The 57,671-nt window shown below is 33.1% G+C and carries 45 protein-coding genes, 1 pseudogene and 1 riboswitch (1 of these 47 running past the window's edge); of the genes and pseudogenes, 36 read left to right on the forward strand and 10 right to left on the reverse strand.

The annotated features are described in order from the left end of the window. The first annotated feature begins 215 nt into the window (after nt 1–215). Complete coding sequence (locus PTSHG_RS08305) at nt 216–848, forward strand: hypothetical protein (protein ID WP_019108438.1); 633 nt, start codon at nt 216–218, stop codon at nt 846–848. A gap of 205 nt (nt 849–1,053) precedes the next feature. Beyond that, a complete protein-coding gene (locus PTSHG_RS08310) occupies nt 1,054–2,934 on the forward strand; it encodes an S-layer homology domain-containing protein (protein WP_019108439.1) in 1,881 nt (626 codons plus the stop codon). A 166-nt stretch (nt 2,935–3,100) separates the two neighbouring features. Here PTSHG_RS08310 and nrdG read toward each other — a convergent pair. Both nrdG and nrdD read right to left on the reverse strand, forming a co-directional pair. Then, nucleotides 3,101–3,594, reverse strand: a pseudogene (gene nrdG / locus PTSHG_RS09425) (anaerobic ribonucleoside-triphosphate reductase activating protein). Beyond that, nucleotides 3,594–5,717 carry an anaerobic ribonucleoside-triphosphate reductase gene (gene nrdD, locus PTSHG_RS08320; protein WP_019108440.1) on the reverse strand — a complete coding sequence of 708 codons (2,124 nt, stop codon included), beginning with the start codon at nt 5,715–5,717 and terminating at the stop codon, nt 3,594–3,596. The pseudogene nrdG and the gene nrdD overlap by 1 nt, the downstream one beginning before the upstream one ends. Before the next feature lie 219 nt (nt 5,718–5,936). On the opposite strand from nrdD, the gene PTSHG_RS08325 reads away from it, so the two are divergent. Continuing rightward, nucleotides 5,937–6,743 (forward strand): thioredoxin domain-containing protein, encoded by an 807-nt coding sequence (locus tag PTSHG_RS08325; protein WP_019108441.1) that lies wholly within the window; start codon nt 5,937–5,939, stop codon nt 6,741–6,743. Between the two features lie 77 nt (nt 6,744–6,820). On the opposite strand, the gene PTSHG_RS08330 is transcribed toward PTSHG_RS08325, so the two are convergent. Continuing rightward, a complete protein-coding gene (locus PTSHG_RS08330) occupies nt 6,821–7,297 on the reverse strand; it encodes a pyridoxamine 5'-phosphate oxidase family protein (protein ID WP_019108442.1) in 477 nt (158 codons plus the stop codon). Nucleotides 7,298–7,375: 78 nt separating this feature from the next. On the opposite strand from PTSHG_RS08330, the gene PTSHG_RS08335 reads away from it, so the two are divergent. Then, entirely contained in the window at nt 7,376–7,681 is a 306-nt protein-coding gene (locus PTSHG_RS08335) for a cupin domain-containing protein (protein ID WP_019108443.1), read from the forward strand. A 62-nt stretch (nt 7,682–7,743) separates the two neighbouring features. Here PTSHG_RS08335 and PTSHG_RS08340 read toward each other — a convergent pair whose 3' ends face one another. Further along, nucleotides 7,744–10,062, reverse strand: a complete 2,319-nt coding sequence (locus tag PTSHG_RS08340) for a bifunctional dihydroorotate dehydrogenase B NAD binding subunit/NADPH-dependent glutamate synthase (protein ID WP_019108444.1) — start codon at nt 10,060–10,062, stop codon at nt 7,744–7,746. A 154-nt stretch (nt 10,063–10,216) separates the two neighbouring features. On the opposite strand from PTSHG_RS08340, the gene proB reads away from it, so the two are divergent. From proB to PTSHG_RS08395, 9 genes are all read left to right on the forward strand, one after another. Beyond that, nucleotides 10,217–10,999 (forward strand): glutamate 5-kinase, encoded by a 783-nt coding sequence (proB, locus tag PTSHG_RS08345; protein WP_019108445.1) that lies wholly within the window; start codon nt 10,217–10,219, stop codon nt 10,997–10,999. Next, the gene (locus PTSHG_RS08350) at nt 10,977–12,233 is read left to right on the forward strand and encodes a glutamate-5-semialdehyde dehydrogenase (protein WP_019108446.1); all 1,257 of its coding nucleotides are present in this window, start codon (nt 10,977–10,979) and stop codon (nt 12,231–12,233) included. The genes proB and PTSHG_RS08350 overlap by 23 nt, the downstream gene beginning before the upstream one ends. A 572-nt stretch (nt 12,234–12,805) precedes the next feature. Beyond that, the gene (gltS, locus tag PTSHG_RS08355; protein ID WP_019108447.1) at nt 12,806–14,020 is read left to right on the forward strand and encodes a sodium/glutamate symporter; all 1,215 of its coding nucleotides are present in this window, start codon (nt 12,806–12,808) and stop codon (nt 14,018–14,020) included. A gap of 213 nt (nt 14,021–14,233) precedes the next feature. After that, nucleotides 14,234–15,043, forward strand: a complete 810-nt coding sequence (gene murI / locus PTSHG_RS08360; protein ID WP_019108448.1) for a glutamate racemase — start codon at nt 14,234–14,236, stop codon at nt 15,041–15,043. Between the two features lie 436 nt (nt 15,044–15,479). After that, the gene (locus tag PTSHG_RS08370) at nt 15,480–16,409 is read left to right on the forward strand and encodes a nitronate monooxygenase (protein WP_019108450.1); all 930 of its coding nucleotides are present in this window, start codon (nt 15,480–15,482) and stop codon (nt 16,407–16,409) included. 67 nt (nt 16,410–16,476) lie between these two features. After that, nucleotides 16,477–17,205, forward strand: coding sequence for a TraX family protein (locus tag PTSHG_RS08375; protein WP_019108451.1), 729 nt, complete (start codon nt 16,477–16,479; stop codon nt 17,203–17,205). 87 nt (nt 17,206–17,292) lie between these two features. Further along, nucleotides 17,293–18,663, forward strand: coding sequence for an MATE family efflux transporter (locus PTSHG_RS08385; protein WP_019108453.1), 1,371 nt, complete (start codon nt 17,293–17,295; stop codon nt 18,661–18,663). 173 nt (nt 18,664–18,836) lie between these two features. Further along, complete coding sequence (locus tag PTSHG_RS08390) at nt 18,837–19,784, forward strand: D-2-hydroxyacid dehydrogenase (RefSeq protein WP_019108454.1); 948 nt, start codon at nt 18,837–18,839, stop codon at nt 19,782–19,784. 126 nt (nt 19,785–19,910) lie between these two features. Next, nucleotides 19,911–21,521 (forward strand): MutS-related protein, encoded by a 1,611-nt coding sequence (locus PTSHG_RS08395; protein WP_019108455.1) that lies wholly within the window; start codon nt 19,911–19,913, stop codon nt 21,519–21,521. Nucleotides 21,522–21,589: 68 nt separating this feature from the next. On the opposite strand, the gene PTSHG_RS09550 is transcribed toward PTSHG_RS08395, so the two are convergent. Next, nucleotides 21,590–24,424 (reverse strand): S-layer homology domain-containing protein, encoded by a 2,835-nt coding sequence (locus PTSHG_RS09550; RefSeq protein ID WP_019108456.1) that lies wholly within the window; start codon nt 24,422–24,424, stop codon nt 21,590–21,592. 199 nt (nt 24,425–24,623) lie between these two features. On the opposite strand from PTSHG_RS09550, the gene PTSHG_RS08405 reads away from it, so the two are divergent. From PTSHG_RS08405 to PTSHG_RS08415, 3 genes are read left to right on the forward strand one after another with little or no spacing between them, the layout of a single operon-like run. Next, nucleotides 24,624–25,229 (forward strand): histidine phosphatase family protein, encoded by a 606-nt coding sequence (locus PTSHG_RS08405; RefSeq protein ID WP_019108457.1) that lies wholly within the window; start codon nt 24,624–24,626, stop codon nt 25,227–25,229. Nucleotides 25,230–25,238: 9 nt separating this feature from the next. Further along, entirely contained in the window at nt 25,239–26,171 is a 933-nt protein-coding gene (locus tag PTSHG_RS08410) for an NAD(P)/FAD-dependent oxidoreductase (RefSeq protein ID WP_019108458.1), read from the forward strand. Beyond that, a complete protein-coding gene (locus PTSHG_RS08415; protein ID WP_019108459.1) occupies nt 26,171–27,952 on the forward strand; it encodes a thioredoxin domain-containing protein in 1,782 nt (593 codons plus the stop codon). The genes PTSHG_RS08410 and PTSHG_RS08415 overlap by 1 nt, the downstream gene beginning before the upstream one ends. A 132-nt stretch (nt 27,953–28,084) precedes the next feature. Here PTSHG_RS08415 and PTSHG_RS08420 read toward each other — a convergent pair whose 3' ends face one another. Then, nucleotides 28,085–28,714, reverse strand: a complete 630-nt coding sequence (locus PTSHG_RS08420; RefSeq protein WP_019108460.1) for an HAD family hydrolase — start codon at nt 28,712–28,714, stop codon at nt 28,085–28,087. Between the two features lie 77 nt (nt 28,715–28,791). Here PTSHG_RS08420 and PTSHG_RS08425 point away from each other — a divergent pair, with 77 nt between their 5' ends. The 3 genes from PTSHG_RS08425 (at nt 28,792) to PTSHG_RS08435 (ending at nt 31,048) form a co-directional block, all read left to right on the forward strand. Further along, nucleotides 28,792–29,829 carry a DNA polymerase IV gene (locus PTSHG_RS08425; RefSeq protein ID WP_019108461.1) on the forward strand — a complete coding sequence of 346 codons (1,038 nt, stop codon included), beginning with the start codon at nt 28,792–28,794 and terminating at the stop codon, nt 29,827–29,829. A gap of 9 nt (nt 29,830–29,838) precedes the next feature. Next, entirely contained in the window at nt 29,839–30,264 is a 426-nt protein-coding gene (locus PTSHG_RS08430) for a PaaI family thioesterase (protein WP_019108462.1), read from the forward strand. A gap of 79 nt (nt 30,265–30,343) precedes the next feature. Continuing rightward, nucleotides 30,344–31,048 (forward strand): YwaF family protein, encoded by a 705-nt coding sequence (locus PTSHG_RS08435; protein WP_019108463.1) that lies wholly within the window; start codon nt 30,344–30,346, stop codon nt 31,046–31,048. Nucleotides 31,049–31,074: 26 nt separating this feature from the next. On the opposite strand, the gene PTSHG_RS08440 is transcribed toward PTSHG_RS08435, so the two are convergent. Continuing rightward, nucleotides 31,075–31,830, reverse strand: coding sequence for a formate/nitrite transporter family protein (locus PTSHG_RS08440; RefSeq protein ID WP_019108464.1), 756 nt, complete (start codon nt 31,828–31,830; stop codon nt 31,075–31,077). 52 nt (nt 31,831–31,882) lie between these two features. Continuing rightward, nucleotides 31,883–33,310: a Na+/H+ antiporter NhaC gene (gene nhaC, locus PTSHG_RS08445; protein ID WP_019108465.1), complete on the reverse strand. Its 1,428-nt coding sequence runs from the start codon at nt 33,308–33,310 to the stop codon at nt 31,883–31,885. 113 nt (nt 33,311–33,423) lie between these two features. Here nhaC (PTSHG_RS08445) and PTSHG_RS08450 point away from each other — a divergent pair, with 113 nt between their 5' ends. The 5 genes from PTSHG_RS08450 (at nt 33,424) to thiM (ending at nt 38,338) form a co-directional block, all read left to right on the forward strand. Next, the gene (locus PTSHG_RS08450) at nt 33,424–33,933 is read left to right on the forward strand and encodes an adenine phosphoribosyltransferase (protein ID WP_019108466.1); all 510 of its coding nucleotides are present in this window, start codon (nt 33,424–33,426) and stop codon (nt 33,931–33,933) included. Nucleotides 33,934–34,163: 230 nt separating this feature from the next. Further along, nucleotides 34,164–35,465, forward strand: a complete 1,302-nt coding sequence (gene thiC / locus PTSHG_RS08455) for a phosphomethylpyrimidine synthase ThiC (RefSeq protein WP_019108467.1) — start codon at nt 34,164–34,166, stop codon at nt 35,463–35,465. A 52-nt stretch (nt 35,466–35,517) separates the two neighbouring features. Further along, nucleotides 35,518–35,621: riboswitch (TPP riboswitch) on the forward strand. A gap of 24 nt (nt 35,622–35,645) precedes the next feature. Then, the gene (thiW, locus tag PTSHG_RS08460) at nt 35,646–36,161 is read left to right on the forward strand and encodes an energy coupling factor transporter S component ThiW (RefSeq protein WP_019108468.1); all 516 of its coding nucleotides are present in this window, start codon (nt 35,646–35,648) and stop codon (nt 36,159–36,161) included. Continuing rightward, complete coding sequence (gene thiD, locus PTSHG_RS08465; RefSeq protein ID WP_019108469.1) at nt 36,151–36,957, forward strand: bifunctional hydroxymethylpyrimidine kinase/phosphomethylpyrimidine kinase; 807 nt, start codon at nt 36,151–36,153, stop codon at nt 36,955–36,957. Before thiW ends, thiD begins: the two co-directional genes overlap by 11 nt. Beyond that, nucleotides 36,947–38,338: a hydroxyethylthiazole kinase gene (gene thiM / locus PTSHG_RS08470; RefSeq protein WP_019108470.1), complete on the forward strand. Its 1,392-nt coding sequence runs from the start codon at nt 36,947–36,949 to the stop codon at nt 38,336–38,338. Before thiD ends, thiM begins: the two co-directional genes overlap by 11 nt. Nucleotides 38,339–38,411: 73 nt before the next feature. Here thiM and PTSHG_RS08475 read toward each other — a convergent pair whose 3' ends face one another. After that, entirely contained in the window at nt 38,412–38,918 is a 507-nt protein-coding gene (locus PTSHG_RS08475) for an LURP-one-related/scramblase family protein (RefSeq protein WP_019108471.1), read from the reverse strand. A 134-nt stretch (nt 38,919–39,052) separates the two neighbouring features. Next, nucleotides 39,053–41,044: a urocanate hydratase gene (locus PTSHG_RS08480; RefSeq protein ID WP_187363561.1), complete on the reverse strand. Its 1,992-nt coding sequence runs from the start codon at nt 41,042–41,044 to the stop codon at nt 39,053–39,055. 561 nt (nt 41,045–41,605) lie between these two features. On the opposite strand from PTSHG_RS08480, the gene hutI reads away from it, so the two are divergent. The 12 genes from hutI to PTSHG_RS08540 all read left to right on the forward strand — a co-directional run. Continuing rightward, nucleotides 41,606–42,871, forward strand: a complete 1,266-nt coding sequence (gene hutI, locus PTSHG_RS08485) for an imidazolonepropionase (RefSeq protein WP_019108473.1) — start codon at nt 41,606–41,608, stop codon at nt 42,869–42,871. Nucleotides 42,872–43,393: 522 nt separating this feature from the next. Then, nucleotides 43,394–44,929 carry a Na+/H+ antiporter NhaC gene (gene nhaC, locus PTSHG_RS08490; protein ID WP_019108474.1) on the forward strand — a complete coding sequence of 512 codons (1,536 nt, stop codon included), beginning with the start codon at nt 43,394–43,396 and terminating at the stop codon, nt 44,927–44,929. 65 nt (nt 44,930–44,994) lie between these two features. Further along, a complete protein-coding gene (locus tag PTSHG_RS08495) occupies nt 44,995–45,504 on the forward strand; it encodes a PH domain-containing protein (RefSeq protein ID WP_019108475.1) in 510 nt (169 codons plus the stop codon). Between the two features lie 448 nt (nt 45,505–45,952). Then, the gene (locus tag PTSHG_RS08500) at nt 45,953–47,332 is read left to right on the forward strand and encodes a Na+/H+ antiporter NhaC family protein (protein ID WP_026088879.1); all 1,380 of its coding nucleotides are present in this window, start codon (nt 45,953–45,955) and stop codon (nt 47,330–47,332) included. Nucleotides 47,333–47,703: 371 nt separating this feature from the next. Next, a complete protein-coding gene (locus PTSHG_RS08505) occupies nt 47,704–49,305 on the forward strand; it encodes a gamma-glutamyltransferase family protein (protein ID WP_019108477.1) in 1,602 nt (533 codons plus the stop codon). 11 nt (nt 49,306–49,316) lie between these two features. Continuing rightward, nucleotides 49,317–51,308, forward strand: coding sequence for an excinuclease ABC subunit UvrB (uvrB, locus tag PTSHG_RS08510; RefSeq protein ID WP_019108478.1), 1,992 nt, complete (start codon nt 49,317–49,319; stop codon nt 51,306–51,308). Nucleotides 51,309–51,320: 12 nt separating this feature from the next. After that, nucleotides 51,321–54,137 (forward strand): excinuclease ABC subunit UvrA, encoded by a 2,817-nt coding sequence (uvrA, locus tag PTSHG_RS08515; protein WP_019108479.1) that lies wholly within the window; start codon nt 51,321–51,323, stop codon nt 54,135–54,137. 1 nt (nt 54,138) lies between these two features. Then, entirely contained in the window at nt 54,139–54,948 is an 810-nt protein-coding gene (locus PTSHG_RS09555) for a L,D-transpeptidase (protein WP_019108480.1), read from the forward strand. Between the two features lie 89 nt (nt 54,949–55,037). Then, nucleotides 55,038–55,892, forward strand: coding sequence for a transporter substrate-binding domain-containing protein (locus tag PTSHG_RS08525; protein ID WP_019108481.1), 855 nt, complete (start codon nt 55,038–55,040; stop codon nt 55,890–55,892). Between the two features lie 70 nt (nt 55,893–55,962). Continuing rightward, complete coding sequence (locus tag PTSHG_RS08530) at nt 55,963–56,640, forward strand: amino acid ABC transporter permease (RefSeq protein ID WP_019108482.1); 678 nt, start codon at nt 55,963–55,965, stop codon at nt 56,638–56,640. Next, entirely contained in the window at nt 56,633–57,355 is a 723-nt protein-coding gene (locus PTSHG_RS08535; RefSeq protein ID WP_019108483.1) for an amino acid ABC transporter ATP-binding protein, read from the forward strand. The genes PTSHG_RS08530 and PTSHG_RS08535 overlap by 8 nt, the downstream gene beginning before the upstream one ends. A gap of 107 nt (nt 57,356–57,462) precedes the next feature. After that, nucleotides 57,463–57,671 carry the 5' portion of a hypothetical protein gene (locus tag PTSHG_RS08540; RefSeq protein WP_019108484.1) on the forward strand. Its footprint extends 481 nt past the window's final position, so the window shows 209 of its 690 coding nt (coding positions 1–209); its start codon is at nt 57,463–57,465; its stop codon lies beyond the right edge, outside the window.

Genomic DNA, 57,671 nt, shown 5'->3' on the forward strand with positions numbered 1-57,671 from the left:
AAAAGGTCTATTGATGCAAGTTTACCTTTGTCAATAGGCTTTTTATTTTAAATACTCCTTTTAAAATTAGTAAAATATTTTGCTTTAATTATTCCACAATGAGTTATCTCATTACATATTAAAGGTAAAAAGATCTTCCTTATTGGAAGATTTTTTTATTGAAATTTTTATTTTTAATCAAGGGCAAAGGGGGTAATAATAAATTAGGTGATATTATGAAAAGTAAAGTCGCAAAAGTTTTTGCTATTGTAATTATTATTGCAATAATTTTATTTGTAGCAGTTCAAATTTATTTTTCTCCTACTCCAGATTTTAGGAGAAATAATTCTATACATGGAGATAAGGTAAATGTCCAGGTATCCAATGATGAAAGAAAACCTATTGTAAGGACCTTTGAGAGAGAAAAATTTAAAAACTTATCTGAAAATAAATTAATGAAAGTAAAGGACACAGTTGACGGAAGGATTGAAGGAGACATTCCATCAATACATTTGAATGAAGATAATAAGATTTATTTTACTTTTGAACGAGCAGGAGAAGTCTACCACCCTGAAATTCCAAAAATAAAAATCTTTGCCTCTGCTTCTCATTATGATGACAAAGAAAAGCAGAGAGTCATAGAAGGCGAGCTAGATAGGCTAGACGACGGCAGATATTATTTTGAAACTAAGAGGTATAGCACTCAATTTGAAAAATATTTTCTGGAATACCTAAGAATTGAAATTTATTATACTATTGATGGAGTGGACTATGTTTCCACCTTTGGGACCTTCCAAGACAATGCCAATGAGGGCACAGACTTCTTTGATAACGAAACTTTAGAAAAGCCAATCCCGCCAGAAGAATAAAATAATACAAAATAGCCTCAAAAATAATTTTACCTTCTTTATTGGATAATCCAGTAAGGAGGGTATTTCTGTTTATAATTACAAAAGTGATTTTTTGAAATTTATTGGATTAAAATCATTACAATAATATAAATTATTTTAAAATTTTAGGTCTGATACAATTTATATTGTTTTAATATTGTATGAATAAAATAAGGAGAAATTTATGTTAAAAAGATTTGTTAATGTAGTAGTTATTGTAATGTTTTTGTCTATATTTAATATAAGTGTATTTGCTTCCAAGGATAATGGACTTGAGAAAGTAAATTTTTTAAAGGAAAAAGGAATAATAGATGGTTATCCAGATGGTAGTCTAGGTCTTGAAAAAAATTTAAAAAGAAGTGAGGTAACAAAAATTTTAGTTTATTCACTGGGGGATAAAAACAAGGCAATTGAATTGCAAGGAAAAGAAATTCCTTTTAGCGATGTTGGAAAAGATTACTGGGCTAATGGTGTAATTTCTTATGCAAAGAATAACATGAATTTAATTAGTGGTTATCCAGATGGAACATTTAAAGGGGAGAACAATATTACTAATGCAGAGCTTCTAAAGATTCTTGTTTGCCACAAAAAGAATTTAAACACGACTGCAATAAATAATGCTAAGTGGCCTTATGATTGGATTAAATGGGCTGAGGAAGAAAAAATATGTTGGAAAAACATTAATCCAAATGCATACGCAAATAGGAAAGATGCCTTTCAGTTTTTGTATAATACAATTTACTCCATTTCAGAAAACAATAAATCTAAAAACAAAAAATCTAAAAATGAGTCGATAATTACAAAAGAAACTAAACAATCTAGTCATAATTATAACTATAACTATTATGAAAATAAGAAGAATAATAAAAAAAGTAATAATACATTAGTAAGTGAGAGTAGCTCAGAGAATAAACACCTTATTGAATTGAAAAAGATTTTAAAGGCAATAATTGATTCAAAAAAAGATGATTTATTAGAATTAGAAGGAGTGAAGACTCCAACAAATGAAAAGTCAATTGCTGATTTAAAAGCCCTTATAGAAGAAGCTAAGATTTTGTTAAACAAAAAAGACTTATCTTCAGATGAGATAAAAAAACTTGAAGAATTAACAAAATTTGAAGGTAAAAAGTATAGAGGATCCTTTAGAAAAATTGTAAAGAATATTCTAGTTGATTTCGAGGTATTGGGTGAAAGAGATGCTAGAAATAAAAACAATAATAAGAATTATACATCTTTAAAGAATAATCAAATAAAAATTAAAACATCTCTTAGTGATGTTAAAAAAATAGGAGAATCTGAGGAGAGATATATTAAATTAAATTATATTTCTAAAAAGGATTATGATAGCGTTGATTCAATTTCTAAATCTACACCAAAATATAAAAAACAAGAGTTAAATAAAGATCTTTATAATGTTGAAGAAAAAGATGGAATAATAACAGTTACTATAAATGGTAAATTGCCAGAAGATGTAAAAATCTTGAAGCCTATCATTTACTTAAAGTATGCTGACAATATTTATTTTGAAAACGGTGATTTAGTTTATACAAAAATTCCAATGAAAACCTTCATTCAATTAGATATGGATTACACAACTTTTAATAAAGAAACAATAAAAGAACACCTTGAAATGGATAACGTCGAAAATATAAAAGACATTATAGTAGATGAAGAGAAAATACAAAAAGTACAAGATGTATTAGATGGTTTATCACAAGAAAGGGAAATAAAATTCAATGCTGAAGTGATATTTAATGATGGTATGATTGGTGAATTAGAAGTGTTAATAAAAGTTGATAAAACAGAGGACCATGATATTGAATTTACAGATATTTCTATAAAACAAGGAGAAGAAGTTACCATAGAAATGATTAAAAATGCAATATCAACCCCTAATTTACCTGAAATAAGAAAAATAAATGTAGATAAAAGTAAATTAAAGGATATAAAAGAGGCTGTAATTACTCCACCTTTAGAAGAGATGACGGTAATGTTATCAGTTGATATTGATTTTGTCGATGGAACAAGTGGCAGTGGTTTCTTTGATGTTATAATAAAAAAATAAATTTAGATAAAAATATAATTATAAAACCCCAGATTAAACCTAAAAGACACCTACTTTTGTTGGATTTAGACCAACGTTAAGGTTCACTTTATTAATACTGGGGTTTTATTATTTTATCTAAGCAGTCATGTCTTGAGAGATTGGAAAAATATTTTCTCAATTAAATTTATAAGTCAAATAAAACTACTTTATTGGAAGCTAAGGATTTTTTTATGTCAATTATCCTTTGGTTGGATGAGCCACGAAATCTAAGTTTTAAATCTTTTAGAGCTTCAACAAATCTTCCATCTACAAGGACGTCACACTCTTCAAGTAGATTTTTTTATCTTCGTTTCTTAAGATTTCTTCATAAGTATAACCAGAGAAGATCCAAATTTCCTTTTGGACTTCTTTTTTTATGTCACGAATAACCTTTAAGAGGTCTACTTCATTTTGAAAGGGCTCACCGCCAAGTAGCGTAAGCCCCTTTACTTCATCTAGTTTTAAATAGTCAATGACTTGTCTTGTTTCTTTATCTGTCCAAGGCTCGCCAAAGTTAAAGTCTTGGTATTCTTTGTTAAAACAGTTGTGACAATTGTGAGTGCAGCCTGTGACGAAAATTGTTGTCCTTATACCAGGTCCATTTGCAACATCGTACTTTCTAATTTGCGCATAATTCATTAGATGTGTAGCACCCTTGCGTTGATTTCCTTTGTACGTCCTTCGTTCCAGAAGTTTTCCCCAAGATAGCCACAAGTACGCCTTACTACAGTTAGTGTTGATCTATCAGTGTTGTGACATTGTGGACATTCCCACTCGCCTTCATCGTTAAGTTTTATTTCGCCATCAAAGCCACATTCAGAGCAGTAGTCTGATTTTGTATTGAACTCTGCGTATTGAATGTTGTCATAAATAAATCTTACAATTGTTTCTAGTGCCTCTAAGTTGTGACCCATGTTTGGTATTTCTACATAGGATATGCAACCGCCTGTTGACTTGTCTTGGAACTTTGATTCAAAGGTAAATTTTTCAAAGGCTGAAATTTCTTCACGAACATCAACATGGAAAGAATTGATGTAGTAACCTTTATCAGTTACATTTTCGATAATGCCAAATCTTTCTCTATCAATATTACAAAATCTTTGGGTAAGTGATTCTGCAGGTGTTGCATAAAGGGTAAATTTAATTCCAAATTCTTGAGTCCATTTTTTTACTGCATCATTAAGTGCATCCATGATTCTCATGGCAAAGGCATAACCCTTCTTGTCAGTATGACTTACGCCTTTTGTTAAAATAGTTGCTTCATAAATTCCAATGTAGCCAAGGGAAACTGTTGAGTAACCATTGAGTAGTAGTGGAGCAATGGACTCGTGCTTGCCAAGTCTTGCTATGGCACCATGTTGCCAGTGAATTGGAGATGAGTCACTTGTAACTTTTTTCAAGTGTTCATAGCGAAGTAGTCCAACTCTTTTTACTAAATCTAATCTCTTCTCTAGTATTTCAAAGAATTTTTCTTCATCTCCACCAGCCAAGATTCCAATTTGAGGTAGGTTTATAGAGCAAGCACCCATGTTAAATCTTCCTTCAAACTTGTAGTTGCCCTTTTGGTCCTTGTATGGAGGAAGAAAGGCACGACAGCCCATTGGAGAGAAGACATTGCCTGCGTAGTTGGCACGCATTTTCTTTGCGGAGATATAGTCAGGGTACATTCTCTTTGCAGTACACCTAATGGCAAGGGAAGTCAAATAATAATATTTTGAGTCTTTGTTGATATTATTTTCATCTAAAACATAAATTAATTTTGGAAAAGCGGGAGTTACATATACGCCTGCGTCATTTTTGATACCTTGAATTCTTTGCTTTAAAATTTCTTCAATGATCATGGCAACTTCGTCAACATATTGATCATCGTCTTCTAGCCACATGAAAAGTGTAACAAAAGGAGCTTGACCATTAGATGTCATGAGAGTATTTATTTGATATTGGATAGTTTGAATTCCACTTTCAAGGTCTTTTTTAGTCATTTTGTCTGCCATTTTTTCTGCAAGTTCAATGTTGCCTAAAGTTTCTAGAGCTAGATTTAAGTTCTTTTCGTAGGACCTTCTTAGGTATTTGCCAAGACAAGAAATATTAATACTTTGTCCGCCATATTGGTTGGATGCAATTTGAGCAATGATTTGTGTCATAACATTGCAGGCAACTTGGAAAGATTTTGGAGTTTCAATCATTTTTCCATTGACAACTGTTCCATTGTCAAGCATATCCTTCATGTTGACTAGACAGCAGTTAAAAATAGGTTGGATAAAATAGTCCATATCATGAATGTGAATAGCAGCTGATTCATGTGCCTCAACTAAATCAGCAGGAATCATTTTTCTCTTTGCTATGTCCTTTGACACTTCGCCGGCAATTAAATCTCTTTGAGTAGAGGCGATGATTGCATTTTTATTTGAGTTTTCGTCCATGAGGTCTTCATTAGTTTCGTTTAAAAGACCTAGTATGCCCTCATCAGTAGTATTTTGTTCACGCTTATATTGTTGAACAGATTTGTAAGATTCGTAGGCTCTTGCAGTGGCAGGATTGTCATTTTGAATCAAACGGTAGTAAACTTCACTTTCAATGTCATAAATTGAAAGGGGAATATTCTTACTATTTGCTAATTTTTCTATTTCTTTTGCAATTTCAAGTGCTTGGTTTTCTATGTAGACACCTGAACTTGAATTCATGGATTTTTCTATAGCGACTACAATTTTGTCTATATCGAAATCAACTTTTTTGCCATTTCTCTTTATTACTTGTGGCATTACTCCCATCCTTTCCATATAAATTAATTTTTTAAATTAAAGAAGATTCTTTTGTAAATTTCCTTTTCCGAATACATAAATTATACAGCATATTGTGTATAATGTAAATTAAAAAAACTACATATAGTATATTCACTAAAATTATAGAGTATTGATTTTACTTATTTTAAGAAGTTTAAAGTTAATGTTATAATATATTTAATAATTATAGGAGGGCTTATGTTAAAAATATTTACTGATGTCTTAGATCCTTTTTTGTGGGGATTGTTTCCTCTCTTGCGAAAATTTGAGAGAAAATATAAAAATTTCAACTATGAATTTGTAATGAGTGGATTAATTGGAAATTATGAAGAGTTTCTCCCTAAAAATTTTAGAGAAAAAAATTCTGTAAAATTGGGGAATAAAATTTTATACGATATGTATAAGGCGACAGCGACTATAACAGCTATGCCAGGCTTTAAAAATCCTCCAGAACTTTTTACAGATAAATATAAGTCATCTTATCCCTTAGATAAATTTTTTTTGTCAGTGAAAGAAATAGATTGTGATCTAGCCAAGGACTATATGAGAAAAATTTTGGAAGAGGCAATAATTTTTGACAAGAATATTTATGAGTTGGACTTTGAGAGAGAAATTTTAGAAGAATTTAAGGTGGATTTTGACGAATTTTTATTTAATTATGAAAACAGTCAGGAGATTTTTCTTGCCAACAGAATGGAAACTTTTGATTACAGAATAAAAAAACTTCCAGGATTTTTAATTACAAAAAATAATCGTGTCCTTCAAAATATTATGGACTTTGGAAGAATTGAGGAATTTTTCTTGGAAAACTTGGACCTAGAGAAGAGAGAGGAAAATTTATCAGAGGAAGAAAAAATTTTGGACTATATAAATTCCTATAATTTGGTTTTAAAAGACGAAATAAAAATTGTTTTTGGAGAGAAAAATAATTTAGAAGAATTAATAAAAGATGATAAAGTGAAAATTGAAGAAGTGAATGATTTTAAAATCTTAAAAACAAATTGAAAAAGTTTTAAGTGAGTAAAATTTTTAGAAAATAATTAGCCAAGGTTTTTTGCCTTGGCTTTTTAGTGAGAAATTTTTTATTTTTCGTGAACTTTTTTACAAGTCATGTGTTCGATGTTAAGGGAATAAACTAGGACATTATCAAAACTTCTTTCCATAGAATCATCCACTTCTTGAAGTGAAGGATAATATCTTGAAGCAAGTTCTTTTAATTTTTCTGCTGCAAGCTCTCTATCCTCAATTATTTCGATTTTTCCAAAAATTATTACGCTTTTAAGGAAAAAAGACCAGCCGTTGTCAGAAAGTTCTTCATCACCGTAAGTTACAAAGCATGACTTTTTGTTATTTTTAATGCAGTCAACTTTATAGCCAGCTTTAGAGCCATGAAAGTATAATTTATTTTCTTCTGTATCGTATAAATAATTTATTGGAATTGAATAGGGATAGTTGTTATCTCCATTAAATGAAAGGACTCCTCTTTTATTTTTTTTAAGTAATTTTTTAGCTTCTTCAAGGGGAAGCTCTTGTTTTATTCTTCTCATTTGTCTAAACATTTTGCACCTCTTTTTTATAATTATAGCAAATACTTTTACAATTATAAATTAAGATTAAAATCATGCTATAATTGTGTCATGAATAATTTATACAATGTTTTTAAAAATATAAAATTCTCTAGTGATGGAGAAATTGAAGAAAAGATTTATGAGGATGATACTTTAAGAATAATTAGAACTATGTCTCTTAATCAAGCTACAGGTTTTTATGATCAAGATGAGCTTGAAATTGTAATTTTACTTGGTGGAGTGGCTGAGCTTGAGTATGATGATGGAAGAATTATAAGTTTAGAAAAGGGAGACACTTTAGAGATAAAGCCTCACGAAATTCACAGAGTAAAAAGCCAAGAAAAAGCTATATGGCTCTGCATTTTTAATAAGTAAAAATTTAAAGGAATAAATAGGGAAGAGTAAAAACTCTTCCCTAAATTTGTATTTTTATAAAATTATTTGTTTCTCAAAAATTCATCAATTGATTTTGCTGCATTTTTACCTGCACCCATGGCAAGTATTACTGTTGCAGATCCTGTAACGGCATCTCCACCTGCAAAAATTTCATCACGAGATGTTTGTGATTCTTCGTTTACAATTATGCCGCCCCATTTTTCTATGTCTAAGTTTTTTGTAGTTGAAGAAATTAGTGGATTTGGATTTGTTCCAAGAGCCATAATTACAGTTTGGAATTTTTCTTCGTATTCACTGCCAGCTATTGGAACAGGTCTTCTTCTGCCAGATGAATCAGGCTCTCCAAGTTCATTTCTCACACATTTAAGAGACTTAACCCAACCTTCATCGTCTCCAATGATTTCTACTGGGTTAGTTAGCATTTCAAATTTTATGCCTTCTTCCTTTGCGTGATGAACTTCTTCAACTCTTGCAGGAAGTTCTGTTTCAGTTCTTCTATATACAATGGATACATCTGCGCCAAGTCTCTTGGCAACTCTTGCAGCATCCATTGCTACATTTCCGCCACCAACTACGGCAACTTTTTCGCCAACATTTACTGGCGTGTCATATTCCTCGTCAAAGGATCTCATTAAATTATTTCTTGTCAAAAATTCATTTGCAGAGTAGACTCCATTTAAGTTTTCTCCAGGGATGTTCATAAATTTAGGAAGACCTGCACCAGAGCCAATAAATACTGCTTGGTAGCCATCTTTGATTAAGTCATCAATGGTCATAGTTCTGCCAATTACAAAGTTGTTTTCGATTTTTACACCGAGATTTTTAATGTTTTCTACTTCGTATTCAACAACTTCGTCGGGAAGTCTAAATTCAGGTATGCCATAAATTAAAACTCCGCCAGATTGTTGAAGAGCTTCAAAAATTGTCACATCGTAGCCCATTTTTGCAAGCTCGCCTGAACAAGTAAGTCCAGCAGGGCCAGCACCAACTACAGCAACTTTTTTATTTATTTTTCTTATGTCTCCATTTTCTTTTATATTGTGGCGTCTTGCATAGTCTGCTGTAAATCTTTCAAGCTTACCAATTGAGACAGAGTCGCCACGCTTAACAAGAACACATCTTTCTTCGCATTGTGTTTCTTGAGGACACACTCTTCCGCAAACAGCAGGAAGGCTTGTGTAAAGAGAAAGCACCTTGTAAGCCTCTTTGAAGTTTCCGTTGGCAAGTTCCTTTATAAAGCCAGGGATGTCAATTGAAACAGGACAACCATCCACGCAGCCTGGCTTTTTGCAGTTAAGACATCTGCTTGCTTCTTCAACAGCTTCCTCTGCAGTGTAGCCAAGGCAAACTTCCTTGAAGTTTTTATTTCTTTCATCAGCTGCTTGCTCAGCAATTGGTACGCGTTTAAATCTGTCTTCAGCTTTTTTTATCACAATGCTATCTTTTTCATGACCTTCTAGATTTTCATCTTGAACAGATTCTGCTAAGTGGTCAGATACGGCAAGATCCATTGTGCAGTGGTGGTCTTTTATAGTCTTAGTCTTCTTGTTGTTGATGTATTGTCTTTGCCTTTTCATAGCTGAATCAAAGTCAACTAAGTGACCGTCAAATTCAGGACCGTCAACGCAAGCAAATTTAGTTTTGCCATCAATACTTACACGACAAGCTCCACACATACCAGTGCCATCTACCATTATTGGGTTAAGGGAAACTGTAGTTGGAAGATTATATTTTTTTGTAGTCAAACATACAAATTTCATCATAATCATAGGTCCAATAGAAACCACATGATCATATTTTTTATTTTCATTTTCAACAAGGTCTGTGATTTTATCAGTAACCAAACCTTTGAATCCATAACTTCCATCATCTGTGGCTATGTATAAATTATCGCATACAGATTTAAGTTCATCTTCTAGAATTACAAATTCTTTAGACTTTGCTCCAATGATTATGTCACAGTGAAGTCCATTTTCTTTAAAAAATTTTGCTTGAGGATAAACTGGTGCAGTTCCAACACCACCAGCAACGAATAGATATTTTTTGTCCTTTAAAGATTCAAGGTCCATGTCGCAAAAATCAGATGCGTGACCAAGGGGTCCAACAAAATCTTTAAAGTTTTCTCCTTCTTCAAAGGCTGCAATTTTTTTAGTGGATTCTCCAGAAGCTTGTACAACTATTTGCACGCTGCCTCTTTCTACATTGTAATCAGAAATTGTAAGAGGTATTCTCTCAGAATATTTATCTGCTATTAAAATTATAAATTGACCTGGTTTTGCAGAAGCTGCAACCTTAGGTGCATAGATGTCAAATAAATAAATATTTGGCGCAAGTTCTTCTTTTCTTAAAATTTTTGGCAAAATAATCACACTCCATAGATATTATAGCATATATGATGAATAGATTGAAAAAATTTTAAATCTTATGATTATTTATTTAAAAATATTTTACCTCAAAGGAAAAATTATTTACTAAAATATAATTTTAAAGTATATTATATCTAAGGTGATTGAAATGAGAAAATTTTCAAAAGAAATAAAAAAAGTTGTAATAAAAGTTGGTTCATCTTCTATTACTCACGAAAATGGGAAAATAAATTTACAAAAAATCGACGAGCTTTGCTTTGAAATTGCAAACTTAAAAAATAGGGGTATAGATGTAATTTTGGTTTCATCTGGTGCCATTGCAGCAGGACGTGCTAAATTAAATTTAGCTGAAAGGCCTAAAGAAACTTCAGAAAAACAAGCAGCAGCGGCAGTTGGGCAAGTTGCTCTAACAAATATTTATGACAGGTCACTTATCTCCTATGGCTACAATTCTGCACAAATACTTCTTACAAGACAAATTGAAAAAGATGACGAGATGAGAGAAAATGCAAAGAATACTTTTGAGAAGTTGCAGGGAATGAATGCTATTCCAATAATAAATGAAAATGACACAATTTCCACTTACGAAATAAAATTTGGAGATAATGACACTCTTTCTGCAGTGATTGCTAGGATTACAGAGGCAGATCTTTTGATTATGCTAACAGACATCGAAGGACTCTACACTGATGACCCAAGAAAAAATAAGGATGCACAGATAATTCATCAAGTTGAAAACATTAATGATGTTGAAGGTATGGCTAAAGAAACAGAGTCAAATGTTGGAACTGGTGGAATGCAGACAAAGATTAAGGCAGCAAGACATGCTATAGAAAAAAATATTGAGGTAGTAATAGCATCTGGCGAAAGTATGAAGACAATTAGAGATATAGTTAAAGGAGAAGAAATTGGAACATATTTTAAGTGTTAAAGAGCTTGGGAAAATAGCAAAAGAATCTTCTTATAAGTTAAAAAAATTAAATACAGCTGAAAAAAACATGATGCTTGCTTCCATTAAGGAGTCACTTTTATCTGAAAGCTCAAAAATTTTAGGGGCAAATGAAATTGACATAAAAAAGGGCAGAGAAAATAATATGTCTGAAGGCTTAATTGATAGACTTCTTTTGACAAAGGATAGAATTGATGCCATGGCAAAATCTATTGATGAAGTCATAGATTTTAAAGACCCAGTGGGAAAAGTTTTGTCCATGGAAGAAAATTACGCAGGACTTTTAATTGGAAAGAAAACTGTTCCTATGGGAGTAATTGCAATAATATATGAAGCAAGGCCAAATGTAACTCTTGATGCAGCAATTTTATCACTAAAAGCATCTTCTGCAATAATTCTTCGCGGCGGCAAGGAATCAATAAATTCAAATATTGCCATTGCCGATGCAATTAGGCTTGGAATTAAAAATGCTGGCTATGACGAAAACTTTGTGCAAATTGTAAAAGACACATCGAGAGAATCTTCAAAGGAACTAATGCAGCTAAAGGGATATATTGATTTGCTCTTGCCAAGAGGCTCAGCATCTTTAATTAATTCAGTTGTTGAAAATGCAAAAGTCCCTGTAATTGAAACTGGCGTGGGCAATTGCCACATATATGTTGATGATTATGCGGACATAGAAAATGCTGTTAAGATAATAGAAAATGCAAAGACACAAAGAATTGGCGTCTGCAATGCCATGGAATCTCTTGTGTTAAATGAAAATCTTCCAGATAAATTTTTTGATTTGTTAAATGAAGTTGTAGAAAAATATAAAATTAAAGTTCACGCAGATGAAAAGTCACTTCATAAATTTAAAAATGCCCTTGCTGCAACAGAAGATGACTTTGGCAGGGAATATTTAGACTATGAATTTTCTGTTAAGACTGTAAAAAATGTTGATGAGGCAATAGACCACATCACAAGGTATTCTACGGGACATTCGGAATCAATCTTAACCAAATCTTATGAAAGAGCAATGAAATTTTTAGAAGAAGTTGACTCAGCTTGCGTCTATGTAAATGCCTCTACAAGGTTCACAGATGGTGGAGAATTTGGAAAGGGAGCAGAACTTGGCATCTCAACGCAAAAGCTTCACGCAAGAGGACCAGTTGGCTTAGATGAGCTTGTAAGCTACAAATATATAATATTTGGTAACGGAGAATTTAGGAAATAGAAACTTATTAGATAAAAAATTTAAGAAAATGCCCTTTTTATTGGACAAGCAGTAAAGAGGGCATTTTTTATAATATATTTCTTATATTTAATGAAAAAGATGGATAGCAATATAAAGGATGGAGTAAATCTGTAAGCTTAGATTAATGGTAAATTAGTCCTATAGAAAAATATAATTAAGCCATAAAATTATAAATCTCAAATTAGAAAGAAAACTAATCAAGAGAGTGGCTAAATGTGAAAATATAAATTGAAAAAACTAGAAGTATATAAAATAGTTGATAATTTTAGAAATCAGAATTCTTATAAAAATTTTGTAAAGAAATTTTATTAAAATTATAATTTTGCAACTAGAAATAATTTAAAAATAAAGTAAATTCTGCTTAAAATGGCAAATTTGATTACGAAATAAAAAGACAACAGCAATTTATCTGAATAAAAAGATAAAATGAGAACACATAACTAGATTAAAATTTCGATTAGAAAAAAATAAAATAGAAAGAATAAAATACTTTAAAAAATGAAAACCTTTTGATATAATAAATTCATAAAAAATATAGAGAGGTGATATTTATGACAATTGAAATGGACATGGTCCAAACGATTGGTCTAGCAGTAATACTACTGCTAATTGGTAGGTACATAAGAAGTAAAGTTAACTTCTTCCAAAAATTTGCAATTCCAGCACCAGTAATTGGTGGATTCTTATTTGCAATTATTCACTTAGTTTTAAGATTAACAAATACGGCTGCATTTGAGTTTGACACAACATTGCAATCATTCTTCATGACAATCTTTTTCACAAGTATTGGTTTTGGAGCTAGTATTAAGATACTTAAACTTGGTGGACCTATGGTAATTAAATTCTTGCTTATTGCCAGTGTACTATGTGTGCTACAAAATGTTTTAGCTGTAGCATTAGCAGGACCTGTAGGAGTAGAACCAGGACTTGCACTTATGACAGGATCAACTCCTATGACTGGTGGACACGGAACAAGTGCTGGTATAGCACCACTTGTTGAATCAGCTGGTATTACTGGAGCAGAAACTGTAGCATATTCAGCAGCAACTTTCGGATTAGTAATGGGTTCATTAATGGGTGGACCATTAGCTAACAAAATAATTCTTAAAAACAATCTTGTTGAAAAGAAAAAAATGGAAAAAGAAGTGGTTGTTGACGAATCCATCTTAAAAGAAGAAAATAAAATTTTAGATGGTAAGAGAGTTCAAATGGCATTTTTCGTTATTATAGTAGCTATGGGAATCGGTGTTTACATTTCAGCATTTTTGAATGGTCAAATTGCTAAGTTCACAGACAAAGCTGCACTTCCAATTTATATTGGACCAATGCTACTTGGTATTCTTTTCAGAGCTATTTCTGATAAGCATGATAATTTCCTTCCAAATGAAGAAATTGCTATCGCTGGAGAACTAGGACTTAACTTATTCTTATCAATGGCTTTAATGACATTGAAGTTATGGCAATTAGTTGACCTTGCAGTTCCAATGCTAATTCTATTAGCAGCTCAAACTGTATTAATGGCAATATTTGCTTACTTCATTACATTTAAGCTTATGGGTAACAACTATGATGCAGCAGTTATCGCCGGCGGACACTGTGGATTTGGTATGGGTGCAACACCTAATGGTGTAGCTAATATGGAATCTATTTGTGATAAATTCGTTTATTCAAAGATGGCATTCTTCGTTCTACCAATAGTAGGCGGTATGTTTATCGACTTTGCAAATGTATTTATTATCACAGTATTCTTAGGCTTCTTTGCTTAATAAAAACTATAAAAGCACCAGATTTTATCTGGTGTTTTTTTATTAAAGGGAACTAAAATTATTAGAAATCTTTATAATAAGGGATTATAAAGATTATAAGAAAAATATTAATTGTATAGAATTTAGATTTTTATTAAAAATTAAAGTAAATAAAAGATTAAGAAATTTAAAATTATTAAGAGAACTAAATTGTTTAAAAGGAGATTATTATAAATGAAAAAAACTGCTCCAATAGGAGTTTTTGATAGTGGTGTAGGTGGACTTTCTGTATTAAAGGAATTACTAAAAGTATTTCCAGAAGAAAATTTCAAATATATTGGAGATACTTTGAGAATGCCTTATGGAGTTAGAAGTCCTGAAGATGTAAAAAACTCAACTTTTGAGTGTTTAAATTTTCTTGCAAAAGAAGGAGCTAAGGGGGCAGTTATTGCTTGTAATACAGCAACTTGCTATGGTCTAGAAAATGCGCAAGAAAAATTAGATATACCAGTAGTAGGAGTTGTTGAACCAGCTTGCAGTTATGCATCATTAGTTACCAAAAATAATAAGGTTGCACTTATAGCTACTGAAGGAACTGTAAAATCAAAGGTTTATGATGAAACTATAAAAAAATTTAACAAAGATATAATTTTAAAGGGAGTGGGAGCTCCACAATTAGTTTTAGATGTTGAAAATGGAAATTTAGAAAATGACATAGTTGAAAAAACAATTAATGGGTATTTAGAACAATTAGGAGATTTTGACTATGATACTCTTATCTTAGGCTGCACACACTTTCCCCTTGCTAGGAAGGCTTTTGAAAGAATTTTTAGAAAACAAAATAAGGATGTCAAATTAGTAGACCCAGCAAATAGAACAGCTATTGCAATAAAAGAAATTTTAGAAAAAGAAGATTTGTTAAATCAAGAAAAAAATCCTAAAATTGACTTTTTCTCCACAAATGATATTGAAAAATTTAAGGCGACTGTCAATAATGTCATTGATACAGAAAATGAAGAAACTTTTGAAGAAATAAAACTATAAAGATATTGAATTTATGGCAAATATTTAGAGGCTCCTTATTGGAGTCTCTATTTTTTTGACTCAATATTAGTAGATATACATTTATTTATTTCAAATAGATTTTAAAAGTATAAAGGGATAAATACAAAAGACCATATATTTATTTATTCTTCTTAGTAAAGGGAATTTATATTTACTAAAGTATAATGATTTTTTATGTTAAAATATTTTATGAGTATAAATAAATTAAGTAGTAGAAAAAATAAATGAGGCTTTTAAGATGAGTAAAAAAAATAAAAAATTTCTTATTTATAGTTTTTTTATAGATTTTTTGCTAGGAATTACATGCAAATATTTTTACAAAGTAGATAAGGCGGGGGTTATAAAACTTATTATTAGTTTAGTCTTGTAATATTTATATTTATGATAATTGCGAGTTAAAAATTTGGAGGTTCCTATGAAAATTAATGAAGTTTTAAATATTAGATATCCAATTTTGCAAGGGGCAATGGCAAATATTTCTACGGCTCAGCTTGCTGGAGCAGTTTCAGAAGTTGGCGGTCTTGGTATGATTGCCACTGGAGGTTTTAGTCCAGAGGAAGTTAGAGCTGAAATTAGAAAAATTAAAAAGATGACTGATAAACCCTTTGGCGTGAATATGGTAATGATTCATCCAGAAATAGAAGAGTTAAACAAAGTGGTTGTGGAAGAGGGAGTAAAAATTATAACTTGTGGGGCAGGAAATCCACAAAAATATTTTGACTATTGGTTAGATAATGATTTAAAAGTTATACCAATTATTGCAAATAAAAAGATGGCGCAAAAGGTTGAGAGCCTTGGTGCAACTGCCTGCGTCTTTGAAGGAGCAGAGGCAGGAGGACATATTGGCAAGCTCAATACTTTTCCAGCTCTTCCAGAAATCTGTGATTCTGTAAAAATTCCAGTGATTTCAGCTGGCGGAATTTACACAGCAAGACATATTTTGGCTGCAGAAATTCTTGGAGCAAGTGGAGTGCAAATGGGCACGAGATTTTTGGTGTCAGAAGAGGCACCAGTCCACGAAAATTTTAAAAAACTTTTAATTGAAGCCAGTGACAGAGATACAATTGTTACAGGAATTACAACGCCTCATCCAATAAGGTGCTACAAAAATAAGTTGGCTGAAAAACTTTTGGAAATTGAATTAAATAATTTTGGCGAAGAAGAGTTTGAAAAGTACGCAGCAGGTTCTGGCAAGAAGGCTGTTATAGATGGCGATGTAGCTTGGGGATCTGTAATGGCAGGAGAAGGCTATGAATATCTAAGAAAAATCGAGAGCCTAAAGGACATAATAGAAAATATTATGAATGATTACAAAAATTTAAAAGAAAATTTAAAAAATAGTTAAAGATTTTTTCTTGTTTATTTCATAAATTTTATAGTAAAATAATTTTACAAAATTTTTGGAGTAGAATATGGAAAGATTTAATAATGAAAAATTAAAAAGGATTCAAGTCCTAAATGGAGCACAGTTAAAGTATATTGCCTTTATTTCTATGTTAATTGACCATGCCAACAAGGCGATAATTTTACCCTATCTTGAAGTTGGAAGCACTCTCTCAAAGATTTCTACAGTTTTTGACATCTTAGGTCGAATTGCTTTTCCACTATTTTCATTTTTTATTGTGGAAGGTTTTTTTAGAACTCATTCAAGGAAAAAGTATCTGCTGAATTTACTTTTCTTTGCAATAGTATCAGAAGTGCCCTATGATATGTTTTCTTCAAAGGTTTTTTTGGAGTTTAGGTTAAACAATGTTCTATTTTCATTGGCACTTTCACTTATAACTATTTGGATTTTAGATGAGATTAGAAATAAATTTGAAGAAAAAATTGGAAAGAAGTGGCTATTTTTTTCTCTGCCGCTTTTACTTGTTATGTATTTCGCAAGCCTTGTTGTCTCTGGAGATTATGGCTTTCATGCAATTCTAACAGCTTTTTTCTTTTATATTCTTTACGAAAGGCCTGTTGCATCTGCACTTTTAGCATATATAACGATTATTAAAGAAGTGTGGTCAATACTTGGTTTTGGGCTAACTATAATGTATAATGGTAAGAAAGGTAAACAAAATAAGATCTTTAACTATTTATTTTATCCAGCGCATCTTCTTGTTCTTGGACTTTTGAGGATGTATCTTGATATATAAATTTTTAAATGAAGGCGCAGATGCGTCTTTTTATTTTTTAAATAAATTTTTAGAGTTTGAAGAATTTTTACGAAAGGGAGGCATTAGATGAAAGAAGGAAATATTTTAGGAAGAGAAGATATAAAGAAATTACTTATAAAATTTGCAATACCAAGTATTTTAGCCTTAATAATAAGTTCCCTATATAACATTGTAGACCAAATTTTTATTGGCAACTCTGTGGGAATGTTGGGCAATGCTGCCACAAATGTTGCCTTTCCTCTCGTGACAATTTGCACAGCTCTTGCACTTTTGTGTGGCATTGGTGGAGCTGCAAATTTTAATATTTCATTGGGCAGAGGAGAAGATGATCTTGCAAGGCACTATATCAGAAATTCCATAAGTCTTGCAACTCTAGCAGCTCTTGTGTTTACAATAATAACTCACTTATTTATGGGAAATTTTTTAAAAATTTTTGGCGCCACAGAGGAAATTATGGACTATGCTATAGAATACGTGTCCATAACTTCTTATGGATTTATATTTTTAATACTCGTAAATGTGGGTTCAACTTTAATAAGAGCTGATGGCGCTCCAAAATTTTCTATGTACTCTATGGTAGTGGGTGCTGTTATAAATTTAATTTTAGACCCAATTTTTATTTTTGCCTTTGGCATGGGTATGGCAGGAGCAGCTTACGCAACTGTACTGGGACAATTTTTCTCTTTTTTAATGATAATTTTTTATTTTAAAAGGCACTTTACCTCTGTGGACTTAAAAGGAAAATATTTTGAATTTCAATTAGATAAGATTATTAACATTGCAAGACTTGGTGCTGCAAGTGGATTTAACCAAGTTGCCATACTTTTTGTGCAAATACTTATGAATAATTTTTACAGATACTATGGCGCCTTGTCAGAATATGGAGCCAACATACCTCTTGCAGCAGTGGGCATTGTCATGAAGGTTAGCATGGTATTTTTCTGTGTCAACATTGGACTTTCACAAGGACTTCAACCAATATCATCCTTTAACTATGGTGCGAAAAATTATGATAGAGTAGTAGAAGTTTATAAACTTGCAATTAAGTACGCCCTAATAGTGTCATCAATTTCCTTTGTAATTTTTCAAGCCTTCCCAAGACAAATAATTATGCTCTTTGGTGGAGGAAGCGACTTATATTTTGATTTTGCCATAAAATTATTTAGGATTATGCTCTTCTTTACTTTTTTAAATGGGGTGCAACCAGTTACTATGGGATTTTTGACATCAATTGGACTTGCAAAGAGAGGGATTTTAATTTCTCTACTAAGACAAGTCCTTCTCTTAGTTCCCTTTGCCTATCTTTATGCAAACTTTTTTGGAGTCAAGGGACTTTTGTACGCACCGCCAACGGCAGACTTTATAACCGCCATAGTTACCTTTGCCCTTGCAAAAAAAGTTTTAGACGATCTTAGAAATAAAACAATTGAAGAATAAGTGTTAGCCTTTGGACAAACCATTAACTTAAAGTAAATATAGAATGGTTTTCCAAGGGCTTTTTTAAAGAAAAGTGTTAATTAAATTAAGGAGTTAAATGAACTTGAAAAAGATTTCATTTTCAACTAAAATAGAAATGTAACGAAGTACATAAAAATTTAAGGAGGATGTAAATGAAAGCGTTAATGGTAGACTATATGTCAGATGTAATTGACAAGGGACTTGAAGAAAGAGGTATTGAACTTGATAAAGTTATGCTTCCAACTTCTGAAAAATTAGCAGAAATTATTGAACCTTATGATTTCTTATTCATGAGAGTTGACCCATTCATCAACAAGGAAGTTCTTGATGCTGCTAAAAACTTAAAGGCAATTTTCGTTGGTTCAACAGGAACTAACCACATTGATCTTGCTTATGCGAAAGAAAAAAATATTCCAGTTAAAAACTCTCCAGGACAAAATGCAAACGCAGTTGCTGAACTTGTTTTTGCAAAAATGTTAGACCTTTACAGAAACTCTGTACAAGCTCAAAACGAAGTTAAGGGCGGAATCTGGAACAAATATAGATGGATTGGTAGAGAACTTAGAAATAAGACTCTAGGAATTTGTGGTTTTGGAGCAATCGGTAGAAGAGTTGGCGAAATAGCTAATGTATTCCACATGAGTGTTCTTGCTTATGACCCATTCTTAAAGCCAGAAGACATCAAAGTTGACTATGCTAAACTTGTTGACTTCGATACTCTTGTAAAAGAATCTGACATCATTACTCTTCACATGCCACTAACTCCTGACACTAAGGACTTATTTGCAGCAGAAGAATTTGAAAAGATGAAAGACGGAGCTTGCATCATCAACGCTGCTCGTGGCGGAATTGTTAACGAAGATGACCTTTATGACTACATCAAAAATGGCAAACTAGGCGGAGCAAACTTAGATACACTTTCTAATGAACTTGGCTCTGGCGGACTTGACACTCAAGATGTTCCAGTAGAAAACAAATTATTTGAACTTGATAGACTTTATGTAACACCACACATTGGTGGATCAACTATTGATGCTCAAGATGATATTGGACATGTAATTCTTAAAAACTTTGACGAATTATTTCCAAATGTAAAATAAAAAAATAAATTTATAAAGGCTGTTCACTTTTAGTGACCAGTCTTTTTTTATTGTTAAGCCTTTACTCATTGTAATGACAATCTCTTTGTAATAAAATATTAACAACAAATAAAAAAGGAGCTTGACATGAAGGACTATTACGCACCAATTATTTTATTATTAGCTTTTACTGGAGTAATTTTTTTGTACAATTATTACGTAAAGATAAGGAACGAAAGAATTTTGCGAGCTGAAATTATAAAAAACTTTGGAAAAATTCACTCAAAAAAATACAAGGGAAAAATTGACGGTATATATAAAAGGCTTGGCGGAAATGTATCTGAAATCACAGCAGCTGATTTAAACTTCGACAAAATAATTGGGAAGATGAATCACAACATGACAAGGCTTGGTCTGGAATATTTTTATTACAGGCTGAGAGATTTGATTTTAGATGAGAGTAAGCTATTAAAGATTCAAAAAAATTTAAGGGCAAATGAAGATAAAGAAGACCAACTTCTAGAAATGCAGTTTCAACTAGGAAAAATTGGTTTTTTCAAGGAAGATGTATTAAATCTTCTTGAAGAAGAAGTTAAAGTGAAAAGAGAACTTGAAATTGAGGCTATGATTTTTTCTTTTACAGCAGTTTACATATTGATACTTTTTATTTTATTAAAGGCTCAGGCGATTTTATTTATTTTTGTCCTTCTTGGCATTAATATTTACATTTACAAAAAATTCAATTCAATAACCTTGGGCAAATTAGAAAGTTTAGTTAGGTTAAAAAATATTTTATTTGTGGCTGAAAGTTTGACAAAAAATAAAAACAAAGTCTTCACAGAAGAACTCCAAGAGCTAGAAAATATTTTAAAAGATCTTGGGCCTTTGAAGAGAACATTAAAGTCATTTGGGTTTTTAACTAGTAATGCAGAGATGGACTTTGCAGAAACTTATAAGAATGTATTATTTTTATCAGAGGCGAGGAGATTTTCAAAAGCGCAAAAATATTTCAAGAAGTATGGAGAAGAAATACATAGACTTTATTACTTAATTGGAAAAATCGACTGCCAAATTGGAATTATTTCAATCACAAAGGCTTATGGAACAAACTATGCGGACTTTGGAGAAAAAGTTTTTGGTAAAAATTTATACAATCCTCTACTAAAGGATCCAGTGCCTAATGATTTAGATTTAGAAAAATCAATAATTTTAACAGGTTCAAATGCCTCAGGAAAGTCAACTTATCTTAGAACAATTGGCATTAACACAGCCTTTGCTCTATCATTTGGAGTTTTCTTCGGAGAAAGGCTTGAGATAAAGCCAATGAAATTAAGATCAGCCATTGATATATCAGATTCAATAATGGAAAATCTTTCATATTTTATGGCAGAGTCCAAGGCAATTGGAGAGATGATAGGAGATGGCGAAGAAAAAATGATTTTGCTTGACGAAATATTTAGGGGAACAAACACCATTGACAGAATAGCATCTGCTACAGCGACCCTAAAATATTTAGCAAGGAATAATCATGTAGTGGCTGCAACACATGACATTGAGCTTACGATTTTGTTAAAGGACTTCTACAAAAATATGCACTTTGAAGAAAAAATAGAAGAGGGCGATATAAAATTTGACTATCTCTTAAAGGAAGGACCAGCTACAAGCCGTAATGCCATTGCAATTTTAGACAACTTAAATTACCCAAGAGAAATAATAAGTGAAGCAAGAGACCTTTCAAAGGTCTTAGAAGAAAGATAAAGAAACCGAGATGATGTTTACAAGGATTTGTAAAATTCATCTCGGTTTTTTGTTTAATCTAAATTTTATTATTTAATAATACTTGTCCAGTTTTCAAAACCATTTTCCATTCTTTCATATTGGTGAGTGTGAGAAGCTTCGATTATTTCATAATAAGCCCAGTGGCTCTTGTCTAAGTCCTTGTAAAGTCTAAGGTCAGCCATTACTTTAGCAAGTCCCTTTTCATTTACCTTTCTGTCGAAAAGACTATTTAAAATTCTAGCAGTTTCTGCTCTTGTAATTGCATTGTCTGGTTTAAAGCTTCCGTCAGGATAGCCAGAAATTCTGTCATTTCCAAAACTTTGATTTATTGCAGCTTCATACTTGTGTCCAGCAATGTCAGGGAAAGTTGCCTTGGCATTATTTTTCTTGTCAAGGTGGGAAATTAACTGTGCAAGTTCTGCTCTTGTAATTTTTTCATCAGGTCTAAAAGCTTGACCCTTCTTTTCTTCTAAAATATTATTTTTGTAAGCAGCGCTGATGAAAGGTGCGTACCAAGCATTAGCCTTTACGTCCTTAAAGATTTCTTCGCCTTCAGTTAAAGGATAAGCCTTTAGTCTTACAAGCATTGTTACAGCCTCAGCCCTTGTTACATTGCAATCGGCTCTTACAGTCTCGTCAGGATAGCCGCTGATGTATTCAATATGACTTTCGCTTAGCTTTTCTGGAACTTTCATAGAATCAGCTTGGGCAAAGACAGGAAAAGTTTCAACATATTCATGAATTTTTATTTCAGGGATAGCTTCAGGTTTAGTTTCTGGTTTTGGTTCAGGCTGAGGTTCAGGCTTTGGAGTTGGACTAGGAGTTTTTTCTCCCCAAATTGCGTAAAGAATTTGGTTGCTAGAAACATCTATTTTGTCCCCTGCTTTATATGCAGTGCCCTTTCCATCGGCTTGAGTATTCCATCCTTTAAATTCAAGACCTTCTCTTGTAAGTCCAGTTTCTTTTATAGTTTTAATTATATGATTAGCTGGTTTAATTTTATCATTTTCAGATTTAAGTTCTTCGCCATAAATTTTTTCTGCGGGATTTCCACCATTAGAATCATAAATAACTGTAACTAAAGGATTTACATAGTAGACATCGTAGTTGTTTAAAAGGCTGTCAACTTTTTCGTAAGTTGTCATATCAGATTTAATAGCACGAAGTTTGCCCATAAGAGAAGTTGTTTCAAATTTAAGCTCTTGGAAATCCTTGTAGTTAGTAGGTGGGTTAAAGTAGCCGTCACTTGCAAAGTTTTTGTCGAACACAACATCATCTGCAATAGTTAAGTTTGCATATTTTTCTTTTTCTGCAGGGTTTGCTTGTGAGAATAATTCAGTGACAATTGCGCCACCTCTTTTTGCAGAGTTCTCTTCGAATTTGGAGTTTGTTATATTTACTGTTGCATTTTTTGTAATATACATTGCTCCACCATATTCAGCGGAATTATTTTTATTAAAACTGCAACCATTAAAATCTACTGTACCAGCTTGTACAACTGCCGCTCCGCCTAAACCTGCGGCGTTGTTTTCAAATGTATTGCCGTTAGCTTCAATTACTTCATTGTTTTTGACACTTTCGACCATAAGTGTGCCGGCAGATGTTAGCTTATCTTCATTTTTGCCGTTATTTTTAAATATATTACTTGTAATACTTACACTTGAATCTTTTACATGAAAAGCTGAAGAAAATCTTTCTGCAAAGTTTCCTTCAAAGGTATTTCTTTCGACAATACCTTCAACATTAGTTACAAACAAAGCTCCGCCAAATTTAGCTGTGTTATTATTAAATGTATTATTTTTTATAGAAGCATTATTGCTATTTCTTACAAAAATTGCTCCACCTTTACCTTTAACTTTAACTGAAGCATTTCCAACAAAATTGGCATTTTCAATGCTTACTTTATTATCTGCAACTATAGCACCACCTAATGTGCCAGTAATCTTGTTATTTTCAAAAATTCCACCATTTACAATTAATACATTATTATCTGCGAGTGAGCAAATTGCTCCGCCATTTGATGCTTCATTACCCTTAAAAGTTCCCTTATTTACTGTAAGCTTACCATAGTTAATAATTGCTCCGCCATAGCCTTCTGCTTTATTTCCTTCAAAGTTTCCGCCATTAATAATAGTTTCGGCGCCTTCTTCATTAAAGATTACTCCACCGCCTGTTCGATTATATTGAGATTCATTATTTTTAAACTCTCCGCCATTTACTATAAGCTTGCAATTTTCACGAACAGAAATAGGAGATCCTCCGTTTTGAGAATTCAACTTATTATTTTCAATTGTAACGCCGTCGTTAATAATAAGAGTGGAATCTTTTCCATCATTATATTCATCTCTAATGACAAGGGTGCGATAGCTATAAGGGGCGTCTACATAATTACAATTTCTTATGACTGTACCCTTGTCTAAAGTAATTGTAATGCCTTGATTGTCATCATGAGTATAGATACCACCACCAGTAGATCCGTCTTTTCCTTCAAGAATGATATTTTTAAAAAGATAGTTGCCATCCTTTAGAAAAAAGTGTGGCATACCATTTCCTGATGTAAGTACGGGAGAAGTGCCTTCTTTAGATGTGAAGGTAATATTTAATCCGCTTATTATTGATCTTGAAGTACCTTCAAATTCATAGTCTTTAGTCACTTCTATAACATAACTAGCATTTTTATCTGTTTTTTTCATCATGCCAAGTATAGTATTTTCGTCCCAACCATCTTTAATTTCATCGTATTGACCTAGTTCAGTGCCGTCAGCTTTTTTAAGAACAAAGGTCTTTTCGCCTTCTGCATAAGTATTTTCAGCTGATAAAAAAATTGCAGATGAAAATATTAAGGCAAAGGCAAAAATTATTACAAATATTTTCTTTTTCATAAATTCCTCCTAGTAATAAATAAGTTTAAGGAAATAAAAATACCCTTTCAATAATAATAATAAGGGGAAAATGCAAGGCAATTTCAAGGTTTTGTAGGATTTTCAGCTAAAAGGACAAGCTTTTCTTTCTTTAATTGTTTTTTCTTATAATATATAATATTAATAGGAATATAGTTTTTTTTATAGATGGGAGGGAAGTATGAGGATTTATTTTACAAGACATGGGGAAACTGAGTGGAACAGGGCTGGCCTTATTCAGGGGCAAGATGATTCTCCACTAACTGAAGAGGGAATAGAGATGGGGAAAATTCTTCACGAAAAATGTAAGGACATTCACTTCGACAGTGTTTATTCATCTGATCTTGGTCGAGCCTATGACACTACAAAATTAATTTGTCCTGACAGAAAGATTATAAAGACTTCACTCCTTCGTGAGATTGATGTGGGTTACTGGTCGGGGAAAAATATTAAAGATGTGAAAAAAGATGATAAGTGGCTCCACAAACTTTATTTTGAAAAACCTCACTCCTATAACAGAATTGATGGAGAAAGTCTCTATGACCTAAGAAGGCGAGTTGAAAAATTTTTTGAGTATGCCGTTTATCCTGAAATCGACAAGACTATTTTAGTTGTAACTCATGGTGTGACCATTGTTGCCATGTATTCTATTATGGAGAATGTGCCCATGGAAAATTTTTGGGTAAACAGGGTAAGACGTAATGGGGAATTCAATATTTGTGATTATCATGATGGCAAGTTTAAGATTATAAAGAAGGCTCCACAAAATTCTGTGGATTCTATTTGAGGTGATTAGATGAAAAGTTATGATTTGATTATTATTGGTGCAGGGGCAGCTGGTTTAAGTGCTGCCATATATGCTGGCAGGTCTCTTTTAAATACTCTTATTATTGAGAAATTTTCCTTTGGCGGGAGAGTCAATGACACGCCAAGGGTAATTAATTATCCTGGCTTTAAGGATATTTCTGGAAGGGATTTAATTAATGAATTTAGAAAACAGGCAGAAAATTTTACAAGTAATGAGTTTACTTATGGAACTGCATCCAAAATTATAAAAAAAGATGATGGATTTCAAATTATTACTTCAAGGCGCAAGGAATTTTATGCCAAAGCAATTATTATTGCAACTGGAACTTATGCAAAGATGATAAATGTGCCTGGCGAAACTGAATTTGCAGGTAGAGGTGTGTCTTATTGCTCAACTTGTGATGCTGATTATTTTAAGGACAAGGATATACATATTTTGGGATCAGGAGACCTTGCTCTTGAAGAGGCTGATTATCTCTCCAATTTTGCAAATTCTATTAACATGATTATTATTCATGAAGAAGGAAATTTTGATGGGAATGAATTTGAAGTTGAGAGAATAAAAAAGAATCCAAAAATTTCTTACACTTGGCACTCAAAGCTTGAAGGAATTTATGGAGGGGAAAGAGTAAATAGTCTTGATATTTTAAACTTATCTGACAAGAAAAGCACAAGAGTTACTTCTGATGGAATATTTATTTTTGCAGGTATGAGTCCAAATTCTGATTTTGTAAAAGATTTTGTTGAGATAGATAATTTTGGTTTTATAAAAACTGACGATTGCATGAGAACTTCTGTGGAAGGTATTTTTGCGGCAGGAGATATAAGACAGAAACCACTTAGACAAATTGTGACTGCGGCAAATGACGGCGCTATTGCTACAGTTTATGCAGAAAAGTTTATTAGGAATAGAGGTGTATAATGAGAGTCTATCCAAGGGGAACTGTGGTTTACAACAGAGAAAAAGCATACAATGGCATAAATTTAATTTCAACTGCTAAGGACGGAGCTCTCATCACAAAAATGGATGGGACAGAGCTCAAGAGGTTTTCTGTAAATCCAATGCCTGCCAAGATGCTACCCAATAAAAATATTATGAGTATTTCTTCTTTTAGGTCATCAGACTTTGGTGTCAGTGACGGTATTAAACTCGTGGAGTTTGATAAAGATGGCAGGGTTCAATTTGATTTTGACAAGTTTAAGTTTACGGAGGACAGAGGTTACCGCCCAAAGTGGATGGCAAGAGCACATTCTGACTTCCAAAGAGAGGGAAATTCCGTGGGATATTATTATCCAAAGGAAAAAATTGTTGAGGGAGGCAAAACTCTATTACTTGTTCACGATGCAATTAAGGACAATAGAATTTCTGATAAGACTTTACTTGACGATGTGATTTTAGAAGTTGATGAAGAGGGAAATATTGTTTGGAAGTTTTCTTTTAGCGAGCATTTTGATCAACTTGGTTTTTCTGAAGAGGCAAAAAATGTTCTCTACAGAAATCCAAACCTTAGAATGACAGAGAGACCTCTGGGAAATTATTTAGATGTAACTTCAATATCGACAATTGGCGAAAATAAGTGGTATGACCAAGGAGACCCTCGCTTTCATCCAGATAATATTTTGTTTACTGCGAGATCAGCAAACATCATTGGTATAATTGACAAAAAGAGGTCACGAATTTGTTACAAGCTTGGACCAAATTTTTCTGATTTCAAAAAGGTTGACCCAGTAGTTGGTTCTGCCTTTGCCAGTATTATCCCAAGGGGGCTTCCAGGAGAGGGAAATCTTTTAATTTTTGATAATGGGGGAAGATGTGGTTATGGTTCTCCTACCCTTACTTCGCCATCGGGACTTTTGCCATTTGTGAGAAATTATTCGAGGATACTAGAGATAAATCCTGTCACATTAGCAGTCAATTGGTCAGTTGACCCAAGGGATTTTGGCTTTTCTATTCCAATGAATGGATATAAATTTTATTCGCCTTACGGTGGAAATTTACAAAGACTTCCCAATGGAAATACTCTTATAACTCTTGCAACAGAGGGACTTGTAATAGAAATAACAAATTCAAAGGAAATAGTATGGCAATGGACTTGCCCTTATAGGACTACTACAGAAAATCTTTTGAAAAACAACATGATTTATAGAGTTTATAGGTATCCTTACGATTATCTGGGAGTAGATGATGGGGAAAATGAAATTGAAGAAATAGAAGATGCTTCTTACTTTAAACTAAAGGGTGCAGGAGACTTTAAATCAGTTGAGTTAACAAATGTAGATAGGAGCAAATTGACTGTAGATATAGATCCACTTTCACAAGAGTCTGAATCAGTTAAAGACCTTGCAGAAAATAAAAAGGTAATCAAGAGAAATGAATCTGTAATAAAATATGTTACAGAGAACCGTTTTGATGAGACAGTTAAAAGTCAAAAGGCTGCAATTATTATTTTTGGTGCAGAGAGATGCTCTCACTGCGAGCCACTTATGGAAGTAATGCAGGTTTTACTTGAAGAAGAATTTAGAGAAGTATCTTGCTTCTATATGGATCTTGATAAAAATAAAGATTTTGCAGAGAAATATGAAATTTTCCAATTGCCAAGAGTTTCCTTCTATAAGGATGGCGAAAAAGTTTATGAGTTCTTGGGAGAAAAATCCTATGACGAAATTGCTGAATTAATTGAAAAATATATTTTAGAAATCTAAGTAAGAAAGAAATTCAAATTAATTGAAAAACCCTCGCTGGAATATCTAATTTCATAGGATATTCTTAGCAAGGGGTTTTAATTTCGGTAAATAAACTGAGAACATTATGTGCCTCAGTTTATTTTTTTAAATTTATTTTTTTGTATGCCAAGATAAATTTACATAGCCCTTTTTATTTACTTTTGAATTAATCAAAAATCTATTTTTTACCATTCTAAGCATATATTTATCGTCCTTGTAAGAGTCGGAGTAGGCAAGGGAATTTTCGTAGTCAATTTCATAGCCATCTCTTTCTAAAATTTCCTTGATATTTTTTACTTTAGTGTCTTTCTTGTTGTTGCCGCGATATAATTTATAATCGTTGTCTAGGTCTGTGCCAATGATATAGTCAAAGGAGAAAAGTTCGCCCACATAAATCAAGTAATTTGTTGCAGATGCGGAGCAGAGGATTTTTATTGTGTACTCATCATAGGAAGAAAATTCATCTTCAAATTCCTTGAAGAAAAATTTTGGATAGAGATAGTTTGTGACAAAGTCCTGCAACTCATCCTCTGTTAAATATTTTATTACAGAAACCATTTGGTTTTTCATAATTTCAAAATCAGAATTTATTTTTGATTTTATGTAAGCAAGGGCTAAATTCCAAAGACTTTTAAAAATATTTATTTTTTTGTTTTTTATTGCGTATTTATAAAGCTCGACTATGGACTCGCAGTTAACAATAGTTTTGTCAAAATCGTAGAGAGCAACTTTTCTTTTCAAAATCTCACCTCAATAGAATTATATCAAATTGTCTTCTTTATAAAAAGTTCTTGTGATATACTAAAGGCGTGATATTTATGGGAATTATTATTCATGTTGATATAGATGCCTTTTACGCATCAGTTGAAGAACTTGACGACAATAGCATAGTAGGAAAACCTCTAGTCGTAGGCGGTAGATCTAACCATGGAGTTGTCACTACGGCTAATTATCTTGCGAGAAATTATGGGATTCACTCTGCCATGCCAATGTATATGGCGAAAAATCTCTGCGACCATTTAATAATTAAACCTATGAGAAGAGAGAGATACCTTGAGAAATCTCGCGAGGTTTTCGATGTCTTAAAAACTTACACAAAAAAAATCGAAAAAGTTTCCATAGATGAATCCTATCTTGACATCACAGGGCTTGGATATGACGAAAATATTATTTATGATTTGCAAAGAGATGTATTCAATAAGACTGGACTAAATGTAAGCGTAGGTCTTAGCTACAATAAATTTTTGGCAAAACTCGCTAGCGACTGGAATAAGCCAAAGGGGATTATGATTATTAGAGAGTCAGATATGCCAGATATTTTATTTCCACTAGACATACGAAAGGTTCATGGTATTGGAGATAAATCAGAGAAAAAACTTAGGAATATTGGCATAAATAAAGTTGAAGACCTCTATTCCTTGTCCTATGATTTTTTGGTGAATATGTTCAAAAAGAGTGGCGAAGAAATTTATAATAGAATCAGAGGAATTGACAATAGAGAAGTTACACCAAATGCTGTGAGAAAAAGTCTTGGCACAGAGTCAACTTTTGAAGCCACAAAGAATAAAGAGGAATTAATTAATCATTTAAAGGACTTTTCCAAAGAAGTTTCAGAAGATTTAATTGTAAAGGAAATTTCTGGCTACACTTTGACACTAAAGATGAAAAATGAAAATTTTAAGGTTAAGACAAGGTCTAGGACTTATGATGCGGCAATTTATGAGGAAGAAGATATTTTAAATAAGACTTTGGAGATTTTCGATGAAGCCTATGATGGCGAGAAGCTAAGGCTTATTGGTATAACTCTTTCAAATTTAGTTGACTTAAATATAAAACAACTTTCTTTTTTTAATTAGGGGAGAAAAATGGAAAAAATAAATTTAAAAAAAATATTTGAAGAAGATGAATATTTAAAGAGAGCAAATATAAAATTTGATAGTCTTTATGGCGACAACATGGTTTTAAAGATGAAAGCAGAGAGAAATCAATTGAATGCCTATGGCATTTTACATGGAGCAGAAATTTTTGCCTTAATGGATACTGCGGCTGGTCTTTTGTCTATTTCAAAGGGCAGGAAAGCTGTTACGCTGGACTCTAGCATAAATTTTATAAAGAGTATAGGAGAGGGAGAAGAGATCTATTCAAATACAAGAATAGTTCACATGGGAAAGAGAACAGAGGTAGTTGAAGTTGAGGCTAAGAGCAAGGATAAAATAATTGCAAGAGGTAGTTTTACATTCTTTATAGTTAATGATATAGAAGTTGTTGGGAAAGAATTTTTAGAAAAATAATTTTAAAATCTCAAATCTTTTTTTGACTTTCTATGTTAAAATATTTTAAGAATTTATAAAGTAAGGATTTTTATTATAGATGAGAAATTTTTGGGATTTAGATTATGGTGAAGTTGGTTTTAAGTTTTTTGGCAGCTATCACTTATTTTGTTTAGCAATAATTTTTATATTTGCAATTTTCTTATATAAACCATGGAAAAATAATAGGACTTTTAGAAAAATTCTTGCTGTAATGCCAATTGCACTAGAAATGATTAGGCTTATTGCAGTTTTAATTGATGGCCATTATGACAGTTCATACTTGCCTTTCCACCTCTGCTTATTTGGTGCACAATTTATGGCATTAGATGCTTTTTATGAAAGCAAGTTTATTAAGGCATCTCTTTATTTTTTATTTATGCCAGCGGCACTTTTAAGTTTATTTACACCAGGCTGGGATATGGTAAATAAATATTCCTATGTTGCTCTTGTTTCATGGATAATTCACGGGATAAATACTTTTTATCCAGTATATCTCGTAATATCAAAGGAATATGAGCCAAAACTTAAAGATATTATATATCCAAGTATTTTTATAGTTTTTATTTTGCCAATTATAAAAGTTTTAAACAAAAAGCTAAATGCAAATTATTTTTTTATTGAAGAACCCTATGAAGGTTCTCCTCTTGCAACAATAAAAAATATATTTCCAAATTATATATTTGGACTTTTGATAGTTACCATATTTGTGATGGTGCTTACATTTTTTATTTACAAATTAATAGCAAGATTACGAAAAAAATAAGACGAGGATTTTTGTCCTCGTCTATTTTAATTTTCGCTAGCTATAGTGTTATAAGTTAGGGCAACTAAAACGCCACCTATTATATTTCCAATAGTAACTGGTATTAAATTTTTAAGAATTAGTGCAAAGGCAAAGTCTGGATTTAAGATTTTTGCTAGTGCAAAACAAGTCATGTTTGCAACGCTATGTTCAAAGCCAAGACTTACAAAGGCAAGTATGCACCAGAAAATTAAAAATAACTTTGATGAATCGGAAATTTTTCTTGAGCAAATTAAAACTGCAAGGCAGACTAAAATGTTGCACATAATTCCCTTGAATAGTAGCGGGATGAAGTCGAAGCTTGTCTTTGCAGTGGCAAGTTTTAATAGGGCTTCATTGTATTCAGGAGAAACCCCAGTCATTTTAAAGAAAAATGAAATTAATATTGAACCTAAAATATTTCCTATGTAGGAAAAAATTAAAATTTTTAAAAGTGTTCCAGTGTCCATTTTTTTATTTAGTCTTCCCACAGTTGTCACAAGTACATTGCCTGTGAAGAGCTCGCCACCTGCGAATACCACAAAGGATAGGGCAAGGGAAAAGACAAAACCATTAATAAATTTTACAGCTGCAATTGGTAAAGGAGAAAATACACTAGATGAAAGTGTCATTATAAGCATTCCTATGCCAATAAAAAATCCTGCAAGCACTGAAGCAACCATATACTTAAAAAGAGATTTTTCAAGTAAATTTTTCTTCGTGTTTGCAGAATTTGAAATTCCGGTTATTACATCTTTATACATATCACACCTCTTTTTTTCTTCACTAAACATTATATCAAAAAGAGGTAATTTTTCAATTGATGAAAGTATCTTTGTCGCTATTTATCTTAAATTTATCTCTATCTATTGCCGTCATTATTATTTGAACAATAGGCATAAGTAGATTGAAAAACAAGAAGGGAAGATAGTGAGCTGTTGAGACTCCAAGAACAGTTGTCATATAAGTACCGCAAGTGTTCCAAGGAATCATAGCTGAGGTAACAGTTCCACCAGATTCGAGTGTTGAGGACAAAAGTTTTGGCTCTATCCCTCTGTCCTTGTATTCATTTTTAAACATTCTGCCAGGCACAACTATGGAGATGTATTGTTCAGGCATAGTTGCATTTGTGAAAAGGCAAGTTAAAATAGTGGCAGTGACAAGACCCACAGTAGATTTTATTCTGTGGAGGAATTTTTTTACAATGGCTTCCAGTATTCCAGTCTCTTCTGCAATACCTCCAAACATCATGGCAATTATTGTAAGAGAAATAGAGGACATCATGTTATTAAGTCCACCCGTTGTTAAAAGTTTATCCACTGACTCTATGCCAGTCTCTGATACAAAACCATTCAGGGCACAAGATAAAAGATCTCCAAAATTTATTTTTTGATAAATTGCTCCCAAGATAGCAGCAGCAATTATGCCAAGACTTATGCCAGGCACAGCAGGAACTTTTTTTGCAATAGAAAGTATTACAATAAGTGGTGCGATTAATAGGACTGGAGAGATATTAAAATTATTTTTTAAACCTTCAGTTATAAATTTTACACTTGATAAATCTGCAGAACTTCCCTTATATTTCATTGATAAAAATCCAAAGATGAGAAGAGTTAAAATATAAGTGATGATAGTTGGCTTAAACATTGCCTTTATATGAGTAAAGACATCTGTACCTGCCATTGCTGGTGCAAGATTTGTGGTATCAGATAAGGGACTCATTTTGTCGCCAAAGTAAGCACCAGATAGGACAGCACCTGCAGTAATTGGCGCAGGAATGCCAAGTCCACTTGCAATTCCCATAAGGGCAATACCCATAGTTCCAGCAGTGCCCCAACTTGTTCCAGTTGCGAGAGAAGTTATTGATGTGATTAAAACTGTGGTAACAAGAAAAATTGAAGGCTTTAGAATTAAAAGGCCATAATAAATCATAGTTGGCACAACACCAGATAAAATCCAAACACCTACTAAAACACCTATGATTGCAAGAATTATTATGGATTGCATAGCTTGTGAGATTCCCTTAATCATAGAGTTTTCGATAAACTTCCAAGAGTAGCCAATTTTTAGTGCCACAAGAGAAGCTATTAAAACCCCAATAAGCATGGGGATGTGTGGACTTTCTCCGTATTTTATAATACTTACAAACATTATGATGACAAGAGATATGAAAGTAAAGAGGGCTTCGCCAAAATTTGCCTTTCTTATAGCTTTGTCATATTTTTTTATGTTTTCGTTATTCATTTAGCACCTCGTGATAAATAGAAAAATTTAACATATTATATCATCAAAAGAAGAATAATAAAAGTTTTAGTAAATTAGTAAAGATGATATACTATAAGAGAATGGAGGAAGTTATGGAATTAAAAGATACAATTCGTGCAATTGAAGATTATCCAAAAAAAGGAGTTATTTTTAGAGATATTACAACTCTTTTAAAAGATAAAGATGCGTTCAATAAAGCAGTAGATGAAATGGCAGAAAAAATTGATAAAGATGTAGATAAGATAATTGGCATTGAAGCTAGAGGATTTATTTTTGGTGCAGCACTTGCTTATAAACTTAATAAAGGTTTTGTTCCTGTGAGAAAACCGGGAAAATTGCCTTGGGATAAAGTAAGTGAATCTTATGAGCTTGAGTATGGAGAAGACTCAATAGAAATTCACAAGGACGCAATAGAGGCTGGCGAAAAAATTGTAATAGTAGACGATCTTCTTGCTACTGGTGGCACATCAAAAGCTTGTATAAATCTTGTAGAAAAGCTAAAAGGAGAAGTGTCTTCGGCGATCTTTTTAGTTGAACTGGAAGATTTAAAGGGACGAGAAATTTTAAGTGGCACAAGGGTAGAATCAATTATAAAATATTAAGAAATAAAAATTTATTATCTTTATTAAAGAGACTTAAAATATTTTATGAATTAGTATTATATTTTTCTTGTTTTAAAAGATTTTATATTATAAAATCAAGAAATGAATAAATAAACTTATGGGAGCAATTTGCTGAGAGGAGTTAAGACTCGACCATCTTACCTGCTAGGATAATGCCTTGGCAGGGAAAAGTAAGATTACTCCTATAATTTTATAGGAGGTTTTTTTATATGAAATATGCTACTCAAAGGGAAGCAGCAAAGCATGGTTTTGTCACAGAAGAGATGAAAATTGTGGCAGAAAAGGAAAATGTATCTTGTGAATATCTCTTGGAGAAAATGGCTTGTGGAGAAATTGTCATTCCAAAAAACAAAAATCACAAATCAATTTCACCTGAAGGCATTGGCACGGGGCTTAGGACTAAGATTAATGTAAACTTAGGAATTTCCAAGGACTTAAATGACATTGACATGGAAATGGAAAAAGTTGATATGGCACTAAAAATGGGTGCAGAAGCCATAATGGATTTATCAAATTATGGCAAGACTCAAGAATTTAGGAAAAAATTAATTGAAAAATCTACAGCCATGATAGGCACAGTGCCCATGTATGATGCAGTTGGTTTTTTGGACAAGGGACTTTCTTGCATAAAGGCAGAGGAATTTTTAGATGTAGTTAGAAATCATGCCGAAAATGGAGTGGACTTTGTGACAATTCACGCAGGTATAAATAGGGCAAATGCTGAAATATTTATGAGGAATAGGCGTGTAAATGAAATTGTATCTCGTGGAGGCTCTCTACTCTTTGGTTGGATGATGATGAATGACGAAGAAAATCCTTTTTATCAATACTATGATGAACTTTTAGATATTTGCAGAGAATATGATGTGACTCTTTCTCTTGGAGATTCCCTAAGACCTGGTGGCATAAATGATGCCACAGACCCCGCTCAAATTTCAGAACTTATTACACTTGGCGAGCTTACAAAGAGAGCTTGGGAGAAGGATGTGCAAGTAATTATTGAAGGGCCTGGTCATGTACCAATTGGTGACATCGAAATGAATGTCAAACTTCAAAAGAAACTTTGCCACAAGGCACCTTTTTATGTCTTGGGACCTCTTGTTACAGATGTGGCACCTGGTTATGACCATATTACATCGGCAATTGGTGGTGCAATTGCAGCAGCTCATGGTGCAGATTTCTTGTGTTATGTAACGCCTGCTGAACATTTGAGACTGCCAAATGTAGAAGATGTTCGTGAAGGAATTGTAGCTTGCAAAATTGCAGCTCATGCAGGAGACATTAATAAATTAAAAGATGCAAGAAATTGGGATTTAGAAATGAGCAAGAGACGCCAAAAAATTGACTGGGAAGGAATGTTTGAGCTTGCTCTTGACAAGGTTAAGCCAAGAGAGTACAGAGATGCATCAATGCCTGAAGAAGAAAATACCTGTACAATGTGCGGCTCAATGTGCTCTGCAAAAAATATGAATTTAATACTTGAAGGCAAAGATATTAAAATAGAAGGTTAATCTAAGTGAACTAATATTAAAAATAAAATAAATTTAGTTCAGTGTAAAAATTTAATTAAAAAAAGGGAGCTTGTTGACAGGCTGAGAGGAAATTGTTAATTTCGACCATTACCTGATTTGGATAATGCCAACGTAGGGAATAGTTTTAGTTTTTATGGCAGCACTCTCTAGGAGGTAAATATGAAATCTAATACTAAGAAGTTAACTGTGGCAGCTCTTTTTGTTGCCCTTGGCGTTGTTTTTTCCTTTGTAAATTTTCCAGTGGGACTTTCAAAATGTTATCCAATTCAGCACATGGTAAATGTACTTTCTGCAGTAATATTGGGGCCTATCTATTCAGTCCTTGTTGCCTTTTGCATTTCACTAATTAGAAATTTATCAGGCACAGGCTCTTTAATGGCTTTTCCTGGTTCAATGGTTGGTGCCTTTTTAGCAGGCATTTTATATTACAAGACAAGAAAGCTTTCCCTTGCATTTTTGGGGGAAGTTTTTGGCACAGGAGTTATAGGTGCCCTATTAGCCTATCCAGTAGCCAAGTTTATTCTTGGAAAGGAAATGGCATTTTTTGGACTAATTATTCCTTTTTCTGTAAGTACCCTTGGCGGTTCAATAATAGCTATAATAATTATTTTGAGTCTTAAAAAGACTGCCCTTAATGATTATCTTAATTTAGAAGGAAATAAACATGGAAATTAAAAAGATTTTAAGCATTGCTGGGTCTGACTCTAGCGGTGGCGCAGGTATCCAAGCCGACTTAAAAACCATAACTTCTTATAAGTTTTATGGCATGACTGCCATTACAGCAATAACTGCACAAAATACTATGGGAGTTAAGGCTTCCTTACCTATAAGTGAGGAAATGCTTAAGGGTCAGCTTTTGTCAATTTGCCAAGATATTATGCCCGATGCTGTAAAAATTGGGATGGTGGCAAGTCCAGGACAAGTAGAAGTTATATCAAAAGTAGCTGAAAAATATTTTAAGGATCTGCCCATAGTTTTAGACCCAGTTATTACATCAACTAGCGGCTTTACCCTTGTGCCTGATGATACTCTTGAGAAGATGAAGGAAATTTTATTTAAAAAGGCAACTTTAATCACCCCGAATCTCATTGAAGCTGGAATTATTTACGGCAAAAAAATTGAAAGCCTTGAAGAGATGAAGGAAGCAGCAGAATTTTTATATAACAAATATAAAGTAGCCTTTCTAATAAAGGGAGGTCACCTAAAAGACTCAAAGGATGATGTGCTTTGTGGAAGAGATGGACTCTTTGTAATAGAGGGGAAAAACATAGACAACAAAAACACCCATGGCACAGGCTGCACCCTATCCAGTGCCCTAGCTTGTGAACTTGCAAAGGGAAAAAGTCTTTATGATGCACTTGTAGCTGCAAAAAAATATTTAAGTGGTGCCATAGCTTATGGCTTTGATATAGGAAGGGGCAGGGGACCCCTATATCACATGTATAATTTGAGTGATAAAAATGAAGATTAAGGCAAATTTAAAAAATCTAAGGGACAAGGCTCCCTTAGTACATATTATTTCAAATAGCGTCACAAGAGCTAGACTTGCTGACTTTGTTTTATCTCTTGGAGCAAGTCCAATGATGGCAGAGTATTCCAAGGAAGTTGCTGAAATTACAAAAAAATCTTCTGCCCTCCTCTTGAATATGGGGATGTTAAATGAAGATAAAATTGAAGCAATAAAAATTTCTGCAAAAGTTGCAGAGGAAAATAATATTCCTCTGGTCTTTGATCCAGTTGGAGTTGCTTCCAGTAGCCTAAGAAGAGATTTGGCAAAAGACCTTATCAATAATTTTAAATTTAATGTCATAAGAGGAAATTTTAACGAAATTAATTACTTGGCAAGGGGCAAGACCTTCACTGGCGTGGATTCAAGGGATGAAAATTTATCTCGAGAGGATTTCATAGATATTGCCTTAGAACTCCAAGAAAAAAGTGGAGCTACAGTTGTAGTTAGCGGCAAGTATGAAGTGATAGCTAACTCTCACTTATTAATTTCAATTCCTGGTGGCGATGAAAATTTAAAAAAAATCACTGGCTTAGGAGATATGGAATCTGCCATGATAACTTCTCTTTTGGCAGCCCCCATGTCAAACTTAAAAGCCTGTGCTCTTTCTGCAATATTTTTAAGACAGCTTGGGAAAAATGTCATAAGAGATAATAGAGTAAATGCCCAAGATATTATAAATAAAATGCAAGGCATAGATGAAATAAGTGGAGAGCTTGAAATTTTATCTCCTTCAGCTAAATTTATTAAGCCAATTTTATATGGGATTTCTGAAGGCGATGATTTATGGAAAATAAAAAATGCAGTTAAGGCTGGAATGGGAATTTATCAGCTTAGAGACAAGTTTACAGATGAAGATGAGCTTGGAGAAAAAATCTTAAATATAAAAAGTGAAATTGATGGTAAGTGCCTTTTTATCTTAAATGACAACTTAAAGCTTGCAAAAAAATATGGCACTGCACTTCATCTTGGGCAAGAGGACGAAAAAATTTCTCGGGCAAGAGAAGTCTTGGGAAGAGATGAGATAATTGGTGCAACGGCAAAAACTGTAGAGCTTGGCATTGAGGCAGAAAATATGGGGGCATCTTATATTGGGACGGGAGCTTTTTTTGAAACAAAAACCAAGAAAGATGCCTCAAGGATTACACTAGAAAGCTTTAAAGAAATAAGAGAGGCTCTCTTAATTCCAGTCTTTCCTATAGGAGGAATAAGTAAGGATAAGTTAGACTTTTTCACTGGGCTAGACTTAGATGGTCTGTGCATGTCAAGAGCCATCTTTTCAGTGAGGGAAGATGAAGTAGAAAAAAATGTGCGAGAAATAATAGAGAAATTAAAAAATTTATAATATAAAAAAATCTGCTAGAATTTAATTTTTAGCAGATTTTTTTACTTTAAATTTCTTGTATTACTTTTATTTTTTATCCAGCGGAATTAGATCTAGCTCTAGCTCTAGCAGTATCATTTATATTATTTAGGCAAAGGGTAAGTCCAAGAAGGGCTTCGGTATATTTTTCATCGTGAACTGTGAGCCTATAAGTGTCAGTCATGGCAAAGAAAGTTTTTTCAATTTCGCCAATTAAGTCATCGCCCCTATAAATGTCAAAATTCAAGTCTATAAAGTTTCCATTGAGTTTAAAAGTTTCTCCATCGTAGTCCACATCAACTTTTCTAGTTAAAAAACTTAGCTTTGACTCAACTCTCATATATCTTCCGTCACTAAAGTTCACATTAAATTTTTGAAAGAGACTAAAAATTTCCTTGTCAATTTCTAAAATTGGATTTCTATTACAATCAGAAATAGTGGAAGAATAGCCGATGATTTTAAAGTCTTGGTCAACAAAATAGGCATCATTTCCATCTTCATCTAGGATGGCATAGTGATCTGTAATTTTAAAAAATTTTTCCTTGAAATAATAATTTTTCATTCTACACCTCTTTATAAATAGATTATAACATGAACTTATTTCTTTTATAATTTTTAATAAAATAAAACTTAGTGAAAAGCAAAGGGAACATAAAAAAGCCCCACAGTTTCCTGCAGGGCAATTTAGATTATTTATTAGTCGATATTAAGTGAATCAACAGCATTGTCAATTAGTTCATCTTTTACAAGATAAGGAATTGTAATGTGTCCGTATTCATTGTCTCCGTTAAATTCTTTAGTTACTTCGATAGCGTGATCATTTCTAGCCCAGTTACGTCTAGCTACACCGCTCATTACGTCCCAAGTAAGTGAAAGTTTGATGATTTCGTCAACCATTTCAGATCCGTCAAGTACAAGACCAAATCCACCATTGATTGATTTACCAATACCAACTCCACCACCGTTGTGAAGAGCAACAAGAGACATACCTCTTGCACAGTTACCTGCGAAACATTGAGTAGCCATGTCAGCCATTACATTAGAACCGTCTTTGATGTTAGAAGTTTCTCTGAATGGAGAGTCTGTACCAGATACATCGTGGTGGTCACGACCCATCATAACAGGACCAATTTTTCCTTCTCTAACAAGTTCGTTGAATTTAAGAGCAATGTCAACTCTACCCTTAGCATCTTGGTAAAGAATTCTTGCTTGAGTTCCAACTACTAATTGGTTCTTTTCAGCGTCTCTGATCCAGATATAGTTATCCATATCTTGGTATCTTCTGTCTTTATCTATACATTCCATTGCAGCGTGGTCAGTTGCAATTAAGTCTTCGTGTTTACCACTTAGGCAAACCCATCTGAATGGGCCATATCCATAGTCAAATAGAAGTGGTCCCATGATGTCTTCTACATAAGAAGGCCAAATGAATCCGTCTTTGTCGTCTTTACCGTTCTTAGAAACTTCTTTAACTCCAGCATCATAGATAGCCTTTAAGAAAGAGTTACCATAATCGAAGAAGTAAGTTCCCTTAGCAGTAAGTCTCTTAATAACTTCAAAGTGTTTTTTAAGAGTTTCATCAACAAGTTCATGGAATTTCTTGATGTCAGTTCTTAATAATTCAGTTCTTTCTTCGAAAGAAATACCTACTGGACAGTATCCGCCATTGTATGCGTTGTGGCAAGAAGTTTGGTCAGAAAGTAAGTCAATGTGAACATCATTTTCATCCATATAGTGAAGAAGATCAACGATATTTCCGTGGAATGCAATTGAAAGAGCTTCTTTCTTTTCAAGAGCATCTTTAGCAAGTTTACATGCTTCTTCAGGAGTTTCAGCAAGTTTCTTAATCCATCCTTGTTCAAGTCTAGTTTCAATTCTTGAAATATCAACTTCAGCGATGATAGAAACAGCACCTGCGATATCTCCAGCTTTACCTTGAGCACCACTCATTCCACCAAGTCCAGATGAAACGAATAATTTTCCAGCTAAGTTATCTTTTTCGCCAAGACCAAGTTTTAATCTACCAGCATTAAGAATTGTGTTATATGTTCCGTGAACAATACCTTGTGGTCCAATGTACATCCAACCACCAGCAGTCATTTGTCCGTAGTTAGCTACGCCCATTTCTTCTGCGATTTCCCAGTCATCAAGGTTATCATAAAGACCAACCATAAGACCGTTAGTGATTATAACTCTTGGAGAATTTTTTCTTGACTTAAATAGTCCAAGTGGGTGACCAGATTCCATTACAAGAGTTTCGTCATCGTGCATGATTTCAAGATATTGCATAATTAAATTGTATTGCATCCAGTCATGACAAACTGAACCAGTTTCTCCATAAGTTACAAGTTCGTATGGATAAAGAGCAACATCGAAGTCTAAGTTGTTGTCAATCATTACTTGGAAAGCTTTTCCAGCTAAACAATTTCCCTTGTATTCGTCAATTGGTTTACCGTAAATTCTTCCTTCTGGTCTGAATCTGTATCCGTAGATTCTTCCTCTAGTTGTAAGTTCTTCTAAAAATTCAGGAATTAATTCTTCATGATATTCTTCTGGGATATATCTTAGAGCATTTCTTAAAGCAATTTTAGTTTGAGCTTTAGAAAGTCTAAATCCTCTATCAGGAGCTCTTCTAATTCCTTGTTCAAAAGATTTTTTTTCTGGAAGGTTCTTAATTTGTACCTTCATAATCTTTTGAACTTCTGCGTTATGATTATTTATCACTTTTATCAACCTCCATTTACAAGCTATTATAAAATAAAATTAAAAAAAGTAAATACAAAGGGAAATTAATTTCCTAAAAATTTAAAAATTACAAAATAAAAATATATATTAGCTAAAAAACTTGTAAATACAAATTCTACAAACATATTATTGAAATAACAGCCAATTTATTTAGCGTGATAAATCAAAAAATCAAGCGTTTGCAAATTTTGATTTCAAAGGTATGATATATGATAATAGTGACAAGACAAATGAGAACTAGGAGTAGGTCGGTATTTATAAATTCTATAGATAAAAAATAAAAAAGACTTAAAAATTTTGAGAGAAAATAATTTTGGGAATTTAAAATTAAAAATTATTTTGCTTTAACTTTTTTATATATTTGTGAATAATTGAATAGCTATCTATGAAAAAGTTAAATTTTAATATAGTCATGTAGAAATTTTAAATTAAAAATAAAAAATATTTTCATATTTATTGGGTATAAAATATGTGTTAAGATATTGACAGGTAAAAGGAGGACTTATGAAAGCTGATAAAATATTAATTAATCTAGAACAAGTTTTTTCGCCAAAGGACATTGGTAGACCTTTAAGAGGCGAAGAAATGAATGAAGCCAACATCTTAAAAAATGCTTACATCGCTATTAAAGATGGAAAGATTTTAGAAGTTGGCGAAGGTAATGGTTACGAAGAATTAAAAGATGACAAGACAGAAATAGTAGATTTGACAGGCAAAGTTGCAACACCAGGTCTTATTGATGCTCACACTCACTTAGTATATGGAGGAAGCCGTGAAAATGAATTTGCAATGAAACTTAACGGCATGGGATACCTTGATATTCTTGCAGCTGGTGGTGGAATTCTTTCTACATTAAAGGCAACTGACGCAGCAAGTTTTGATGAACTTTATAACAAGACAAGAGATTTATTGGAACACATGCTTGTTCATGGTGTAACAGCTGTTGAAGCAAAGAGTGGTTATGGCATTACTCTTGAAACTGAACTTAAAGAACTTGAAGTTCTTGAAAAATTAAACAAGGATTTTCCAATAGAATTAATTAGAACTTTCATGGCAGCTCATGTAATTCATGAAAAATATAAGGATAACTCTGATGAATATGTTGACATAGTAATCGACATGATGCCAGAAGTTGCTAAGAGAAACTTGGCAGAATTCTGTGATGTTTTCTGTGAAAAGGGAGTATTCACAGCTGAACAATCTGAAAGAATCCTTGAAGCTGCTAAAAAACATGGCTTTAAACTAAGAATTCATTCTGATGAAATTGAAAACATCGGTGGAGTTGATGTTGCTGCAAAGGTTGGAGCAGTTTCTGCAGAACACTTAATGGTAGTAGATGAAGGAGAAATTGAAACTCTTTCTAAAGCAAATGTAATTGGAAACTTACTTCCAGGAACAACTTTCTCATTAATGCTTGACACTTATGCACCAGCAAGAAAGATGCTAGAAAAGGGAATGGCAATTACACTTTGTACAGACTCAAATCCAGGATCTTGTCCAACAGCAAATCTTCAATTCATTATGCAACTTGGATGTCTTCAAATGAAATTAACTCCAATTGAAGTTTACAATGCGGTAACTATAAACGCTGCTTATTCAGTTGACAGGGCTGACACTATGGGTTCTTTTGACAAGGGCAAGAGAGCAAATATTACTGTATTTGATGCTCACAACATTGACTACACACTTTACTTCTTTGGAACAAACCTATGTAAGCAAGTTTATGTTGACGGAGAACTTGTTGCCGAAGATAGAAAATTAGTCAAATAATTATTTTAAAAGTTTATTATGTAAAAAGAAGTGCGAGTAGAATATTTCTACTTGCATTTTTATTGGATTTTAATTGGCAAGTATTTTCCTTTGGCTAGTTAAAGTAAAAAATCCATATTTAAGAATATACAATTATTTTAAGAGATAGATATATATAAAATCTAATGGAAAAAAACTTCTGACAAAACTAGAAAAATATTTTTTTAGAGTTGCGTTTATCAAAGGATGATTCAGCACTGTTAATTAGTGAAATTAGGAACTACAATAAAACAATTTTACAAAAATGACATAACAGAATATATTAATAAGTTATCATGAAACGACGATGATATATTGTATTTTTTCTAGTAATTATCCTATTTTTTTAATTTATAGATTGACTTATTGTTTGTTCAGAGATAGAATCTATTTAGAAAACATTTTCAGCGATACAAAATTCTTTTTCAATTGTATCGCAAGCATATTAAAAATATTTTTATACAAAAATTAATATGCTAAATGATATTTCGAGGAGGTTATTATATGAAGAACGAAGGTCAAAAAGCTGTTAGACTTCCTAGTTTTATTGGAGCATTTTTGCCAATTATTACAATGGTTTGTTTAATGGTATATGTTTTCAACTTTTCTGATGGTGCTTATGACGGAGCTCATATGCCACTAGTCATTGCAATAGTAGTTGCATGTGGAGTTGGGGCAGTGTGCGGACATAGTTTTTCTGATATGTTGGAAGGTATGATCGAAAGACTTACAGCTACTCTTGAAGCAATTTTAATTCTACTTACAGTAGGTCTTTTAATTTCATCTTTCATGATTTCAGGAACTATCCCAGCAGTTATTTATTATGGTTTGAAATTACTTACACCACAAACATTTTTACCTGTAGGATGTATTCTTATAGCAATAGTTGGTCTTGCTTGTGGTTCATCTTGGACAGCAACAGGAACAATAGGTATTGCCTTTATGACAATTGGTGTTGGTCTTGGAATTAGCCCTGCACTTACAGCAGGTATGGTTATTTCAGGAGCTTATGTTGGAGATAAATTCTCTCCACTATCTGATACTACAAACCTTGCAGCAGGTGTTTCAAATACTGGACTATTTGACCACGTAAACGCAATGGTTTCTACTACAGGACCTGTTTTTATTATTTCACTTATTATTTACACAATTCTTGGTTCAAAAATTAATGTTACTAATTATGACCCTACAATTGCACAAGGAATACAAGATGCTTTAGCAGCAAACTTTAATCTTAATCCACTTGTACTTCTACCTATCGTAGTAATAGTAGTAGTTTGTGTTTTAAGAGTTCCTGGACTTCCTGGAGTTCTTATTTCAGTAGCAACTGGGGTATTATTTGCAGTTATTTTCCAAGGTGGATATAATTTAGCTGGATTATTTGGCGTACTTCACTATGGACCAGAAATTGAAACTGGAAATGAATTTGTAGACGCAGCTCTTGCTAAGGGTGGTATGGATCATCAAATGTGGACAATCAACCTAATTTTACTTGCAGTATCCTTTGGTGGTGCTCTTGAAAAATGTGGTTCTGTTGAAAGAATTTTTGGAAATATTAAACATAAAATCAACTCTGTTGGTGGACTTGTTTTCGCTACAATGCTTACATCAATATTCTGTGATGCAGCAATGTGTGACCAATTCCTAGGAATCGGTGTTCCTGCTCCACTATATGATGACAAGTATGATGAACTTGGCCTTGCAAGAAATATGCTTTCAAGAACACTTGAAGATGCTGGTACACTTTGGGCTTGTATGTTCCCATGGACAGCTTGTGGAGCTTACCAATCTGGAGTTCTTGGTATGAGTCCATTTGTATATTTCCCATTTGCTTTCGTAAACTTACTAAACCCAATTTACGCTTGTGTAACTGCACTTATGGGCAGAAATATCTTCTGGGCTGACGGAGCTTACACAAATTTATTTGGTAAAACTAAGATGAAGAAAGCAGCAGCAGCTCCTGAAGAAGCACATAAATATGCTTTAGCTCAACTTGAAAAATTAAGAGCAGAAGGTAAAGCACCAAAGGTTAACGCTTAATACAAAGTTTTAATTAAGCTAAGACTTGAAATTAAAAATAATTAAATTAGGAAGGAAGTGATTATGTGTCAGAAATAAAATTACCTTGGGATGATGACATCGAAGCAATTAAATACGTATATGTGAATCCTAGAAAAAAGTTTTCTGAAAGATATGCCTACATGATCGCTTCTTTTTTAATTCTGCTAGGTATATTGACAAGGTATAAGCTAACAGTTGTTCTTGCCTTACTCTTGATTTTATCTCTATTAACTAAGAGGTATGTGGCAGCAAGTGCCAAGGGTCTGGAAATGTACACTGACATGAAGATTACTAATACTTATAAAGTTTGGTCTTGGTCAGAAATTGATGCTATTACTTATGAAAAAGTACCTCAAGAGCCCAAGTTAATTCTTCTTTACTTTACTAGAGGAGACGTCACAAAGAGGTTTTTCTTTGATGAAAATGATAAGGAAAGAGTTTTTGACTTGGCTAAAAAGCATAACAAAAAAATAAAAATTTATGACGCTTGGGAATACAAACAAGATTTAAAGTATTTTAAGAAAGAACTAAAAAAGAAAAAAAAGTGGCGTTAATAACAAAAAATTGGGAACTATTTAAGTCCTAAGTAAAAGATAGAGGCGAGAATTAATTTCTCGTCTTTTTTTGTGCGTATAAATAAGGAATGTTTTGAGGATTTTTTATTAACTTTATAAATAATCTTAAACTATATTTTATACTAGAAATATAAAAATAAGATTCCGTTATTTTTAAGTAGAATGATAAGGGCAAAAGAAGAGGTATTAATAAAATTTATACTAAATTTAATATCGAAATATAATCATTTATAATAGTGATTATTAATTAAAATTGAACAATCAAACAAATCCAAATATATGGCTATAAAGTACAGATATAACTGAATAAAGTAATACTGCGAAATTGAACAAATATAGAACTTTTAGCATAATTTATAATAAATGGATTGACATTAATGCAGTTACATGAGAAAATATAGTAAAACATTTTCAAAGGAGGAATAATATGTTATTATTTAACCCCGTAGTAGTATCGGTACTACTATTAGTAGTTTTATGTATGTTAAAACTAAATGTATTACTTTCATTGCTTTTAGCAGGCATCGTAGCAGGATTAACAGCAGGAATGCCTCTATGGGTATTTGACCCAGAATCTTGGCAAGGAATATATCTTGGAGCCTTACCAGGTTTTGCAACTGAAGGAGATGGAATCATAAGCACTATAATAGGTGGTATGGGTTCTATGGCGGAAACAGCTTTAGCTTACATATTAATAGGTATGTTTGCTTATTCAATTGGTAAGTCAGGACTTATAACTATACTTGCTCAAAAGGTTTCAAAAATTGTAGGAAATAATAAATTCTTTTTTATATTTTTAATAGCCTTTATTTCAATTTTCTCACAAAACCTTTTACCAGTGCATATTTCTTTTATTCCAATTCTAATTCCACCACTTCTAGGACTTATGAATAAGTTAAAGATTGACAGGCGTGCAATTGCATCAGCACTTTGCTTTGGATTAAAAGCACCTTATATTTCAATTCCAGCAGGATTTGGACTTATTTTCCACAATATTATTGCATCAAATATGACAGATGCAGGTATGCCTACAACTGTAGATGATACACAAAAAGTTATGTGGATAGGCGGACTTTCAATGTTAATTGGATTAATTTTTGTAGTATTTGTTCTTTATGGAAAAGACAGAAATTATGATGATGTTGAAATTCCTGGTATTGTTTCATTAGATACAGAAGTACACATGACTCCACAAGCTTGGGGTGCACTTGTAGCTGCGATTGCAATGTTAGCTGTACAAATTGTAACTACTAACCTTCCATTCTCAGCTTTAGTTGGAATTATCTTCTTACTAATCACTCGTTCTATCAAGTGGAAAGAAATTGATGAAATGGTTAATGGTGGACTTGATTTAATGGCATTTATTGCATTTGTAATGCTAATTGCAGGTGGATTTGCAAATGTTCTTAATACATCAGGTGCAGTAGTCAACTTAGTAAATGATACAGCTTCTTTAATGGAAGGTGCTTCACTTGTTGTATCAGCAGTTGTTCTTTTAGCAATTGGTCTAGTAATTACAATGGGTATTGGTACTTCTTTTGGTACTATTCCAGTAGTTGCAGCAATTTATGTTCCACTAGCTCAACAATTAGGATTTTCTAAATCAGCTATTATACTATTAATTGGTATAGCAGCAGCTCTTGGAGATGCAGGATCACCAGCATCTGACTCAACAATGGGACCTACTTCAGGTCTTAATGCAGATGGTCAACACGATCACATTTGGGATACTTGCGTGCCTACATTTATAGCATTTGATGTATTCCTAGTTATCGGTGGAGTTATTGGATCAGTATTATTATCATAATGATAATAAAATTATAAATTATTTTTGAAGAGCGACATTAGTCACTTTTTAAGTAAAAGGTATAAATCAAATTTTTTGGTTTATGCCTTTTTTGTTTTGTAGATATATGTTAGTTGAGCTTCAATAGATGGAAAGCTTTAAGATATGATTGTAAAAGTTCTTTTAATAAAATGTATAAGTTGAATTATTTACCATTTAATTATAGAATTATCTTTAGCTAAAGGACTTATTAAAAAAATGTGAAATTTAATATTTGTGAATTAGATAAATTTTTAAAATATAAATTATTCCTAATAAGACAAGTATTTTTAATATAAAATTAAATTTTTAGCTTGTAATATAAAGTATGATAAAAGTTTGAGGATGATTAAATGAATTTTGATTACAATAAATACCCTTATCCTTCAACTAGAAGGGTTGTTTTTGGAAAAAAGGGAATGGTGGCAACATCTTCGCCCTATGCAACAAGTGCTGGAGCAAAAATTTTACTTGAAGGTGGCAATGCAGTTGATGCTGCCCTTGCTGTGTCCATGACACTTCCTGTTGTTGAACCTACAGGAAATGGTCTTGGCTCAGATATGTTTGCTCTTATTTATTTTGAGGGAAAGCTTTATGGAATTAATGCAAGTGGGAGAAGTCCAAAATCTATCTCCATTGAAGCATTGAAGAAAAAAGGATATGATAAAATGCCAAGCTGTGGGGTAAATGTAATAAACACGCCGGGACTTATTGGAGGAGCCATGAAAGTTCATAAGGACTTTGCCACAATGAGTCTTGAGGAAATTTTTGAACCTGCAATTTCTTATGCTGAGGATGGCTTTGCAGTGACGCCACAAATAGCAAAACTTTGGCAAGAAAATGCAGACAAGTATAAGAAACTAAACCGAGACGAGTTTAATGAATTTTTTAAAACTTTTACAATAGATGGAAGGACGCCGAGAGCTGGAGAAGTTTTTTCCTGCAAAGACATGGCAGAAACTTTAAGGGAAATAAGAGACACTAAGGGAGAGTCCTTCTATAAGGGTAGTCTGGCAGAAAAAATTTCTCGTGAAGTAGAAAGACTTGGCGGATTTTTAAGTGTAGATGATTTAAAAAATTTTATTCCAAAATATGTTGATCCAATTTCAACAAATTATAGGGGCGTTGACATTTGGGAGATACCGCCCAATGGTCATGGCATCTCTGTCTTAATGGCACTAAATATTTTAAATAAAATAGAAATAAAAGATAGATATGACATAGGAAGTATGCACAAAATAATTGAAGCCATAAAATTATCTCTTACTGATGCAAAGACTTTTGTGGCGGACCCAGATTCTATGAAAATAGAAGTAGAGGAGCTTTTGTCAGAAGAATATGCAGAAAAGAGAAGAGCTGAGATAAAAAAAATTGCAACTATTCCAAGTTCTTATGCAATAAAATCATCAGACACAGTTTATTTTGCCACAGCAGATAAGTATGGCAATATGGTTTCCATGATTCAGTCAAATTATGCTGGCTTTGGCTCAGGTATTGTGGTGCCAGGGACTGGAATTGCTCTTAATAACAGAGTTGAGAATTTTTATTTTGAAGAGGGGCTTGCAAATTCTCTTGAAGGTGGAAAACTTCCTTACCACACAATTATCCCTGGCTTTATGACAAAAAATGGCGAAGCTTTAGGAGCTTTTGGTATTATGGGAGCTTTTATGCAGCCACAAGCTCATGTCCAGGTTCTTATGAATATGCTTGATTTTAATTTAAACCCACAGGCTGCCCTTGATGCACCGAGAATTATGTGGACTGGCGATAAAAATATTGACCTTGAATGTGACTTTGATAATGATATAATTGATGGTCTAAAGAAACTTGGTCACAATGTAAATGTAATTAGTGATTTTAAAAACATGGGTCGTGGACAAGTTATTTTGAAGAAAGATGATGTTTATATTGGCGGAACTGAAAAGAGGACGGACTCCAATATTTTTGCTTTTTAGAAGGTGATTAAGTGAAATTTAAAATTCATTCAGACTACAAGCCTACTGGCGACCAACCTCAAGCAATTGATAAATTAGCTGAAGGGATAAAAAAAGGCTACAAGCACCAAAATCTTTTAGGTGTAACTGGCTCTGGAAAAACTTTTACCATGGCAAATGTAATAGAGAGAGTGCAAAAGCCAACTCTTGTAATTGCTCACAACAAGACTCTTGCCTACCAACTTTGCTCTGAGTTAAAGGAGTTTTTCCCAGAAAATGCAGTTGAATTTTTTGTATCCTACTACGATTATTATCAACCAGAGGCCTATGTTCCTGGCACTGACACTTTTATAGAGAAGGATTCTTCTATAAACGATGAAATAGATAAGCTTCGTCACTCTGCGACAATGTCTCTTTTTGAGAGGAAAGATGTAATAATCGTTGCATCAGTTTCCTGTATCTATGGTTTGGGGGATCCAATTGATTACGAAAAATTGGCGATTTCATTAAGACCTGGCATGATAAAGGACAGAAATGATGTCATGAGCAAGCTTGTAGATATTCAATATGTTAGAAATGATTATGAATTTAAACGTGGAACTTTTAGGGTTCGTGGAGATATTTTGGAAATATTCCCAGCATCTTCTTCTGAAAATTCTATTCGCGTTGAATTTTTTGGCGACGAGATAGATAGAATTACTGAGGTAAATGCCTTAACTGGTCAGGTCTTGCATTACCTAAACCACGCCTACATCACTCCAGCATCTCACTTTGCAACTTCAGAAGAAAAGGTAAAGAGGGCTCTTGTAACTATAGAAGAAGAACTTGAAGAGAGATTAAAAGTCTTAAAGGACCAAGAAAAACTTTTGGAAGCTCAAAGATTGGAACAGAGAACGAGATATGATCTTGAAATGCTTTCTGAAATGGGCTTTTGTTCTGGAATAGAAAATTATTCAAGGCACTTATCTGCCAGAGCACCAGGCTCAAGACCCTACACCCTAATAGATTATTTTCCAAAGGATTTTCTCACTATAATAGATGAATCTCACCAGACTATTCCGCAAATTAGGGGAATGTTTAACGGAGACAGATCTCGTAAGGAAACTTTAGTTGAATATGGATTTAGGCTTCCTTCTGCCCTTGACAACAGACCCCTTAGGTTTAAGGAGTTTGAAGAGATGATGAACCAATGCGTCTATGTTTCTGCAACTCCAGGTCCTTATGAGTTTGAGCATACAGAGCAAGAAGTTGAACAAATTATTAGACCTACGGGGCTTCTTGATCCAGTAATTGAAGTTAGGCCAATAAAAAATCAAATTGACGATATAATAAATGAAATAAATGGAGCTATTGAGAGAGATGAAAGGGTTTTAATCACAACTCTTACCAAGAGAATGTCCGAAGATTTATCAAGACATTTAAAAGAAATTGGGTATAAAGTAACCTACATGCACTCAGATGTTGATACTTTGGAGAGAATGAAAATTATAAGAGACTTGCGACTAGGAAAGGTCGATGTTCTCGTTGGCATCAATCTTTTGAGAGAAGGCCTTGACCTTCCAGAAGTTTCAAGAGTTTGTATATTAGATGCAGACAAGGAGGGTTTTCTTCGCTCAGAGACTTCTCTAATTCAAACTGCAGGTCGGGCAGCTAGAAATGCTGGTGGGAAAGTTATAATGTATGCAGATACAATAACTCCATCAATGAGAGTTACTCTTGATGAAACTTCTAGGAGAAGAAAAATTCAAGAAGACTACAATGAAGAGCATGGCATTACTCCAAAGACAATTGTAAAAAGTGTGCGTGAAGTCATTAATACAGCTATTGCTGCAGAAGATAGCTTTGACTATAAAGATATTAAAGATGAAGAAAATGAATTTACAAAAGATGAAATAAATGAAATGATTGATGCTCTAAAACCTGAAATGTATAGGGCAGCAGAGGAACTTGACTTTGAAAAGGCTGCTGAAATTAGAGATAAGATAAAAGATTTAAGAGAGAAGAAAAAGAGTGCCCTTCTTTAGAGAGGTGTTATATTGAAAGATGAAATAATAGTAAAGGGAGCTAGAGTCAACAATTTAAAGAATGTTGATTTAAAAATCCCAAGAAATAAATTTGTAGTTTTCACTGGACTATCTGGTTCAGGGAAGTCATCCCTTGCCTTTGACACAATTTATGCCGAAGGTCAAAGAAGATATGTTGAGAGCTTGTCTTCCTATGCCAGACAATTTTTGGGACAAATGGATAAACCAGAAGTAGATTATATCGAAGGGATGAGTCCATCAATTTCCATTGACCAAAAGACCACATCTAAAAACCCAAGGTCTACTGTGGGTACAGTTACAGAAATTTATGACTACCTAAGACTCTTATACGCAAGAGTTGGTCATGCCTACTGTCCAGAATGTGGCAAGGAAATTTCTTCCTACACAATTGACCAAATGGTTGATGAAGTTATGAAATTGGAGGAAAGGACAAAGATTCAAATTCTTTCTCCAGTTGTGAGACATAGGAAGGGTCAACACAAAAAAGTTTTTGAAAAGATAAAAAAAGATGGCTTTTTAAGGGTTTTTGTTGACGGAGAAATGCATGACATTTCAGAAGACTTTGAGCTGGACAAAAACAAAAATCATGATATAGACATTGTTGTTGACAGAATTATTGTAAAAGAAAAAATTGAATCAAGACTTGCAGATTCTCTTGAAATTGCAACAAATTTAAGTGACGGTATTGCCAAGGTAAATGTTCTTGATGGGGAAGATTTGATTTTTTCAACAAAGTTTGCCTGTCCACATTGCAATATTATAATAGAAGAAGTTACGCCGAGGTCTTTTTCCTTTAACTCACCTCTTGGTGCTTGCGATGAGTGTAAGGGTCTAGGATTTTCTAAGGAAGTTTCAAAGGACTTAGTAATTCCTAACAAAGAACTTTCCATAGATGAGGGAGCAATTGCCTGCTACTCCAATTCCAAAGGAACTTATTATTATGAAATAATTTCTGAAATTGCAAAGAAGTTTAAGTTTAGCACTAAAGAGCCAATAAAAAATGCGCCAGAAGAATTTTTAGATGCAATATTTAATGGCTACAAGGGAAAATTAAGTTTTTCTTTTAATTCCTTTTTCTCAGGAGAAAAAAAATATTCTGGAAGCTTTGAAGGAATTTTAAAAAATTTAAAGAGAAGATATACTGAGTCAAGCTCCGACAGAATTCTTGACAAAATTGACGAGTTTATGGAAGAGGTTCCTTGTCCAAAGTGTCATGGTTCAAGACTTAAAGATTCTTCTCTTGCCATAAAAGTTGGAGGAATTAATATTTTTGAGCTAACAGAACTTTCCATAGATAAGGCCCTGGAATTTTTCAAAAATTTAAAATTCACAAAAAATGAAATGATTATAGCTGAAGAACTTTTAAAGGAAATAAAATCTCGCCTTGAATTTTTAGTAAATGTAGGTCTTGAATATCTTTCGCTCTCAAGAATGGCAGGAACTCTTTCTGGTGGAGAAGCACAGAGAATTAGGCTTGCAACACAAATTGGCTCACAACTTGTGGGTGTAATTTATGTATTAGATGAGCCAAGCATTGGACTTCATCAAAGGGACAATGCAAAACTTTTGGAGTCTCTAAGAAATTTAACTGACATAGGAAACACTTTAATTGTTGTAGAACATGATGAGGACACAATGTTTGCTGCTGATGAAATTGTTGACATTGGACCACTAGCTGGTGTAAATGGTGGAAGAATAGTTGCACAAGGGACTGCTGAAGAAATTATGAATGTCCAGGAGTCAATTACTGGTGCTTATTTAAGTGGCAGAAAGAAAATTGAAGTGCCAAAGGAAAGAAGAAAGTCCAATGGCAAATCAATAAAGGTCATAGGAGCAAGTGAAAATAATTTAAAAAATATTGATGTAGAATTTCCACTTGGAGAATTTATTTGTGTTACTGGAGTGTCTGGATCAGGAAAATCTTCCCTTGTAAATGAAATTCTCTATAAAAGCCTTGCACAAAAAATAAATAAATCAAGAATAAAACCAGGAAAACATAAGAGCCTTGAAGGACTAGAAAATATTGACAAAATCGTTGATATAGACCAATCGCCAATTGGCAGAACTCCGAGATCAAATCCTGCCACATATACTGGTGCTTTTGATATAATAAGAGATATCTTTGCAAGCACCAATGAAGCAAAAATGCGTGGCTACAAGAAGGGAAGATTTTCCTTTAACGTAAAGGGCGGAAGGTGCGAAGCCTGCAAGGGCGATGGAATTTTAAAAGTTGAAATGCACTTTTTGTCTGATGTTTATGTGCCTTGCGAAGTTTGTCATGGAAAGAGATACAATCGTGAAACTCTTGAAGTCAAATACAAGGGCAAAAATATTTATGATGTCCTAGACATGACAGTGGAAGAGGCAATTGACTTTTTCCAAAATCACGAGAGAGTTTTGAGAAAACTTGAAACCCTAAGAGATGTTGGTCTGTCCTATATTAAGCTTGGACAATCTTCCACACTTTTATCAGGAGGAGAAGCTCAGAGAATAAAACTTGCCACAGAACTTTCTAAGAGGGCAACAGGCAGGACTCTTTACATTTTAGATGAGCCTACTACGGGACTTCATTCTGAAGATGTAAATAAGCTAATAAAAGTTTTGGAAGAACTTGTTGATAGGGGAAACACTGTTATAACTATTGAGCACAACTTAGATGTTATAAAATGTGCGGATTATATAATAGATTTAGGTCCTGAAGGCGGCGATGGTGGAGGAAAAGTTCTCTTCACTGGCACTCCTGAAGAAATAGTTAAATGTAAAAATTCTTACACTGGAGAATTTTTAAAGGATAAATTGGAGGATTAATTTGAAGAAAATAAAAAGGATTGGGATTTTTATTTTAGCTGCGAGTCTCTTGCCAAATTTTGTTTTTGCCAAGGGTTATGTCAGAGAAAATAATTTTATGGATAAAAGTGGTGTGGAAAAGAGAGATGAACTTAAAAGATGGCAAGCACTAATGAATTTGCCAGTGACAGGGACACTAAATGATAAGACAAATAAGGCTCTTCACACAGAAAACTATGAAGTTTATGATATGGTAACTAATCCACCAACTAAGGGCAAGTGGATTGTAGTAAATAAATCAAGAAGAACCCTTACTATGTATAAGGGCGAAAAGTCCATAGGAAAATATCCCGTAACTTTGGGGACTAATGAAACACCAACTCCATCTGCAAAGGGAAAAATTCAAAATATGCACAAAAACCCTGCATGGGGCGGAATGAATGGAAAATATGAACCTGCTGCGGCGGATGATCCAATGAATCCTCTTGGAGAGAGATGGATGGGTTTAAGATTACCAGGAGCAAGTGGCTATGGAATTCATGGAAATATTAAACCACATCAAATTGGGGGTTATTATTCTAATGGTTGTATAAGAATGTTTAACTATGATGTGGAAAATTATGTATTTCCAAATATGTCTGTTGGTGCACCAGTGTGGATAGGAACAGATAACGAACTTGAATCTTGGGGAGTTTATCAATATTCAAGAGTTAAGAAGGAAGAAGCAAAACCAGTTCAAGATCCAAGTCCTGTAGAAAAGGAAAGGCCAAAGGAAAAAAATCAATTGGAAGTTATAGAAAATACTCCTACGGAAGATCTTTTAGAATTTTAATTTTATAAAGTGATAAAAACAATTGAAATTTAATTTGCTTTGAGTTATAATGTGTTTTAAAATTATTTATCAATTAAATAGGAGGTATTATGAAAAAGAAAATTTTTAATATTGCAATTATAGCAATGACAGCTTTATTTTTATTTGGCTGTGGGAAGAAAGAAGAGACAAAAGAAGAAACTAAGGAAGCGGTTAAGTTTGAAATAAAAACTACTGGACCAACAATAGATGCCATAAAGGAAAAGGGCAAAATAGTTCTTGGAACTTCAGCAGACTTCCCACCAATGGAATGGACATCCTTCCAAAGTGGCAAAGAAGAATTTACAGGTATTGACCTTGCAATTGCAAAATCAATTGCTGATTCTCTTGGAGTTGAACTTGAAGTTAAGAACATGGCTTTTGAAGGACTTCTTGCTTCACTAAATGCAGGAGATGTTGATATAGTTCTTGCAGGAATGGGTGCTGATGAAAAAAGAAAGAAACAAGTTGATTTCTCTGACGAATATTCACAAGGTAAACAAGTTTTACTTGTAACGGAAGAAAACAAAGATAAATATAAAACTTTTGATGACCTTAATGGAAAGATTATTGGTACACAACTTGGTTCACTTCAACACGAGTTTGCAACAGAAAAATTTGGAGATAATTGCAAGGGATTTGATTTAAACAATGTAATCATTGAACAACTTAAAAATAAATCAATTGATGCAGCTTTCCTATCAGAACTTCCAGCAAAACAATTTGCATCAATAACAGATGGACTTGTTATAATAGAAGATTTAGGAATTCCAGATGAAAGTGGATTTGCAGTAGCAATTAAAAAGGGTAATGACGATTTAACAGGAGCTGTTAATGAGGTTATTAAAGGATTAAAAGATTCAGGCCAAGTAGATAAATGGTTTGATGAGTATATTGAACTATCTAACAAAGAAGCTAGTAAATAGTAATTAAATATTCCCTACATTGTGTGGGGAATTTTTAATTTGTGGATTAGATGAATTAGAAAGGAATAATATGGGAATTATATCGGAACAAGTTGCCTTCGCAAACAAGTATCTTCCAACATATTTGAATGGGGCCTTGACCACTATCGAACTTTCAATAATTGGTGTGCTCTTAGGTTTTACTATTGGAATAATACTTGCCTTAATGAAAACATCGAAAATAAAAATATTAAATATACTTTCAAGTATTTATATAGAAGTTGTGAGAGGGACTCCAATGCTTGTGCAAATTTTGATAGTATATTTTGGACTAAAAAAAATAATACCAGAACAGTTTACACTTTTAACTGCGCCAATGTTTTTATGTGCGCTTTCAATAAGTTTAAACTCAGCAGCCTATGTTGCAGAAATTATAAGATCAGGAATTTCATCTGTTGACCATGGACAAATGGAGGCTGCAAGATCTCTTGGACTTAATAAAAAGCAAGCAATGGTAAAAGTAATAATGCCACAAGCGATTAAAAATATATTACCAGCACTTGTAAATGAATTTATAACTCTTATAAAGGAATCTTCAATCACATATACAGTTGGAGTTGGAGAGCTTATGTATGCAGGTAAGAGTATCTCATCAGGTACTTATGAGTTAGTAAGGCCCTTTATATTTACAGCTTGCATTTACTTTATAATGACCTTTAGCTTGTCAAAGGCAATGGGACTTTTAGAAAGGAGACTTGCAAATGATTAAGGTAGAAAATTTGACTAAATCCTTTGGAGAACTTGAAGTCCTAAAGGGAATAAATCAAGAAATAAAAGACGGGGAAGTAGTAGTTGTCATCGGACCATCAGGCTCAGGTAAATCAACTTTTTTAAGGTGCTTAAATCTTTTGGAAGAGCCAACAAGTGGCAAAATTTTTGTAGATAATGAAGAGATTACTTCAAGGGACATTGACATAAATAAAGTTCGTGAGGAAATGGGCATGGTATTTCAGTCCTTTAACCTCTTTAACAACTTAAATATCATTGACAACATTACACTTGCTCCAACTCTTGTGAAGAAAATGGAAAAAGAAGAAGCAGAAAAAAAGGCAATGGAACTCTTAGAAAGAGTTGGACTTCCAGACAAGAGAGATTCCTATCCAAAATCACTATCAGGCGGACAAAAACAAAGAATTGCCATAGCTAGAGCCCTTGCCATGAATCCAAAGGTAATGCTTTTTGACGAACCAACTTCTGCCCTTGACCCAGAAATGGTAGGAGAAGTTTTAGATATAATGAAAGATCTTGCCAAGGAAGGCATGACTATGGTTGTTGTAACTCACGAAATGGGATTTGCAAGAGAAGTTGGCGACAGAATTTTATTTATGGACGGCGGCTATATTGTAGAAGAAGGAAGTCCAGAAGAAGTATTTGGCAATCCAAAGAATGAAAGAACTCAAAACTTTTTAGCAAAGGTGCTATGATACAAATTTTAATTTAGATGACTTAGGAGACTAAGTCATTTTTTCTTGCAGTTTTTCCATGGAAAAAATTTTTTGAGATGATATAATCATCTTAAGGAGAGTGTTTGATGAAGTCATCAGTTAATAAGCTGATTATTTTTCTTGCAAGTATATTTTTACTTTTAACTTATTTTGGACTTAGGACCTATAATTCACATAATAAGGACCAGTTAATTTCAAGTGAAGATCGAAGAAATATGAGTGAAGAAGAAAGTGATGGCAATCAAAAATTTGAAATAGAAGATATATCTAATGAAGAAAAAAAACAAATGGAAGA

It is taken from the genome of Peptoniphilus senegalensis JC140, from assembly GCF_000321025.1.
In the GTDB taxonomy this organism is placed as follows: domain Bacteria; phylum Bacillota; class Clostridia; order Tissierellales; family Peptoniphilaceae; genus Peptoniphilus_A; species Peptoniphilus_A senegalensis.

Bases quoted from the DNA above. Each gene is read 5' to 3' on its own strand.
- murI (WP_019108448.1), top strand. From the start codon at position 14,234: ATGAAAAAAACTGCTCCAATAGGAGTTTTTGATAGTGGTGTAGGTGGA.
- PTSHG_RS08375 (WP_019108451.1), top strand. From the start codon at position 16,477: ATGGAAAGATTTAATAATGAAAAATTAAAAAGGATTCAAGTCCTAAAT.
- PTSHG_RS08330 (WP_019108442.1), bottom strand. From the start codon at position 7,297: ATGTTTAGACAAATGAGAAGAATAAAACAAGAGCTTCCCCTTGAAGAA.
- nrdD (WP_019108440.1), bottom strand. From the start codon at position 5,717: ATGCCACAAGTAATAAAGAGAAATGGCAAAAAAGTTGATTTCGATATA.
- PTSHG_RS08440 (WP_019108464.1), bottom strand. From the start codon at position 31,830: ATGTATAAAGATGTAATAACCGGAATTTCAAATTCTGCAAACACGAAG.
- PTSHG_RS08390 (WP_019108454.1), top strand. From the start codon at position 18,837: ATGAAAGCGTTAATGGTAGACTATATGTCAGATGTAATTGACAAGGGA.
- thiM (WP_019108470.1), top strand. From the start codon at position 36,947: ATGAAGATTAAGGCAAATTTAAAAAATCTAAGGGACAAGGCTCCCTTA.
- proB (WP_019108445.1), top strand. From the start codon at position 10,217: ATGAGAAAATTTTCAAAAGAAATAAAAAAAGTTGTAATAAAAGTTGGT.
- PTSHG_RS09550 (WP_019108456.1), bottom strand. From the start codon at position 24,424: ATGAAAAAGAAAATATTTGTAATAATTTTTGCCTTTGCCTTAATATTT.
- PTSHG_RS08525 (WP_019108481.1), top strand. From the start codon at position 55,038: ATGAAAAAGAAAATTTTTAATATTGCAATTATAGCAATGACAGCTTTA.
- PTSHG_RS08370 (WP_019108450.1), top strand. From the start codon at position 15,480: ATGAAAATTAATGAAGTTTTAAATATTAGATATCCAATTTTGCAAGGG.
- thiW (WP_019108468.1), top strand. From the start codon at position 35,646: ATGAAATCTAATACTAAGAAGTTAACTGTGGCAGCTCTTTTTGTTGCC.
- PTSHG_RS08425 (WP_019108461.1), top strand. From the start codon at position 28,792: ATGGGAATTATTATTCATGTTGATATAGATGCCTTTTACGCATCAGTT.
- PTSHG_RS08325 (WP_019108441.1), top strand. From the start codon at position 5,937: ATGTTAAAAATATTTACTGATGTCTTAGATCCTTTTTTGTGGGGATTG.
- hutI (WP_019108473.1), top strand. From the start codon at position 41,606: ATGAAAGCTGATAAAATATTAATTAATCTAGAACAAGTTTTTTCGCCA.
- PTSHG_RS08430 (WP_019108462.1), top strand. From the start codon at position 29,839: ATGGAAAAAATAAATTTAAAAAAAATATTTGAAGAAGATGAATATTTA.
- PTSHG_RS08500 (WP_026088879.1), top strand. From the start codon at position 45,953: ATGTTATTATTTAACCCCGTAGTAGTATCGGTACTACTATTAGTAGTT.
- PTSHG_RS08505 (WP_019108477.1), top strand. From the start codon at position 47,704: ATGAATTTTGATTACAATAAATACCCTTATCCTTCAACTAGAAGGGTT.
- PTSHG_RS08475 (WP_019108471.1), bottom strand. From the start codon at position 38,918: ATGAAAAATTATTATTTCAAGGAAAAATTTTTTAAAATTACAGATCAC.
- PTSHG_RS08410 (WP_019108458.1), top strand. From the start codon at position 25,239: ATGAAAAGTTATGATTTGATTATTATTGGTGCAGGGGCAGCTGGTTTA.
- PTSHG_RS08395 (WP_019108455.1), top strand. From the start codon at position 19,911: ATGAAGGACTATTACGCACCAATTATTTTATTATTAGCTTTTACTGGA.
- PTSHG_RS08535 (WP_019108483.1), top strand. From the start codon at position 56,633: ATGATTAAGGTAGAAAATTTGACTAAATCCTTTGGAGAACTTGAAGTC.
- PTSHG_RS08530 (WP_019108482.1), top strand. From the start codon at position 55,963: ATGGGAATTATATCGGAACAAGTTGCCTTCGCAAACAAGTATCTTCCA.
- PTSHG_RS08305 (WP_019108438.1), top strand. From the start codon at position 216: ATGAAAAGTAAAGTCGCAAAAGTTTTTGCTATTGTAATTATTATTGCA.
- nhaC (WP_019108474.1), top strand. From the start codon at position 43,394: ATGAAGAACGAAGGTCAAAAAGCTGTTAGACTTCCTAGTTTTATTGGA.
- gltS (WP_019108447.1), top strand. From the start codon at position 12,806: ATGACAATTGAAATGGACATGGTCCAAACGATTGGTCTAGCAGTAATA.
- PTSHG_RS08435 (WP_019108463.1), top strand. From the start codon at position 30,344: ATGAGAAATTTTTGGGATTTAGATTATGGTGAAGTTGGTTTTAAGTTT.
- PTSHG_RS08385 (WP_019108453.1), top strand. From the start codon at position 17,293: ATGAAAGAAGGAAATATTTTAGGAAGAGAAGATATAAAGAAATTACTT.
- nhaC (WP_019108465.1), bottom strand. From the start codon at position 33,310: ATGAATAACGAAAACATAAAAAAATATGACAAAGCTATAAGAAAGGCA.
- PTSHG_RS08335 (WP_019108443.1), top strand. From the start codon at position 7,376: ATGAATAATTTATACAATGTTTTTAAAAATATAAAATTCTCTAGTGAT.
- PTSHG_RS08415 (WP_019108459.1), top strand. From the start codon at position 26,171: ATGAGAGTCTATCCAAGGGGAACTGTGGTTTACAACAGAGAAAAAGCA.
- PTSHG_RS08450 (WP_019108466.1), top strand. From the start codon at position 33,424: ATGGAATTAAAAGATACAATTCGTGCAATTGAAGATTATCCAAAAAAA.
- PTSHG_RS08480 (WP_187363561.1), bottom strand. From the start codon at position 41,044: ATGAAGGTACAAATTAAGAACCTTCCAGAAAAAAAATCTTTTGAACAA.
- thiD (WP_019108469.1), top strand. From the start codon at position 36,151: ATGGAAATTAAAAAGATTTTAAGCATTGCTGGGTCTGACTCTAGCGGT.
- PTSHG_RS08310 (WP_019108439.1), top strand. From the start codon at position 1,054: ATGTTAAAAAGATTTGTTAATGTAGTAGTTATTGTAATGTTTTTGTCT.
- thiC (WP_019108467.1), top strand. From the start codon at position 34,164: ATGAAATATGCTACTCAAAGGGAAGCAGCAAAGCATGGTTTTGTCACA.
- PTSHG_RS08405 (WP_019108457.1), top strand. From the start codon at position 24,624: ATGAGGATTTATTTTACAAGACATGGGGAAACTGAGTGGAACAGGGCT.